Origin of the sequence: Novosphingobium pokkalii (assembly GCF_014652855.1) — a bacterium.
Taxonomy (GTDB): domain Bacteria; phylum Pseudomonadota; class Alphaproteobacteria; order Sphingomonadales; family Sphingomonadaceae; genus Novosphingobium; species Novosphingobium pokkalii.
In genome coordinates this window covers 57,672-115,342 of the sequence record NZ_BMZP01000005.1, presented here as the reverse complement: position 1 = coordinate 115,342, position 57,671 = coordinate 57,672, and the positions used below count along the sequence as shown (strand labels likewise).

At 67.2% G+C, this 57,671-nt stretch carries 43 protein-coding genes (2 of these 43 cut by a window edge); 24 read left to right on the top strand and 19 right to left on the bottom strand.

All coding sequences use genetic code 11. From position 1 onward, the window contains the following. The 3 genes from IE191_RS07155 to IE191_RS07145 all read right to left on the bottom strand — a co-directional run. On the bottom strand, positions 1 to 1,067 hold the 5' portion of the coding sequence (locus IE191_RS07155) for a CmpA/NrtA family ABC transporter substrate-binding protein (RefSeq protein WP_191323685.1). 142 nt of this gene lie to the left of the window's left edge; the window shows 1,067 of its 1,209 coding nt (coding positions 1–1,067); its start codon is at positions 1,065 to 1,067; its stop codon lies off the left edge, out of view. After that, entirely contained in the window at positions 1,067 to 1,645 is a 579-nt protein-coding gene (locus IE191_RS07150) for an ANTAR domain-containing response regulator (RefSeq protein WP_191323684.1), read from the bottom strand. Before IE191_RS07150 ends, IE191_RS07155 begins: the two co-directional genes overlap by 1 nt. A 217-nt stretch (positions 1,646 to 1,862) precedes the next feature. Then, the gene (locus IE191_RS07145) at positions 1,863 to 3,557 is read right to left on the bottom strand and encodes a bifunctional protein-serine/threonine kinase/phosphatase (RefSeq protein ID WP_191323683.1); all 1,695 of its coding nucleotides are present in this window, start codon (positions 3,555 to 3,557) and stop codon (positions 1,863 to 1,865) included. Between the two features lie 95 nt (positions 3,558 to 3,652). Here IE191_RS07145 and IE191_RS07140 point away from each other — a divergent pair, with 95 nt between their 5' ends. The 3 genes from IE191_RS07140 (at position 3,653) to IE191_RS07130 (ending at position 9,926) form a co-directional block, all read left to right on the top strand. Then, on the top strand, positions 3,653 to 4,876 hold the full coding sequence (locus IE191_RS07140; protein WP_191323682.1) for a nitrate/nitrite transporter: 1,224 nt from the start codon (positions 3,653 to 3,655) through the stop codon (positions 4,874 to 4,876). 4 nt (positions 4,877 to 4,880) lie between these two features. Next, on the top strand, positions 4,881 to 8,900 hold the full coding sequence (locus IE191_RS07135; protein WP_191323681.1) for a bifunctional nitrate reductase/sulfite reductase flavoprotein subunit alpha: 4,020 nt from the start codon (positions 4,881 to 4,883) through the stop codon (positions 8,898 to 8,900). 96 nt (positions 8,901 to 8,996) lie between these two features. Further along, complete coding sequence (locus IE191_RS07130) at positions 8,997 to 9,926, top strand: MlaA family lipoprotein (protein WP_191323680.1); 930 nt, start codon at positions 8,997 to 8,999, stop codon at positions 9,924 to 9,926. Here IE191_RS07130 and IE191_RS07125 read toward each other — a convergent pair. Both IE191_RS07125 and IE191_RS07120 read right to left on the bottom strand, forming a co-directional pair. After that, the gene (locus IE191_RS07125; RefSeq protein WP_191323679.1) at positions 9,923 to 10,675 is read right to left on the bottom strand and encodes a sensor histidine kinase; all 753 of its coding nucleotides are present in this window, start codon (positions 10,673 to 10,675) and stop codon (positions 9,923 to 9,925) included. The genes IE191_RS07130 and IE191_RS07125 overlap by 4 nt on opposite strands. Beyond that, on the bottom strand, positions 10,665 to 11,300 hold the full coding sequence (locus tag IE191_RS07120) for a response regulator transcription factor (RefSeq protein WP_191323678.1): 636 nt from the start codon (positions 11,298 to 11,300) through the stop codon (positions 10,665 to 10,667). Before IE191_RS07120 ends, IE191_RS07125 begins: the two co-directional genes overlap by 11 nt. A gap of 180 nt (positions 11,301 to 11,480) precedes the next feature. On the opposite strand from IE191_RS07120, the gene IE191_RS07115 reads away from it, so the two are divergent. From IE191_RS07115 to IE191_RS07070, 10 genes are all read left to right on the top strand, one after another. Continuing rightward, positions 11,481 to 12,311: an alpha/beta fold hydrolase gene (locus IE191_RS07115; protein ID WP_191323677.1), complete on the top strand. Its 831-nt coding sequence runs from the start codon at positions 11,481 to 11,483 to the stop codon at positions 12,309 to 12,311. A gap of 4 nt (positions 12,312 to 12,315) precedes the next feature. Further along, positions 12,316 to 12,798 (top strand): DNA starvation/stationary phase protection protein Dps, encoded by a 483-nt coding sequence (gene dps / locus IE191_RS07110; RefSeq protein ID WP_191323676.1) that lies wholly within the window; start codon positions 12,316 to 12,318, stop codon positions 12,796 to 12,798. A 32-nt stretch (positions 12,799 to 12,830) separates the two neighbouring features. Beyond that, entirely contained in the window at positions 12,831 to 13,508 is a 678-nt protein-coding gene (locus IE191_RS07105; protein WP_191323675.1) for a hydrolase, read from the top strand. Positions 13,509 to 13,585: 77 nt separating this feature from the next. Next, complete coding sequence (locus IE191_RS07100) at positions 13,586 to 13,840, top strand: DUF1427 family protein (protein ID WP_191323674.1); 255 nt, start codon at positions 13,586 to 13,588, stop codon at positions 13,838 to 13,840. A gap of 1 nt (position 13,841) precedes the next feature. Continuing rightward, complete coding sequence (locus IE191_RS07095; RefSeq protein WP_191323673.1) at positions 13,842 to 15,704, top strand: amidohydrolase; 1,863 nt, start codon at positions 13,842 to 13,844, stop codon at positions 15,702 to 15,704. A gap of 14 nt (positions 15,705 to 15,718) precedes the next feature. Then, entirely contained in the window at positions 15,719 to 16,603 is an 885-nt protein-coding gene (locus IE191_RS07090) for a glyoxalase (RefSeq protein ID WP_191323672.1), read from the top strand. Between the two features lie 4 nt (positions 16,604 to 16,607). Then, on the top strand, positions 16,608 to 17,033 hold the full coding sequence (locus tag IE191_RS07085) for a DoxX family protein (RefSeq protein ID WP_373299256.1): 426 nt from the start codon (positions 16,608 to 16,610) through the stop codon (positions 17,031 to 17,033). Between the two features lie 26 nt (positions 17,034 to 17,059). After that, positions 17,060 to 18,475 carry an alginate export family protein gene (locus IE191_RS07080; RefSeq protein ID WP_191323670.1) on the top strand — a complete coding sequence of 472 codons (1,416 nt, stop codon included), beginning with the start codon at positions 17,060 to 17,062 and terminating at the stop codon, positions 18,473 to 18,475. Positions 18,476 to 18,486: 11 nt separating this feature from the next. Beyond that, complete coding sequence (locus IE191_RS07075; RefSeq protein WP_191323669.1) at positions 18,487 to 19,215, top strand: YoaK family protein; 729 nt, start codon at positions 18,487 to 18,489, stop codon at positions 19,213 to 19,215. A gap of 113 nt (positions 19,216 to 19,328) precedes the next feature. Further along, positions 19,329 to 20,579 (top strand): MFS transporter, encoded by a 1,251-nt coding sequence (locus tag IE191_RS07070; protein WP_191323668.1) that lies wholly within the window; start codon positions 19,329 to 19,331, stop codon positions 20,577 to 20,579. A gap of 32 nt (positions 20,580 to 20,611) precedes the next feature. On the opposite strand, the gene IE191_RS07065 is transcribed toward IE191_RS07070, so the two are convergent. From IE191_RS07065 to manD, 3 genes are all read right to left on the bottom strand, one after another. Next, complete coding sequence (locus IE191_RS07065; protein ID WP_191323667.1) at positions 20,612 to 21,697, bottom strand: CBS domain-containing anti-phage protein; 1,086 nt, start codon at positions 21,695 to 21,697, stop codon at positions 20,612 to 20,614. Positions 21,698 to 21,975: 278 nt separating this feature from the next. Next, positions 21,976 to 22,872, bottom strand: coding sequence for a sugar kinase (locus IE191_RS07060; protein ID WP_191323799.1), 897 nt, complete (start codon positions 22,870 to 22,872; stop codon positions 21,976 to 21,978). A 2-nt stretch (positions 22,873 to 22,874) separates the two neighbouring features. Next, the gene (gene manD / locus IE191_RS07055; protein ID WP_191323666.1) at positions 22,875 to 24,083 is read right to left on the bottom strand and encodes a D-mannonate dehydratase ManD; all 1,209 of its coding nucleotides are present in this window, start codon (positions 24,081 to 24,083) and stop codon (positions 22,875 to 22,877) included. 125 nt (positions 24,084 to 24,208) lie between these two features. Between manD and IE191_RS07050 the strand changes: the two genes are divergently transcribed. Continuing rightward, a complete protein-coding gene (locus tag IE191_RS07050; protein ID WP_191323665.1) occupies positions 24,209 to 24,964 on the top strand; it encodes a FadR/GntR family transcriptional regulator in 756 nt (251 codons plus the stop codon). Positions 24,965 to 25,077: 113 nt separating this feature from the next. On the opposite strand, the gene nagE is transcribed toward IE191_RS07050, so the two are convergent. From nagE to IE191_RS07030, 4 genes are read right to left on the bottom strand one after another with little or no spacing between them, the layout of a single operon-like run. Then, on the bottom strand, positions 25,078 to 26,802 hold the full coding sequence (gene nagE, locus IE191_RS07045; RefSeq protein ID WP_191323664.1) for an N-acetylglucosamine-specific PTS transporter subunit IIBC: 1,725 nt from the start codon (positions 26,800 to 26,802) through the stop codon (positions 25,078 to 25,080). Beyond that, a complete protein-coding gene (ptsP, locus tag IE191_RS07040) occupies positions 26,799 to 29,339 on the bottom strand; it encodes a phosphoenolpyruvate--protein phosphotransferase (protein WP_191323663.1) in 2,541 nt (846 codons plus the stop codon). Before ptsP ends, nagE begins: the two co-directional genes overlap by 4 nt. A gap of 53 nt (positions 29,340 to 29,392) precedes the next feature. After that, the gene (gene nagA / locus IE191_RS07035; protein WP_191323662.1) at positions 29,393 to 30,535 is read right to left on the bottom strand and encodes an N-acetylglucosamine-6-phosphate deacetylase; all 1,143 of its coding nucleotides are present in this window, start codon (positions 30,533 to 30,535) and stop codon (positions 29,393 to 29,395) included. Further along, positions 30,532 to 31,566, bottom strand: coding sequence for an SIS domain-containing protein (locus IE191_RS07030; protein ID WP_191323661.1), 1,035 nt, complete (start codon positions 31,564 to 31,566; stop codon positions 30,532 to 30,534). Before IE191_RS07030 ends, nagA begins: the two co-directional genes overlap by 4 nt. A 681-nt stretch (positions 31,567 to 32,247) precedes the next feature. Here IE191_RS07030 and IE191_RS07025 point away from each other — a divergent pair. The 3 genes from IE191_RS07025 (at position 32,248) to IE191_RS07015 (ending at position 38,447) form a co-directional block, all read left to right on the top strand. Further along, positions 32,248 to 34,974: a TonB-dependent receptor gene (locus IE191_RS07025; RefSeq protein WP_191323660.1), complete on the top strand. Its 2,727-nt coding sequence runs from the start codon at positions 32,248 to 32,250 to the stop codon at positions 34,972 to 34,974. Between the two features lie 82 nt (positions 34,975 to 35,056). Continuing rightward, a complete protein-coding gene (locus IE191_RS07020) occupies positions 35,057 to 37,327 on the top strand; it encodes an alpha-N-acetylglucosaminidase (RefSeq protein ID WP_229815161.1) in 2,271 nt (756 codons plus the stop codon). Continuing rightward, complete coding sequence (locus tag IE191_RS07015) at positions 37,320 to 38,447, top strand: acyltransferase family protein (protein ID WP_191323658.1); 1,128 nt, start codon at positions 37,320 to 37,322, stop codon at positions 38,445 to 38,447. The genes IE191_RS07020 and IE191_RS07015 overlap by 8 nt, the downstream gene beginning before the upstream one ends. Here IE191_RS07015 and IE191_RS07010 read toward each other — a convergent pair. The 5 genes from IE191_RS07010 to IE191_RS06990 are packed head-to-tail and all read right to left on the bottom strand — an operon-like array spanning position 38,444 to position 44,349. After that, positions 38,444 to 39,277, bottom strand: coding sequence for an HpcH/HpaI aldolase/citrate lyase family protein (locus IE191_RS07010; protein ID WP_191323657.1), 834 nt, complete (start codon positions 39,275 to 39,277; stop codon positions 38,444 to 38,446). The genes IE191_RS07015 and IE191_RS07010 overlap by 4 nt on opposite strands. Beyond that, on the bottom strand, positions 39,274 to 39,726 hold the full coding sequence (locus IE191_RS07005) for a MaoC family dehydratase (RefSeq protein ID WP_191323656.1): 453 nt from the start codon (positions 39,724 to 39,726) through the stop codon (positions 39,274 to 39,276). Before IE191_RS07005 ends, IE191_RS07010 begins: the two co-directional genes overlap by 4 nt. 3 nt (positions 39,727 to 39,729) lie before the next feature. After that, positions 39,730 to 41,580 (bottom strand): acetyl-CoA carboxylase biotin carboxylase subunit, encoded by a 1,851-nt coding sequence (locus tag IE191_RS07000; protein ID WP_191323655.1) that lies wholly within the window; start codon positions 41,578 to 41,580, stop codon positions 39,730 to 39,732. Between the two features lie 4 nt (positions 41,581 to 41,584). After that, on the bottom strand, positions 41,585 to 43,186 hold the full coding sequence (locus IE191_RS06995) for a carboxyl transferase domain-containing protein (RefSeq protein WP_191323654.1): 1,602 nt from the start codon (positions 43,184 to 43,186) through the stop codon (positions 41,585 to 41,587). Next, a complete protein-coding gene (locus tag IE191_RS06990; RefSeq protein ID WP_191323653.1) occupies positions 43,183 to 44,349 on the bottom strand; it encodes an isovaleryl-CoA dehydrogenase in 1,167 nt (388 codons plus the stop codon). Before IE191_RS06990 ends, IE191_RS06995 begins: the two co-directional genes overlap by 4 nt. Before the next feature lie 91 nt (positions 44,350 to 44,440). Between IE191_RS06990 and IE191_RS06985 the strand changes: the two genes are divergently transcribed. The 3 genes from IE191_RS06985 to katG all read left to right on the top strand — a co-directional run bounded on the left by IE191_RS06985 (position 44,441) and on the right by katG (position 48,481). Beyond that, positions 44,441 to 45,310, top strand: coding sequence for a LysR family transcriptional regulator (locus tag IE191_RS06985; RefSeq protein WP_191323652.1), 870 nt, complete (start codon positions 44,441 to 44,443; stop codon positions 45,308 to 45,310). A gap of 134 nt (positions 45,311 to 45,444) precedes the next feature. Next, positions 45,445 to 46,152, top strand: coding sequence for an alpha/beta fold hydrolase (locus IE191_RS06980; RefSeq protein ID WP_191323651.1), 708 nt, complete (start codon positions 45,445 to 45,447; stop codon positions 46,150 to 46,152). 112 nt (positions 46,153 to 46,264) lie between these two features. Further along, on the top strand, positions 46,265 to 48,481 hold the full coding sequence (gene katG, locus IE191_RS06975) for a catalase/peroxidase HPI (RefSeq protein WP_191323650.1): 2,217 nt from the start codon (positions 46,265 to 46,267) through the stop codon (positions 48,479 to 48,481). A gap of 23 nt (positions 48,482 to 48,504) precedes the next feature. On the opposite strand, the gene IE191_RS06970 is transcribed toward katG, so the two are convergent. Continuing rightward, complete coding sequence (locus IE191_RS06970; RefSeq protein ID WP_191323649.1) at positions 48,505 to 49,572, bottom strand: LacI family DNA-binding transcriptional regulator; 1,068 nt, start codon at positions 49,570 to 49,572, stop codon at positions 48,505 to 48,507. Between the two features lie 342 nt (positions 49,573 to 49,914). Here IE191_RS06970 and IE191_RS06965 point away from each other — a divergent pair, with 342 nt between their 5' ends. The 4 genes from IE191_RS06965 to IE191_RS06950 all read left to right on the top strand — a co-directional run bounded on the left by IE191_RS06965 (position 49,915) and on the right by IE191_RS06950 (position 57,308). Continuing rightward, positions 49,915 to 52,365 carry a TonB-dependent receptor gene (locus IE191_RS06965; RefSeq protein ID WP_191323648.1) on the top strand — a complete coding sequence of 817 codons (2,451 nt, stop codon included), beginning with the start codon at positions 49,915 to 49,917 and terminating at the stop codon, positions 52,363 to 52,365. An 80-nt stretch (positions 52,366 to 52,445) separates the two neighbouring features. Then, the gene (locus IE191_RS06960; RefSeq protein ID WP_191323647.1) at positions 52,446 to 54,662 is read left to right on the top strand and encodes a beta-glucosidase family protein; all 2,217 of its coding nucleotides are present in this window, start codon (positions 52,446 to 52,448) and stop codon (positions 54,660 to 54,662) included. 4 nt (positions 54,663 to 54,666) lie between these two features. Further along, positions 54,667 to 56,187: a glycoside hydrolase family 30 protein gene (locus IE191_RS06955; RefSeq protein ID WP_191323646.1), complete on the top strand. Its 1,521-nt coding sequence runs from the start codon at positions 54,667 to 54,669 to the stop codon at positions 56,185 to 56,187. Continuing rightward, a complete protein-coding gene (locus IE191_RS06950) occupies positions 56,184 to 57,308 on the top strand; it encodes an acyltransferase family protein (RefSeq protein ID WP_191323645.1) in 1,125 nt (374 codons plus the stop codon). Before IE191_RS06955 ends, IE191_RS06950 begins: the two co-directional genes overlap by 4 nt. Before the next feature lie 11 nt (positions 57,309 to 57,319). Here the strand turns inward: IE191_RS06950 and IE191_RS06945 are convergent, their stop codons facing one another. After that, positions 57,320 to 57,671, bottom strand: the 3' end of a protein-coding gene (locus IE191_RS06945; RefSeq protein WP_191323644.1) for a polysaccharide deacetylase family protein. It continues 680 nt past the right edge of the window; the window shows 352 of its 1,032 coding nt (coding positions 681–1,032); its start codon lies beyond the right edge, outside the window; it ends in the stop codon at positions 57,320 to 57,322.

Sequence of the window (57,671 nt, the reverse complement as noted above, 5' to 3'; positions counted from 1 at the left end):
CTGGCGCCGGGCAGGGGTTCGCCGGTGCCGAGCAGCGCTGCGCGATAGACATCGGGACGGAACACGCGCCCGGCGGCCTGGGCATCGACCATGTCCACCGCGCCGCCTTCCCAGCGCACCATCTGGGTGTAGAGCCACTGGGCCTGGCTGACCCAGGGGAAATTGGCCGCCTCGCGATACTGGAACATGAAATCGGGAAAATGCACCGGTGGCGTGCCCTGGGCCAGGCGCAGCCGGTCGGTGATGGCGCGCTCGATCAGGTCGGCCCGCCCGTCGAGATAGGCGGAGCGCGAGAGGATCGTGGCGTTTTCGCGGGCCATCATGGGGTCGGCGAAATGGCGCGCGGCCTGCGTCAGCGCGCGAATCAGGGCTTCGGTTTCCTCGCGCCGGGTGTCCAGCGTCGCTTGGCGCATGGCCAGCACCTTTTCCACGCCGCGTCGCCAGATCTGCGCCGTGGCCAGCACGATTCGCCCGGCGCCGCGTTCCACCGCCACGCTGTTCCACGGTTCACCCACGCAGATGCCGTCCACCTCGCCCGCTTCCAGTGCGTCGGCGCTGAACGGCGGGGGCACCACGGTGATCTCCACGTCCGAATCGGGGGCGATGCCGCAGGCGGCCAGCCAGTAGCGCAGCATGTAGTTGTGGCTGGAATGGCGATGCACCACGGCAAAGCGCAGCCGCCGTCCTGCGCCAAGTTCTTGTTCCACAACCGCTTTCAACGCGGCGCCGGCCGCCATGGGATCGGCCAGTGCACCATCGGGAGCGATGCGCGCGGCCAGGTCTGCGCGCAGGGTCACGGCATTGCCGTTCAGCCCCAGCACGAACGGCACGGCGAGCGGCTGGGCCGGGCGCCCGCGCCCCAGCGTGGTGGCGATGGCGAGCGGCGCCACCAGGTGCGCGGCATCGGTGTGGCCATAGAGCAGGCGGTCGAGCACGGTGGCCCAACTCACATCGCGCACCAGGCGCAGCGCCAGCCCTTCCTGCGCGGCAAAGCCGTGCTCATGCGCCAGAATCGGCAGCGCCGCGTCGACCAGCGGCAGGAAGCCGATTGCAAATTCCCGGGCCATCAATTGCCTCCCATCAGGCCATGGGCGGTGACCACCGCCTGGGCGATTTCGGCGATCTTGCGCCCTTGGTCCATCGCCGTCTTGCGCAAGGCGGCATAGGCATCGGGTTCGGAAAGACCGCGTGATTTCATCAGGATGCGCTTGGCTGCGTCCACGCTCTCGCGCTCGGCCAGCTTGCCCCGCGCGTCGTCGAGATCGGCCTGGAGGCGGGCAAAGGCATTGAACCGGCGCACCGCCAGATCGAGAATGGCGCGGATACGGTGCGGGGCAAAGCCATCGACGACATAGGCCGAAACCCCGGCGTCGATGCTGGCGCCGATCGATTCCTCGTCGGAATCATCGACGAACATCGCGATCGGCCGGGCGAGCACGCGGCTCACCGCGAAATACTCTTCCAGCACGTCGCGGCTGGGATTGCCCAGGTCCATCAGCACGATATCGGGTTTCAGCGCGGCAATGCGCGCCACCAGGCCGCGCCGCTCGGTGATCACGCTCACCTCGCAGTCCTCCAGCCCTGCCAGTCCTTCATGGATGACAGAGGCCCGGGCCGCGCTTTCATCGACGATCGCCACACGCATACGCGCGAGAGTCGGGGCTGTTTCGCCGCGATGCAACGCCAAAAATGAGAGCGGCGCGCACGGCGATTTCGCACTTGCATCATGGCGGCAAACGCGGCAGGTTATGGCCAACAGCGCGATCACAAGGGCGTGATCGGCCGCTTTCCCACCCATCCCATCAGCACGGCAATGGCGCCGCCCGGTTCTCGGAGCAGGCCCCATGACGCGCATTTCGCCCTTACCGCCACACCACCGCCACGATCAGCGCCGCCGCCAGAATGGCGCAAAGCGCTTTCCAGAACAGCAGTGGCTTGCGTTCCAGCAGGGGCAGGGGGCGCAAGGGCGCCCGCTCCACCGCCGCGCCGCCTTCCAGCGCGCGGATCACGTCCACCATGTCGGCAAAGCGGCTGGCCGGATCGATCGCGACCATGCGCAGCAGCACGGCATCGAGCCAGCCGGGCAGGGCGGCGTTGGCCTGGCTGGGCGGATCGGGCTGACGGAAACGCGGGCGGCTGAACGCCTCGGCCTGGCCATGGGGCCAGGTGCGGGCGAGCAGGCGCCACAGTACCACGCCCAGGGCGAACTGGTCGGTGGCGGGGCTGCCCGCTTCTCCGCCGAACATTTCCGGCGCCAGGTAACCAGGCGTGCCGGGGATTTCATCCAGCCCCGCTTCCTCCACATGGGGCAGGCGGGCGACGCCGAGGTCGATCAGCTTGATACTGCCGTCCTCGCCCAGGATTACGTTCTCGGGCTTCACGTCACGATGCACGATCCCCTGGCGGTGCAGCGCGGCCAGGGCGCGCGCCAGGCCGATCGCGATCCGCAGGGCTTGGGCCAGCGGCACCGGTCCTTGCGCCAGCCGCGCTTCCAGCGTCATGCCGGGGTGGAACGGCTGCACCCCGTAAAGCCGGGTCTGGCGGCTTTCGTCCACGGCCAGCGCGGTGCCCACGAACGGGCTGTCGATCCGCGCGCCCACCACCAGTTCGCGGGCAAAGGCGGCGCGGGCGGCAGTGTCGGACAGCAGCGCGACTTGCGGGAACTTGATCACCACTTTGGCACCGCCGGCCAGCGTATCGGTGGCGCGGAACACGCGGGCGAGGCGCCCGTCGGACAGCAGGGCATCGAGCGCGAAGCCGTCCACACTCTCGCCCACCTGCGGCGCGGGCAGCACCGGCAGGCGCGCCAGATCGCCCGCCACGGCATCGTGACCGGGCGCGGGCAGGCTCACCACGTCGAGCACCACGGCGCTGGCATTGTCGCGGCCCCCGGCAACGAGCGCGGCGTCGACCAGATCCTGCGCATCGGCCTGGGCGGAGCGGCGCGCCGCCAGCAATCGCTCGATGCGGCGGACCGGGAGCACGCCGTGCACGCCATCGCTGGTCAGGATCAGGCGGTCATGCAGGGCGAGCGCGAGTTGCTGGTGATCGAGCCGCAGCGTGTCTTCCAGCCCCAGCGCGCGCAGCAGGACGTGGCGCCGGTCGGGGTGGGCGTGGCAGTGGTCCTGAGTCAATTGTTGCAGGCGCCCGTCGCGCAGCAGCCAGGCGCGGCTGTCGCCCACATGCAGCACATGGGCACGCCGCCCGCGCAGAACCAATGCGGTGAACGTGGTGGCGCAATGGGCCATCGTCTCGCCCCGGCCCATCGCCGCCAACCAGCGGTTGTAGGGGCGCAGCACGCGCTCGGCTGCTGCGGCCACGCCGATCGTGGCGGGCTGGGCGTAGAACCCGTCGAAAAAGCTGGCCACGGCCAGCTCCGCCGCCACGCGCCCGGCTTTGCCTCCGCTCACGCCATCGGCCAGCGCAGCGGCCAGGCCGTGGCGCCGTCGCTCGGTCTCGCTGCCCAGCCAGGCGGCGGCAAAATCCTGGTTTTCCGGCCGGGGGCCTTGCGCGGTGGCAATGCCCACCGCCGCCCACAGCCGTCCTTCTTCGTGCATCGCAGCAGCCCCCTCACGTGTGTGCACACGCGATTGGGGCCGTGCGGGCATCGGGCGTCAACATCCATTTCGTGCTTTGAGGGGAGCGTATCGCAATGACTGAAAAACCGTTCTGGCAATCGGGCCACCGGCCCACGCTGATCATGGCCTTCCTCTATTTCGACGTGGCCTTCATGATCTGGAACCTGCTCGGCCCACTGGCGCCGATCTTTGCCAAGGCCATGGCGCTCAGCCCGGCGGAAAAGGGTTTCGTCGTGGCAGTGCCGACGCTGGCGGGCGCGGTGCTGCGCCTGGTCAACGGTTTCCTGGCCGATCGCATCGGGCAAAAGCGCACCGGCATTATCAGCCAGGTGATCGTCATCGGCGGGCTGCTCACGGCGTGGAAACTGGGGGTCGACAGCATCCACGCGCTGATCGTCGTGGGCGTGGTGCTGGGCTTTGCCGGTGCTTCGTTCTCGGTCGCGCTGCCGCTGGCGGGCCGGTGGTATCCGCCCGCGCACCAGGGCAAGGCCATGGGCATTGCCGGCATGGGCAATTCGGGCACGGTGCTCGCCGCGCTGTTCGCGCCGGTCCTGGCCAAGCTGTTCGGCTGGTCCAACGTGCTGGCGCTCGCCACCATTCCCGCGGCGCTGGTGCTCATCGCCTTCGTCGCGCTGGCCAAGGACAGCCCCAACCAGCCCGAAGCCAAGCCGCTCGGCCAATATGTCGCAGGCTATTTCCGCATGCTGCGCGAGGGCGATGCCTGGTGGTTCATCCTGTTTTACGGGGTGACGTTCGGCGGCTTTGTCGGCCTCTCCGGCTCGCTGCCCACCTGGTACACCACCGAACTGGGCATGACCCCGATCATGGCCGGCTATGCCACGGCGGCCTGCGTCTTTGCCGGATCGCTGGTGCGTCCGATCGGCGGCGCGCTGGCTGATCGCGTGGGCGGCATCAAGACCTTGACCGGGGTCTATGCCATTGCCGCCGTGCTGTTGGTGGTGATCAGCCAGACGCCGGCCAGCTTTGCCGTGATGTTCCCGCTGTTCTTTTGTGTGATGGCCACGCTGGGCGTGGGCAATGGCGCGGTGTTCCAACTGGTGCCGCAGCGCTTCCGCAATGAAATCGGGGTGATGACCGGCCTGGTCGGCTTTGGCGGCGGCCTGGGCGGGTTCTACCTGGCTTCGTCGCTGGGCCTGGCCAAGCAGTGGACCGGGTCGATGGGGCCGGGCTTCCTGATCTTTGCCGCGCTGGCCATGGTCGCGCTGGGCGGGCTGAGCGTGGTCAAGACCCGCTGGCGCACCACCTGGGGCGCGGCGATTGCCGGCGTGCGGATCTGAGCCGATGTTCATCCCCACCGATCCGCAAGGCCAGGTGGCCGCTTCCCCCGCCGATACGGTGCAGGTGCGCAGCGCCTGCCCCTATTGCGGGGTGGGCTGCGGCGTGGTGATGGACGTGGCTGAAGGGCAGGTCTTGCGCCTGCGCGGGGACAAGGCGCACCCGGCCAATCGGGGGCGGCTGTGCACCAAGGGCCAATCGGCGCACGTGCCGCTCACCGCGCCGGGCCGCGCCGCGCAGGCGCAGATGCGCGGCGCCGATGGCGCGCTGGCGGCGGTGCCGCTCGATCGGGCGATTGCCGCCGCCGCGCAAGGGCTGCGCACGATTATCGATCGTGACGGCCCCGATGCCGTGGCGCTCTATGTCTCGGGCCAGATGTCGCTGGAGGCGCAGTATCTGGCCAACAAGCTGGCCAAGGGCTTTATCCGCACGCGCCATATCGAAAGCAATTCGCGCCTGTGCATGGCGAGCGCGGCCAGCGGCTACAAGCTTTCGCTTGGCGCCGATGGCCCGCCCGGCGCCTATGACGATTTCGACGCGGCCGACCTGTTCCTGGTGATCGGCGCCAACATGGCCGATTGCCACCCGATCCTGTTCCTGCGGATGATGGACCGGGTGAAGGCGGGCGCCAAGTTGATCGTGGTCGATCCGCGCCGCACGGCCACGGCCGACAAGGCCGACCTGTTCCTGCAAGTGCGCCCGGGCAGCGATCTGGCGCTGCTCAACGGCCTGTTGCACATCCTGCTGGACCAGGGCGCAGTGGATGCCGATTTCATTGCCGCGCACACCAGCGGGTGGGAGAACATGCCCGTGTTCCTGGCCGACTATGACCCGGCCAGCGTGGCCAAGGCCACCGGCCTTGCCGAGGCGGACCTGCACCGCGCCGCGACGCTGATCGCCCAGCACCCGCGCTGGATGAGCTGCTGGACCATGGGCCTCAACCAGTCGACGGCAGGCACCTGGAACACCAATGTGCTGTGCAACCTGCATCTGGCCACCGGCGCGATCCTCAAGCCCGGTGCCGGGCCATTCTCGCTGACCGGCCAGCCCAATGCCATGGGCGGGCGCGAGATGGGCTACATGGGCGCGGGGCTGCCCGGCCAGCGCAGCGCCGAAAACGCAGACGATCGCGCGTTCGTCGAGCAGGCCTGGCGCCTGCCGCCCGGCACGCTGCGCGCCGAGACGGGGCAGGGCACGATCGCCTTGTTCGAGGACATGGCGCGCGGTGCGATCAAGGCCTGCTGGATCATCTGCACCAATCCGGTGGCGAGCGTGGCCAATCGCGCCAAGGTGATCGCCGGGCTGGACGCGGCCGAGCTGGTGATCACGCAGGATGCTTTCCTGGCCACCGAAACCAATGCCCATGCCGATATCGTGCTGCCCGGCGCGCTCTGGGCCGAAGGCGATGGCGTGATGGTCAATTCCGAACGCAACCTGACGCTGACCCCCGCCGCTGTCGCGCCGCCGGGCGAAGCGCTGCCCGATTGGCAGATCATCGCGCGCGTGGCCTGCGCCATGGGCTTTGCCGAGGCGTTTACTTATGCCAGCGCGGCAGAGGTCTTTGCCGAGATCACCGCCTTTGCCAATCCCGCCACCGGCTATGACCTGCGCGGCGCCAGCCATGCGCGGCTGCGCGAGGAAGGCCCGCTGCAATGGCCCTGCGCGCCCGGCGCTGCTGCACGCAACCCGATCCGCTACAGCGATGCGGCGGGCATTGCCTTTCCCACGCCCGATCGCCGCGCGCGGTTCTGGCCGCGCCCGCATCTGCCCTTGGGAGACATGCCCGATGTAGATTTTCCCTTTGTGCTCAACACCGGGCGCGTGCAGCACCAGTGGCACACTCGCACCAAGACCGGCGCCGTGCCCGCGCTCAACAAGCTCAATCCCGGCCCTTTCGTGGAAGTACATCCGCAGGATGCGGCCGCGCTGGGGCTGGCCGATGGCGGCCGCGCGCAATTGCGCACGCGCCGGGGGCAGGCCATCCTGCCGGTGGTGGTGACCGATCGCGTGCTGCCCGGCACCTGCTTTGCCCCGTTTCACTGGGCCGATCTGTTCGGGCCGGAGCAGGCGGTGAATGCCCTGACCAGCGATGCGGTGGACCCGATCTCGCTCCAGCCCGCGTTCAAGTTCGCCGCCGTGGCGCTGGCGCCGGTGGCCGTGCCGCAGGAAGATGCCGTGCCGACCCAGGCTGTACCCCTTGCACCGATCGCCGCACGGCTGGCCGACCATCTCGCGCTCGCCGCCCCCGCGCCGGTGTTGACGGCGCAGGAGCAAGCCTGGCTGGGCGGCTTCGTGGCGGGCCTGCGCATCAGCCCGCAAGGCGGCTTGCCGGTGGTGCCGCCCGCCGCTCCGCTGGCGCCCGAACGGCGTCTCTATGTCAACGGCCTGCTTGCCGGGCTCCATGCCCGCGCCGAGACACCGCCGCCCACCGTGCCCGCTGGCCTGCCGGTGCTGGTCGCCTGGGCCTCCCAGACCGGGCGTGCCGAGGCGCTGGCGCAGGACGTGGCGCAGGTGCTGGCGGCGCAAGGCCATGCGCCGCGGCTGGCATGCCTTGCCGATCTTGCCCCTGCCGATCTGGCGCAGGCCGGCCATGCGTTGTTCGTGGCCAGCACGTTTGGCGATGGCGATCCGCCCGATTGCGCCACCGCCTTCTGGCAGGCGTTGCAGGCCGCTTCGGCGCCCCGGCTGGAGAGCTTGCGCTTTGCCGTGCTGGCGCTGGGCGATGCCAGCTATGATGCGTTCTGCGGCTTTGGCCGCGCGCTGGAGGCGCGCTTGCTGGCGCTTGGTGCCCAGTCCCTCGCCCCCCGCCAGGATTGCGAGCCGGATGACGATGCGGCCCCGTGGCAGGCACAGGTTCTGGCGGCCTTGCCTCAAGGCATGGCCAAACCCGGCGCCCCGGCGGCCCCAATGCCGACGATCGACCGGCGCCACCCGTTCGCCGCGCCGCTGATCCGCAACCATCGGCTGAGCGGACCGGGCTCGGCCAAGGACGTGCGCCACTTGCGCTTTGACCTGACAGGCAGTGGCCTTTCCTACAAGGCGGGCGATGCGCTCGGGGTGTGGGGCGTCAACGATCCCGCCACCGTGGCCGCGATCCTCGATCACTTGCGGCTGGACGCGCAGGAATCGGTGGTGCTGGGTGAAGAGACGCTGGTGCTGGAAGAGGCGCTGCTGCACCGTCGCGAGATCACCCGCCCGGCGCGCGCCGTGCTGGAGGCGCTGGCCCGGATCGACCCGGCGGCCGGCTTTGCCCCGCTGCTCGCCGCCGAGCGCAAGGCTGATCTGGAGCGCTGGCTGTGGGGGCGCCAGGTGCTCGATGCGCTGCAGGCGATGTCGGTGCGACTGCCGGCGCAGGCGCTGGTCGATGCCCTGCGCCCGATGCAGCCCCGGCTCTATTCGATTTCCTCCAGCCCGCTGGCCCTGCCCGATGCGGTGGACATCACCGTGTCGGCCGTGCGCTGGGCCATGGACGGCGCGCCGCGCGGCGGGGCCTGCTCCACCCACCTGGCCGACCGCTGCGCCGGAGACGCGCGGCTGTTCGTGCAGCCGACGCAGGGCTTCGTGCTGCCGCAAGACGATGCCGCGCCGGTGATCATGATCGGTCCGGGCACCGGTATCGCCCCGTTCCGCGCCTTTCTGCAACACCGCGAACATCGCGGCGCCACCGGGCACAACTGGCTGTTCTTTGGTGAACAGCACCGCGCCAGCGACTTCTATTATCGCGCGGAGATCGAGCGTTGGCAGGCCAAGGGCCATCTGGCGCGGCTCTCGCTGGCCTTTTCGCGCGACGGGGCAGACAAGGTCTATGTCCAGCACCGCATGCGCGAGGAAGCCGCCGAGCTGTGGCGCTGGTTGCAGGACGGGGCCTGTCTCTATGTCTGTGGCGACGCGGCGCACATGGCGCGGGATGTGGAGGCGACGCTGATCGTGGTGGCCTGCGACCAGGGCGGACTGTCTCCCGAAGCGGCACAAGTCTTTGTCGAGGATCTGCGGAGAGCGGGCCGCTATTGTCGAGACGTTTATTGACGCGATGTTGTCGCAGGACTGGTACAGTCGCGTAATTTTGCGAAATGACCTGCCCAATTCATCTGGCGTACAGGATTTTCGGCCAAGTGGCGGGGCATGATCACACTGGCGGCCACTGGGGCAATGGCATCGTTCTGGAACGGCAAATGGGCAGCGGCAACCGCCTTGGCAGTGCCGGCCCTGGCCCTGGCGCAGCCTGCGTGGGCCCAGGACCAAGCGGTTCCGGCACCGGCCGTTTCCGCCCCGGTCCCGGTCCAGACCGCGCCTCAGGTAGCGCCGGACGGCGCAGCGCCGCCTTCCGAACCATCGGAACAGGAAGAAGCGCCCGGCATCGTGGTGCAGGGTGACGCCTATTCCCGCCAGGATCCCGTCCACGCGGTCAACGAAAAGTCTTACGAGGCGATCCAGAAGGGCGACAAGCTGGTGGTGGCGCCGGTGGCGCGGCTATACGCGCACGGGGTGCCTTCGCCGCTGCGGCGCGGGCTGCACAATGCGCTGTACAACTTGCGCGAGCCCAGCAACTTCGTGGCGTTCCTGCTGGAGCACAAGTTTGGCAAGGCGGGCCAGGTTCTGGTGCGCTTCACCGTCAATTCCACCATCGGCCTTGCCGGCCTGATCGATGTGGCCAAGGCCAAGCCGCTCAAGATTCCCTACCGCCCCAACGGCCTGGCCGACGTGGCCGGTTTCTATGGGATCAAGTCGGGGCCTTACCTGTTCCTGCCGCTGATCGGGCCGACGACGCTGCGCGACCTGATCGGCACCACGATCGACCGCGCCTGGTTCCCGCTTGCCGTGGGCGAGCCGCTCGATACCGTGCCCTATGGCCTGGCGGTGACCGTGATCGGCGGGCTGGATGATCGCAACGCGATCGATGGCCAGCTCAGGAAGTTCCGCGAGGAATCGTCTGATCCCTACAACGGCACGCGCGATTTCTACCTGAAGCGCCGCCAGGCCGAAATCGACGCGCTGCGCCATCCGCACAAGGATGAGGCGCCCAAGGACGAACCGGCGCCGAGCAAGCCCTAGGCGATATACGCCAGGCGCGCAGGGACAGACAGCCGCACCAGCGTGCCAAGGCCAGGCTCGCTTTCGATGGCAAAGGTTGCGCCGATGCGCCGGGCGCGTTCGCGCATGCCGATGAGGCCATAGTGCCCCTTGGTCAGCGCGGCGCGGTCTTCCGCGTCGGGCGTGGCGATGCCGATACCATCGTCACTGACGAACAGCACCAGCGCCCGCGCGCCGTATTCCACCTGGATCTCGATCGCCTTGGCCTGGGCATGGCGCACCGCGTTGCACAGCGCCTCGCCGGCAATCGCGACGATGTCGTCGGCAATGTCGGGCTGCAAAGGCCGCACCGTGCCTTTGATGGTCAGGCTGACGCGGGCAGTGGTGAGTTGCTTGTCGATCACGCGCTGCAACTGGCGGCGCAAGTGGCGGTCTTCCAGGCGGCGCAGGCCCTTGACCCGCTCGCGCCCCTCGACCAGCATTTCCTCCGCCCGGTCCAGCGCCGGAACCAGCACGGCCTGCGCCGCCGGATCGTGGGCCAGGTGATCGGCCACCGACTGGAACTGCATGATCAGGCCCTGCACCCCCTGGATCAGGGTATCGTGCAAGTCGCGCGCAATGCGCTCGCGCTCCTGCATGCGTTCAGCCATGCGATCGCGGATCAGCCGGCCCAGGTAATGCACCCGCGCCAGGTAGAGCAGGCAGAGCACGCCACCCAGCACCACCAGGGCCGCCAGTGCGCCCGCGCCCAGGGCGTCTCTACAGCTCAATGATGCCCCGCCGCGCCGCCTTGGTCACGGCGTGGGTGCGGTCGTTCACGTGCAGCTTGCCGAAGATGTTCTTGATGCCCGACTTGACCGTTTCCTCGGCCAGGTTGAGCGCCCAGGCGATCTGCTTGTTGGCATGGCCCGAGGCGATGAGTTGCAGGATCTGCGTTTCGCGCGGGGTGAGCGGTTCGTCGATCGCGTGGAGAGCGATTTCCTGCGCCACGTCGGGCGCCAGGTGGCGCTGCCCTTCGTGCACGGTGCGGATCGCGCCCAGCAGTTCGCGGCGCAGGCTGCTCTTGAGCAGGAACCCGGCCGCCCCTGCGCGCAGGGCCTGGAGCGCCTGGGCATCGCCGGAATAGGTGGTCAGCACCAGGATGCGCGCCTGCGGATGGCGCGCGCGGATCGCCTCGATCGCCTGAAGGCCGGACATGCCGGGCATGCGCAAGTCCATCAGCACCACCGCCGGGCGGAGGGCATCATAGAGGGCGACCGCTTCCTCGCCGGTCGCCGCTTCGCCCACCACGGCCATGTCGCTCTGCATCGCGATCACGGCGGAAACCCCTTCGCGCAGCATCGGGTGATCGTCGGCAATCAGGATGCCAATCTTGGTGTCGTTGCGCGCGGGCATGGCCGAAGGAATACCACGCTGAGGTGCCCAGCGGTAGCCACCCGAAATGGGGGGATCGTTTCCCCCCATGCAGGGGCTGGCATGCGCAGCAGCCGGGCGCAGACTGGAGGGCGAACAAACGCTGGCCGGGCGGGGGCAAAGGGCCCTTTCGCGCGCGGCCGGCAGGGGAGCCTTCACGTCATGCCCACGATCACCACCGCCGACGGCACCGAGATCTTCTACAAGGACTGGGGCAGCAAGACCGCGCAGCCCATCGTGTTCCACCACGGCTGGCCGCTTTCGGCCGACGACTGGGATGCGCAGATGATGTTCTTCCTGGGCGAAGGCTATCGCGTGATCGCGCATGATCGGCGCGGCCATGGCCGCTCCACCCAGACCGACACCGGCAACGAGATGGATACTTATGCCGCCGACGTGGCCGCGCTGACTGATCATCTCGACCTCAAGGACGCCATCCATGTCGGCCATTCCACCGGCGGCGGTGAAGTGGCGCATTACGTGGCGCAGGCCAAGCCGGGCCGCGTGGCCAAGGCCGTGCTGATCGGCGCGGTGCCGCCGATCATGCTGCAAACCCCGGCCAATCCAGGCGGCCTGCCGATGGACGTGTTCGACGGCTTCCGCGCCGCGCTGCTCGCCAACCGCGCGCAGTTCTTCCGCGATGTGCCTGAAGGCCCGTTCTTCGGCTTCAACCGCCCGGATGCCAAGGTTTCGCCGGGCCTGATCGACAACTGGTGGCGCCAGGGCATGATGGGCGGCGCCAAGGCGCATTACGATTGCATCAAGGCCTTTTCGGAAACCGACTTCACCGACGATCTCAAGGCGATCGAGGTGCCCGTGCTGATCATGCACGGCGAGGATGACCAGATCGTGCCGATCGCGGATTCCGCGCACCTTGCGATCAAGCTGGTCAAGCACGGCACGCTCAAGACCTATCCGGGCCTGCCCCACGGCATGGCGTCCACCCATCCCGAGGTGATCAACGCCGATCTACTCGCGTTCTTCAAGGCTTGAGCCGATGACGTACGAAACCAGCATCGATCTGTCCGCCCACGTGCGCAAGGCATCGGTGGCGCTGCTCCAGGCGCGCTTGTCCGATGCGTTGGACCTGGAGGCCCAGGCCAAGCAGGCGCACTGGAACGTGCGCGGCCGCCACTTCCTGCAATTGCATGGCCTGTTCGACGCCGTGCATGGTGAAGTGGAGGAATTCGTGGACCTGCTGGCCGAGCGGATCACCACGCTGGGCCACGTTGCCGATGGCCGGGTGCAGACCACGGCCGGCGCCACCACGCTCTATGACTATCCGCTCGCGGCGCATGGTGGAGACGCGCACTTGCGCGCCCTGGCCGCGAGCCTGGCGCTGTTTGGCAAGGCGGTGCGCGCAGCGATCGATGCCGCGGCGCAGGCGGGCGATGCCACCACCGCCGATCTCTTCACCCAGATCTCGCGCGGGGCGGACAAACAGCTCTGGCTGCTCGAAGCCCACCTCATTGCGGACTGACCGCCTTTTCCTCTCCTGCAAGGAACGCTGCCATGACCTTTAACGCCAAGTCGCTGATCAATCCTGACGATACCGTGTTCCTGTTCGTCGATCACCAGCCGCAGATGTCGTTCGGCGTGACCAGCATCGATCGCCAGTTGCTCAAGAACAACACTGTCGCGCTCGCCAAGGCGGCCAAGCTGTTCGGTGCGCCGATCATCCTCACGGCGGTGGAGACCAAGTCGTTCTCGGGCTATATCTGGCCTGAACTGCTCGACGTGGTGCAACAGACGCCGATCGAGCGCACCTCGATGAACAGTTGGGACAGCGAAGAGCTGGTTGCCGCGGTCAAGGCCACCGGCCGCAAGAAGCTGGTCATCGCCGCGCTGTGGACCGAAGCCTGCCTGCTGTTCCCCACGCTCAGCGCGATCGAGGAAGGTTTCGAGGTCTACATCATCACCGACGCCTCGGGTGGCACGTCGCCCGAAGCGCACGATGTCGCCATCCGCCGCATGGAGCAGGCCGGCGCGCAGTCGCTCACCACGATCAACGCGGTGCTGGAATTGCAGCGCGACTGGGCGCGGCGCGGCACCTATGACGGCGTGATGGCGATCGCCCGCGAGCACTTCGGCGCCTATGGCATGGGCGTGGACTATGCCTACACCATGCTCCACGGCGCGCCGCAGCGCGGCCAGTTCGCCCACGAAGTGGTCGGCGGCGCCGAGCACTGATCCCGCCGATCTCTGATTCCCTGCGGCCCGCTCTTCATCCCTCTTCGCAAGGCGGGCCGTTTCCCCAAGGAAACCTCATGAAGGCTTATCTCGCATCCCTCGCGGCCGGCCTCCTGGTGGGCATCGTCTATTCGTTGCTGGGCGTGCGCTCGCCTGCGCCGCCGGTGATTGCGCTGGTCGGGTTGCTGGGCATCCTGTTGGGCGAGCAGGCCGTGCCGCTGGTCCGCCATGCCGTGGCCGGGCATTCGCTGGCGGCTTTCGTGCGCACCGATTGTCGCAGCCACATCTTTGGCCGCCTGCCCGATGGCACCGCGCCGGAAAAGGACGCCTGAGATGCCCGATATGCACAGGCCAGACACGCTGATCGTCAACGCCAAGGTCACCACGCTGGACCGCGCCAACCCCACGGCGCAGGCGGTGGCGATCCGCGACGGCCGCTTCCTCGCCGTGGGCAGCGAGGCGGAGGTGCGCGCCGCCGCCGCGCCCGATGCGAAGGTCATCGATGCGGGAGGCCGCCGCCTGATCCCCGGCCTGATCGACAGCCACATGCACATCATCCGTGGTGGCCTGAATTACAACATGGAGCTGCGCTGGGACGGCGTGCCGACGCTGGCCGATGCCATGGCCATGCTCAAGGCCCAGGTCGATCGCACCCCCGCGCCGCAATGGGTGCGCGTGGTCGGCGGCTTTACCGAGCACCAGTTCGCTGAAAAACGCCTGCCCACGCTGGCCGAGCTGAACGCCGTCGCTCCCGATACGCCGGTGTTCATCCTGCACCTCTATGATCGCGCCCTGCTCAATGCGGCGGCGCTGCGCGTGGTTGGTTACACGAAGGACACGCCCAATCCGCCGGGCGGCGAGATCGTGCGCGACGCGGCCGGCAATCCCACCGGGCTGCTGCTGGCCCAGCCCAACGCCACGATCCTTTACAGCACCCTGGCCAAGGGGCCGAAGCTGCCGGAAGACTATCAGATCAATTCCACCCGCCATTTCATGCGCGAGGTCAACAGCCTGGGCGTGACCGGAGTGATCGACGCGGGTGGCGGCTTCCAGAACTATCCTGATGACTATGCCATCATCGAAAAGCTGCATGCCGACGATCAATTGACCGTGCGGATCAGCTACAATCTGTTCACGCAGAAACCCAAGGAAGAACTGGCCGATTTCGCCGGCTGGGTGAAGCAGGTTTCGCCGGGCCAGGGCGACGATACCTATCGCCACAACGGCGCGGGCGAGATGCTGGTCTATTCCGCCGCCGATTTCGAGGATTTCCGCGTCGCGCGCCCCGATATGCCGCCGAGCATGGAAAGCGATCTGGAGCCGGTGATCCGCCTCTTGGCCGAGCATCGCTGGCCCTGGCGCCTGCACGCGACCTATGACCAGACGATCGGCCGCGCGCTCGATGTCTATGAAAAGGTCAACCGCGATATTCCGCTGACCGGCATCAACTGGTTCTTCGATCATGCCGAAACGATCAGCGACCGCAATATCGACCGCATCGCCGCGCTGGGTGGCGGGATCGCGGTGCAGCACCGCATGGCCTATCAGGGCGAATACTTCGTGGAGCGCTATGGCCATCGTGCCGCCGAGCGAACCCCGCCGATCGCGCGGATGATCGCGGCGGGCCTTCCCGTGGGCGCCGGCACCGATGCCACCCGCGTGGCGAGCTACAATCCCTGGGTGTCGCTATCGTGGCTCGTCACCGGGCGCACCGTGGGCGGCATGGCGCTCTATCCCGGCGCCAACCGCGTTTCCCGCGAAAAGGCGCTGGCCATGTGGACTCACGAGAACACGTGGTTTTCCAATGAAGTCGGCAAGAAGGGCCAGATCATCGCCGGGCAACTGGCCGATTGCGCGCTGCTCAGCGCCGATTACTTCGCCGTGCCCGAGCATGACATTGCCCATATCCGCAGCGTGCTGACTCTGCTGGGCGGGCAGGTGGTGCATGGCGAGGGTGATTTCGCACCGCTCGCGCCGCAACTACCGCCGGCGATGCCGGACTGGTCGCCGGTCAACACCTTCGGCGGCTATCACCAGAGCGAGCAGGCCCGCGCGATGCTGGCCAGCGCCTGCGGTTGCGCCAGTGCCTGCCAGGTGCATGGCCACGATCACGCCGCTGCCCTGGGCCAGGCTGCCCCGGCCGCCGATGTGCAGACGTTCTGGGGCGCGCTGGGCTGCGGCTGCTGGGCGGTTTGACAGGAGAATTCACGATGAAGCTGCGTCTTTCCTTCCTCGCGCTGGCGCTTGTGGCCGCAGCGCCGGTGGCGGCCAAGCCGGTTGCCACGCCCGATTTCTCGGTGGGGCCGCAATACGATACCACCCACGTCTATGTGCCGCAGGACCAGTTCGACGCTTTCGTCACCGCGTTCCAGGCGACCTTTGGCGGCACCACCAGCAAGCAGGGCGAATTCCAGGTGACGCCCACGCCCAGCCTGACCAAGTCGCAACTGGTGCTTACCCCCGCCGGTACGGTTTCGGTGTTCGGCTTCAAGACGCCGGTGCCCTATCCGTTCGGCGCCGAACGCACCGGCTATCTGGTGACCGACATGGACGCCGCCGTCACCGCCGCGCGGGCGGCGGGCGCCACGCGACTGATCGAGACGTTCCCCGATCCGATCGGGCGCGACGTGGTGGTGCAGTGGCCGGGCGGGGTGAACATGCAGCTCTATTGGCACACCGCCACGCCGCACTATACCCCGCTCGCCACCGTGCCGGAAAACCGCGTCTACCTGACGGCGGACGCTGCCGACGCCTTCATCGCGGCCTGGACGCGCTTTGCCCATGGCCGCGTGGTGTCTGACGACAAGACCGCGCCGGGCGGCGAAGTGGGCCAGGCCGTGCCGATCCGCCGCGTGATGATCGACAGCGGCTATGGCAAGCTGACCGTGCTGGTCTCCAACGGCCAGTTGCCCTGGCCCTGGGGGCGGGACATGACCGGCTATGCCGTGCCCGATCTTGCCGCCACGCTGGCCAAGGCCACGGCTGCGGGCGTGGAAACGCTGATCCAGCCCCGCGAAGTGGGCGGGCGCATGGCCGCGCTGGTGCGCTTCCCCGGTGGCTATATCGCCGAAATCCACCAGAATGCGCTGCGTTGACATGATGAAGGTCCAACCCCGCCTTGTCGATGCGGTGCTCGATTGGCCGCCCACCTGGTTTGTCGCGCGGCTGCTGCTGGTGGGCGCCTATCTGGTGGGCGCGCTGGCCAAGCTGGGCGATTGGCCCGGCGCCGTGGCGGAACAGGCGCATTTCGGCATGCATCCGCCCGCGTTCTGGGCAGCGACGACGATCGCGGTGGAACTGGTCGGCCCGGCGCTGATCCTCGCCGGGCGGCTGGTGTGGCTGGGTGCGGGGATGCTCGGCGTGTTCACCGTGCTGGCCGCGTGCCTGGCCAATCCGTTCTGGGCCATGCAGGGCGCGGCGCGCTTTGCTGCCACCAATGCCTTTTTCGAGCATCTCGGCCTGGCGGGCGGCTTCGTGCTTGCCGCGCTGGTGGCCGAGCACGCGCGGCGCGAGGGGCGCATGTGATCGCGCGCCGGCCCGCCTGCTGGGCCATGCCGGCTGCCCTACTGGCGACGGCCGCTTACGCCCAATCCACCGATCAGGTCGCGGACCAGGCCGACGCCCTGCCGCGCAGCGTGATCGAGGCGTGGCGCCCACCGACGCTGACCATCACCCGCTATACCGAAAACTGGGCCGCGCTGGCCGATCCGGCCTTGCGCCAGCGGCGGTGGACCGGGCCGCTCAAGTATGTCCCGCTCGGATCGCCCGATCGCTACCTGTCCACCGGCCTTGAGCTGCGCGCGCGGGTGGAGGCGAGCGACGGGCAGACCGCGCGATACTGGCGGGCCATGGCCCATGCCGACCTGCATCTGGGCCGCGTTCGCCTGTTCGTGCAGGGGCTGGCCAATGCCGCCGGGGGGATCGTCGGCGGCTCCTCTCCGGTCGATCGCACCGGCGTCGATCTGGTGCAGGCCTTTGCCGATGTGACTGTGCCGCTGGCGCCGGGCACTACGCTGCGGCTGGAGGCGGGGCGCCAGTTGGTGAGCCTGGGCAGCGAGCGGCTGGTCGGCACACGCTATGGCCCCAACACGCCGCAGCCGTTCGATGGCACGCGCGCTCTGCTCGATTCCGGCCGCGTCACCGCCAGCCTGTTCTATCTCGTGCCGGTGGTGGCGGGGCCGCGCAATTTCGACGATGGCCGCTCCCGGCAAAAGGCGCTGTGGGGGCTTTATGCCACGCGCTGGCTGGGCATGGGCCATGCCGCGCGGATCGATGCCTATGCCCTGGTCTATCACGATCGCGCCGCCAGCCTGCAAGTCGCGGGCCTGGATCACGGCACGGGAGACGAGCGCCGCACCACGCTGGGCCTGCGCGCGGCGGGGCAGGCGGGGCGGGCCTATTGGGATGGCGAGGCGATGGTGCAGACCGGGCGGCTGGATGGCCGGCCGATCCACGCCTGGTCGCTGGCCCTGCGTGCCGGACGCCGCTTTCCCGCCATCCCCGGCAAGCCCGACCTGTCGCTCCACGCCGATCTCGCCACGGGAGACAAGGCCGCCGGCGATGGCCGCATGGAAGGGTTCAACCCGCTGTTTCCCAAAGGCAAGTATTTTGGCGAACTGTCGCCGTTCGGCCCGCGCAACCTGATCGATATTCATCCCGCACTGGCGTTCACGCTGGGCCGGATCAACGGCGGCGCGGTGCAACTCGGGCTGACGGCCATGGCCTATTGGCGGCAGAGCCGGGGCGATGGCGTCTATGACATTCCCGGCCACCGCCTGCACGCCGCCAGCGCCGGCCAGGCCCGCTTCCTGGGCAAGCAGGCCGAGGCGGTGATGACCTGGCAGGCCACCCGCGAACTGGCCCTGACCGCTTCGGCCAGCCGCTTCGTGCCCGGCGGGTTCCTGGTGCAGGCGGGCGCCACGCAGCCGATCGATCTTGTTGCCGGGGAAGCCCTTTTCCGGTTTTGAAGGAGAACGCCATGGACGAAACCCTCCCGCCGGCTGCTCCGCCAGCTTCGCCCGTTGCCGTGCAGCCGCCTTCGCCGCTGCCGCGCCTGTTGCTGCTGCTATCGGCCACCACCGGTCTGGTCGATGCCGTCAGCGTGCTGGGGCTGGGCAAGGTGTTTACCGCCAACATGACCGGCAACGTGGTGTTCCTCGCCTTTGCCCTGGCCCGCGCGCCGGGCTTCATGCCGGTGCCCTATCTGGTTGCGCTGGCGCTGTTCATGGCCGGTGCCAGCGTGGCCGGGCGGCTGTGGCGCCACGCTGCCAGCCACCCCTTGCGCTATTGGCTGATGCGTGCGGCTGTGCTGGAGGCGGTGCTGTTCCTGGTGGCGGCGGGCGTGGCACTGGTGCCGGCGGCACCGGGCGCGGTGGGGCACCCGGCGTGGGCGGCGCTGTCCATGGTGGCGCTGACGGCGGGGGCGATGGGTTTCCGCAACGCCACGGTGCGGCAGTTGAAAGTGCCCGATCTCACCACCACGGTCCTCACGCTCACCATCACCGGTCTTGCGGCCGACAGCGGCGGGCCGAACCTGCGCACGCGCCTGATGGCCATTGCCATGATCTTTGCCGGGGCGGCAGTAGGGGCGCTGCTGGTTCTGCACACGGGCCTTGCGGTGCCGCTGGCGCTGACCGCCTGCCTCGTGCTGGGTGGTACGCTGGCCTGCGTGCAGCACCCGCTGATGGCCCTGCCGCATCGCCCTTGACGGTGGCGATCTGGTCAGGCCGCAGCGCCTGAACAGCATGAAAAGGTTTGGCTTGCCAGCCGGCACATGCCAAGGCTAGAAACAGGTCAGACCAATTATGCGCTGGAGAGCCGATGCCCCGTTTCACGCCGTCCCGCCTTCCGCTGCGCTGGTGGATCATCGGCCTTGTCACCCTGGGCACGATTCTCAACTATCTCGCCCGCTCCACGCTGTCGGTCGCCGCGCCCACGCTGAAGGCGGAATTCGGGATGACGACGCAGCAATACAGCTGGGTCGTGCTGGCGTTCCAGGGCAGCTATACCGTGATGCAGAGCGTGGCCGGGGCGGTGCTCGACGCGCTGGGCACGCGGCTTGGCTTCCTGCTCTTCGCGGTTGGCTGGGGGCTGGCCAACATGGCCCACGGGCTGGCCACGGGGTGGCAGAGCCTGGCCGTGTTCCGCGGCCTGCTGGGCGCGAGCGAGGCGGCCGCGATTCCCGCCGGGGCCAAGACGGTGGCCGAATGGTTCCCCGCGCGCGAGCGGCCGCTGGCCACGGGCGTGTTCCAGATGGGCACCAGCCTGGGCAACATGGTGGCTCCGCCGTTGGTGGCGTTCTGCATCCTGGCGTGGAACTGGAAAGCGGCGTTCTTCGCCACCGGCACGCTCAGCCTTGCCTGGGCCGCGTTGTGGTGGTGGGGCTATCGCAGCCCGGCCGAGCATCCGCGCCTTTCGTCCGAAGAACGCGCGGTGATCGAGGAGGGGCAGGCGCAGGCGGCCAGCGACCAGGCCCCGACCACGCGCGGGCAGGTGCTGCGCACCCGTGCGTTCTGGGCCATTGCCGTGCCACGCTTCCTTTCCGAACCGGCGTGGCAGACGTTCAACTTCTTCATCCCGCTCTATCTCGTCGCCGCCTGGCACCTGGACCTCAAAGCCATCGCGGTGTGGAGCTGGTTGCCGTTCCTCGCGGCCGACCTCGGCAGCCTGGTTGCCGGGCTGCTGCCGCCCTGGTTGATGCGGCGCGGCGCGGGGCTGCTGGTCTCGCGCAAGCTGACCATGACCCTGGGCGCACTGTGCATGGTCGGCCCGGCCTGCATCGGCCTCGCCACCTCGCCGGGCATGGCCATCGCCCTGTTCTGCGTGGGCGGCTTTGCCCACCAGATGCTCAACGGCGCCCTGATCACCCTGTGCGCCGACGTGTTCGAGCCGCGCACCGTCGGTACCGCCAGCGGCATGGCCGGCTCGGCCGCGTGGATCGGTGGCATGCTGTTCACCCTGCTGATCGGCCAGAGCGCCGACGCCTGGGGCTACAACCCGCTGTTCGTGGCCCTGGCCGCGCTCGACGTGGTCGGCACGGCGGCGCTGTGGGCGCTGTTGCGCGGGCGGTGAGCGGGCAGGCCGCATTGACTAGCCTAATTAAATTATAAGCTAATCTCTTCAATTCTCTTCAGAAATGCTGAAAATTCTTGCAATATTTTAATATCAGCATCGTCAAGGCCATCGGGATCAAAATGCATTACTTGGTTACGAATGTTGCGTACCTTATCAAGTTGCTCGCAGAACGCGGTGCGGTCAATAACTATGCCGAGGCGGTTCCAGTTCGAGGGATTGCGTAGTAATACTACATATTCTCCGAACGTTAGATCAGCAACTGAGTTGACATCGTGTGCGCTGGCAGGATCGCGGGCGGCGACCAATTCTTGGACGGTGAACGTCTGTCCGATAATGTTACGCACATGCGTTTCAATTTCGCTTAACAAAAGGAAGGGTTCAGACAGCGCTCGAAATTGAAGGCTAAGATCAGCTGCGGTGACGATGCCAACAATACGGCGTTCGCGATCACGAACTAGCACAAAATCATGCCGAACAATTTCTTCGATAGCCTCAAAAATTGATGCATCCGTTTCGAGAACTATCGGTTTAGTTGTGTAGTCAATGAGGCGCTCAGACATTTCACCGACTACCAAGCGCATTGCGATTGACGACCAAGTTACCACGCCTTTTACGTCCCTCTCGCCCACCATCACAGGTAGTTGGCTGAAGTCGTTAAGCATCATAATTGTCACAGCCTTTTGTAGGCTGGTTTCCGGAGTAACTGAAACAACCGGTTTGTTCGCCGCTTGGAAGCGACTGAGCCGGTAGCTTGCCTCTCGGTGCTCCCACGTAGGTCCCGGTTCCGCTTCGTCTGACGTAAAAAGCACAACGCCTTCGGCCAGGCCGGTGGAGCTTGCTGCGGCATCACCCTGTGCATTGTCTTCGCTAACAAGGCGAAACGCAATCAATCCATCGATCCAAGGCTCCTCAAAATCTGGAATGGTGGCAAGCTGCGATGATGCTAGCTCTTCACGAATCCATGAAACAATCGCGACCCCTCGGCGCTTTGCACCGAACCAAGAAAGGAATTCACGCACAGTGACCGGATTTACGGCCCGGCCTGCTCGCAGTGTATCGCGAATGATTATTAATTTATCTGGCTGTGTTTCATTATCAATTATGACATCATCCATTACGTCGCTCTCAATTCGTAGACAACCGAATTTAGACCCGACACGATGCTTGGTCGGTTTCTCGAATGGCTAGATCGACTAGGTGTGTTTTGTAAAGATCTAATTCTCAGAAATTTTGGGGTACGGCGCTTTACGGCTATGACAGAATTAGAGGCTAATGGAATTTGATATCCGAAAATTCAGGATTAAAAATTTTATGCGCAATGTGCTTGATTTTTGCAAAACTACAGTTGCTCCTCAATGGGAGCGTATTTTCTGCGTTCCCATTCGTTTACCCCTCAATCTCGCGCTGGTATCGCCCCCTGGCGCATGATCGTCCAGCCGGCGCAGGCGTGGCCGGCCAGTGCGGCTTCGGCATCGCTGGCGCCATGCATCACGGCGCCGAGGAAGCCGGCGTTGAAGGCGTCGCCGGCGCCGCTGGTGTCCACCGGATTGAGGCGGGCGGGCGGGGGCACGATGGTGCCGCCGGGCAGTCGCGCGCCTTCCGGGCCGGCTTTCACCACCGTGCGCGGGCAGCCGAGAGCGGCCCAGCGGGTGGCGACGGTGGCGGGGGCGGTTTCGCCGGTGAGGGCGGTTTCGTCTTCCAGGGTGGGCAGGCCGATGCTGGCGGCGGCGATGGCGCGGGCGTGCCAGGTCTGCGCGGCTTGCGCGCTTTCCCACAGGCGCGGGCGATAGTTGCTGTCAAACGCCACGTCGCCACCATGGGCGCGCACTTGCGCGGCGAGCGCCAGCACCGCTTCGCGCCCCGCCTCGGGCAGGATCGCCAGCGAGATCAGCGAGAAATAGAGCAGCCGGGCCTGGGCGACCTCGGCCACGGCCTGCGCCGTTCCGGGCAGGGCGAACAGGGCGCGCGCGGCGCTGGTGTCGCGCCAATAGGTGAAGCTGCGCTCGCCCTGCGCGTCGGTGGTGATGGCATAGAGCCCCGCGCCGCGCGTGGGGTGGGTGAGGATCAGGCGGTCGTCAACGCCTTCCTGCACCCAGGCGGCGCGCAGGCGGGCGCTGAAGGGATCGGTGCCCAGCGCACTGAAAAACGCCACGTCATGCCCGGCGCGCGCCAGGTGGATCGCGGTATTGAGCGTGTCGCCGCCGTGGCCGAGGCGGAAACTGTCGTCCGCCCCGGTCAATTCCAGCATGCCTTCGCCCAGGCAGACGATGTGCCCGGCCGGCGCGCCCATGCTCACCAGTTCCACATCGTGCCGTCTTCCAGGCGGGCGACGGGCAGGTAGGCCGGCTTGTAGGGATACTTGGCGGCGAGGTCTTCGTCGATGTCCACGCCATGGCCGGGGGTTTCGCCAACGAACAGCTCGCCCTTCTCGAACCAGTAATCGTGCGGGAACACGGCGTCGGTTTCCGGGGTGTGGCGCATGTATTCCTGAATGCCGAAATTGGGCACCCAGGTATCGAAATGCAGCGCGCAGCCCATGGTCACCGGCGAAAGGTCGGTCGCGCCGTGGCAGCCGGTGCGGATCTGGTAGAGGCTGGCAAGGTCGGCAATGCGGCGCAAGTGGGTAAGGCCGCCCGCGCCGACCACCGTCGCGCGGATATAGTCGATCAATTGGTTCTGGATCAGGTCCTTGGCGTCCCAGATCGTGTTGAAGATCTCCCCCACGGCCAGCGGCGTCGTGGTGTGCTGGCGCACCAGCTTGAACGCTTCCTGGTTTTCCGCCGGGGTGCAGTCTTCCAGCCAGAACAACTGGAACGGCTCCAGCATCTTGCCCAGGTTGGCCGCTTCTTGCGGGGTATAGCGGTGGTGCCCGTCGTGCAGCAGGTGATGGTCGAAACCATAGGTCTTGCGCAGTTCTTCAAACAGCTTGGGCACGTGGTTGAGCGCCTTGCGCGTGTCCCACCCGGTGACCGAGGGCAGCGCGGCATCGGCCGGTTCATAGAACAGCTTGCCCCGGCCCACGCCATAGGCGTCCTTGATGCCGGGCACGCCGGTCTGGGCGCGGATCGCCTTGTAACCCATGTCGATGTACTGGCCCACCGCCTCCACCGTTTCGGCGATGTCGGAGCCGTTGGCATGGCCATAGACCATGATCCCGTCGCGGCTGCGCCCGCCGAGCAACTGATAGAGCGGCATGCCGGCCATCTTGGCCTTGATGTCCCACAGCGCCATGTCCACCGCGGCGATGGCGCGCATGGTCACCGGGCCGCGCCGCCAATAGGCACCGCGATAGAGATATTGCCAGATATCCTCGATGCGGCGCGGGTCCATGCCGATCAGGCAGGGAATCACATGCTCTTCGAGATAGGCTACCACCGAAAGCTCGCGCCCGTTGAGCGTGCCGTCGCCGATGCCATAGACCCCTTGGTCCGTCTCGATCTTGAGCGTGACGAAATTGCGGCCAGGGCAGGTCACGATGACCCGGGCGGCGGTGATTTTCATGATAAACCTCGCGTCTTCGCAGGCGAATGTGGTAAGGCCGGATTGGCTGACCGAAAAAGGCCTGTCAAGTTTCAGAAAAGTGGTAATACCAATTACCGGTGCACGAAAGGCGAAAAACAACCGCGATGACGCAGGAGAAGCAGGGCAACGACCGGCTGTACCAGGACCTGGCCCGGCTGTTGATCGAGGAACTGGCGCGGGGCGACTATCCGGTGGGCTCGCGCCTGCCGGCCGAACGCGACCTGGCGGCGCGCTTCAACGTCAGCCGCCCCACCGTGCGCGAGGCGATCATCGCGCTTGAAGTGCAGGGGCTGGTGGAAGTGCGCATCGGCTCGGGCGCCTATGTCCTGCGCCTGCCCGGCAGCGAGGACGCGCCCGGTTTCGACGCCACCGCGTTTGAAGTGACCGAGGCGCGCCTGCTGTTTGAAAGCGAGGCGGCCGCGCTTGCCGCGACGCAAGTGACGGACGAGGACTTGGCGGAAATCGAGGCCCTGCTGCACCAGATCGCGGTCGAAAATCTCGATCCCAATGGCACCGACCGTGCCGACCGCGCGTTTCACCTGGCCATCGCGCGCGCCACGCGCAACACGGCGGTGTTCAAGGCGGTGGAGAATCTCTGGGCCTTGCGCGCCAGCTCGCCCGAAGCGGCGCTGATGCACGAGAAGGCGCGCAGTGCCAACATCAAGCCGGTGGTCGAGGAACATACCGCGATTTTCCAGGCCCTGCGCGCGCGCGATCCGGCTGCGGCCCGCGCGGCGATGCGCACGCATCTGTCCGCCGTGATCGAAGGCCTGCTCTTCGCCACCGAGGAACGCGCCCTTGAGGAAGCGCGCCGCGCCATCGCCGCCAAGCGCACCCGCTATGCCCGCGCCACGGCCTAAAGGGGGCGGTGCGGGGCCCCGGATCAAGTCCGGGGCGACATTAAAGTTTTGGAATTCAATGGGCAGTTCGTCGCCCCGGGCTTGCCCTGGGGTCCTGCCGAACACCAGCGATTCTAGCGCGACAGGCACCATGGGCCGAGCGTGTCTTCGGCAAACAGCACGTGCGGACCGGCGGCGGTGGCCACCACGCCGCGCGCGCCCAGCGCGACAAGCGCGGTTTCGTCCACCACGGTTCCGGCGGGCAGCAGCAGGCGGCCATGCACGGTCTGGCTGGCCGCCAGCGCGGCGGCGCCGCCAAGGGCCTGCGCCAATGCCGGGGGCACGGCAGCGGGATCGATGGTGCGGGCGAAGGCCGGGGCGGAGTTTTCGGTAACGGCAGGGGCTGGCACTGGCGCCGGGGCGCCCATCGCCGCGCGGATTTCCACCGCGACCTGGTCTGCCTGCGGCCCCAGCACGACTTGCAGCGCGCGGGGGGAGGGGCGGATCAGGCCCTTGGCGCCCAAGGCGCGCAGCGCGGCTTCGTCCACCACGGCCTGATCGGCCACGACCAGGCGCAGCCGCGTGGTGCAGGCACCCACTTCCACCAGATTGGCAGCGCCGCCCAGTGCCATGGCAAAGGCCTGGCCGCGTTCGCCCACCAGCACCGGGGCGCCGGCGCTCGCCGTGGGCAGATCATCGCGCCCGGGCGTTTTCAGATCGAACCGCACGATGGCCCAGCGGAACACCCCGTAATAGACCCCGGCATAGGCCAGGCCGACCGGGATCAGCAGCAATGGCTTCTGCGCCTTGGAGAAATTCAGCACATAGTCGAACAGCCCGGCCGAAAAGCCAAAGCCCAGATGCACGCCCAACGCGGCCATCAGCGCCATGGCGGCGCCGGTGAGCACGGCGTGCAGCGCATAGAGCAGCGGCGCCAGGAACATGAAGCTGAACTCGATCGGCTCGGTCACGCCGGTGAGGAACGAGGTTGCCGCAAGGCTCAGCAGCATGCCGCCGGTGGCCTTGCGCCGTTCGGGCCGGGCGCTGTGATACATCGCCAGGCACGCTGCGGGCAGGCCGAACATCATCACCGGGAAAAACCCGCTCATGAACGCCCCGGCGGTGGGATCGCCGGCGAAGAAGCGGCGGAGGTCGCCCGTGGTGCCATGGAAATCGCCGAGCACGAACCAGGCGATGTTGTTGAGAATGTGGTGCAGCCCGGTCACCAGCAGCAGGCGGTTGAGCAGGCCGAAGATGAACAGGCCCACGCCGCCGCTGGCCAAGGCCGCCTGGCTCGCGGCGTTGGCACCGGCATTGATGCCGCCCAGCGACGCGCCGAGCAGGCCCGCGAGCGCCACCCCGGCCAGGCCAGAGATGATCGGCACGAATCGGCGGCCGCCGAAGAAGGCGAGATATTCCGGCGGCTTGACGCCCGAAAAGCGATTGTAGCCCAAGCCCCCGACGATGCCTGAGACAATGCCGAGCGGTACCGCGACATGATCGACCTGCGCGCTGCGCCAGGCGGCGGTGACGGCGGCCAGCGCCGTCTGCGGCACGCCGGCGGTAACGTCTGCCGGCACTTGCAGCAGGGCCTTGGCCCCTTCGGTGGCGACCAGGAAGCAGACCACGCCGGCCAGCGGCGCGGCGCCATTGCCATCCTTGGCAAAGCCCGTGGCCACGCCGATCGCAAACAGCAGGCCCAGGTTGGCGAACATGGCATTGCCCGCCGCGCTGACGAAATCGAGCCCGAGCAGGTCGGGCTGGCCGAGCCGCAGCAGCAGCGCCGCGACCGGCAGCACGGCGATGGGCAGCATCAGCGCGCGGCCCAGGCTTTGCAGATGTTGCAGCGCGTTGTTCACCGGCCCACTCCCTCGATCATCTGTGTTGCCAGCACGCGCACTTGCGCCGCCGTGGAAACCTGGAGCACTTCGAGCGCCAGGGCGCGGCAATCCTGGCTGGACAGCGCGCGCACCAGCGCCTTGATTTCCGGCACCATGGCCGGCGCGGCCGAAAGCTCGGTCACGCCCAGGCCGATCAGGATCGGCACGGCGAGCGGATCGGACGCAAGGCCGCCGCAAACGCCCACCCACTTGCCGTGGCTTTCCGCCCCTTCACAGCACAACCCGATCAGGCGCAGCACGGCCGGGTCCAGCCCGTCGATGCTGCCGGCGACGGCAGGGTTGCCGCGATCCATGGCGAGGGCATATTGCGTGAGATCGTTGGTGCCGATCGACAGGAAATCGCATTCGGCCGCCAGCGCATCGGCCATGACGGCCGCCGCCGGGGTTTCCACCATCACGCCCAGCGGCACCATGGGCAGGCCCAGGCTGGCCGCTTCGGCCGTGAGCGCGGCGCGCACGCTGCGCAATTCGTCCACCCGCGCGATCATCGGCGCCATCACCTTGACAGGCCCATGCGCCCCGGCACGCAGCACGGCGCGCAATTGCGGCACCAGCATCTCGCGCTGGGCCAGCCCCACGCGAATGCCGCGCAGACCCAGTGCCGGGTTTTCCTCGGCCGGGATCGGCAGATAGGGCGCGGGCTTGTCGCCCCCGATATCGAGCAGACGGATGATCAGGGGGCGGCCATCGAGCGCCTGGGCAATCGCAGTATAGTCTTCGGCCTGCTCGTCTTCGCTGGGCGCGCTGGCGCGGTCGAGGAACAGGAACTCGGTGCGCAGCAGGCCGCAGCCTTCGGCCCCGGAGGCCACGGCGGGTGCGGCTTCGCTGCGCTTGCCCAGGTTGGCGCAGACTTCGATGCGCAAGCCATCGCGGGTGCGGCCTTCTTCACCGGCAGCGGCCTGTGCGGCGGCCTTGCGCGCGGCGCGGCGGTCGGCCTCGACTTGGGCGGCAGCCCAGGTGGTCGCGTCGGGATCGACTGTCAGCATGCCGCCGGTGGCATCGAGCAGTAGCGGCGTGCCGGGCGCGATCGACAGCACGCGCGGGCCGGCGGCGACCAGGGCGGGAATGCCCTTGCTGGCCGCGATGATCGCCACGTGCGACGTGGGGCCGCCTTGCGCGGTGACCAGCCCGGCAACCTGCCCGGCAGAAAGCGCGGCAACTTGCGAAGGAACGAGATCGCGGGCGATGACGATAGCCGCATCGGGCAAGGCCACGGGCGGCGGCGTCTGGCCGGCCAGGTGCCACTGCAACTGCCATTCCAGATCGACGAAATCGTCGGCCCGCTGGGCAATGTGCGGATCGGGCGCGGCGCGCAGCGCGGCGGCGCGGGCCTGCATTACCGCGTGCCAGGCTTGGCTGGCGCTCTCGCCCCGCGCAATGCCGTCGTCGACCGCGTCGAGAATGTCCTCGTCGTCCAGCAACTGGCGATGCGCGATCAGGATGCCGGCCTGTTCGCTGCCCTCCTGGGCTTGCGCGCGGCCATCGAGATCGGCGGCGAGCGCAGCGCGGCCCTGGGCAAAGCGGGCGCGTTCGGCCGCTGCTCCGTCGCTTGCCTCTGCGCGCGGCGGTTCGGGGCGTTCGAGCCAGGCGGCCTGGCCGATGGCATAGCCGGCGGCGGCCGTGACCGCGATCAGCCGGTCGCCGGTTTGCAGCGGAGCAGATGGAACGGTGGCCGCCGGGGCAGGTGCTGCCGCCGGAGCGGGCGCCTGGTCCAGCGGGCGCAGTTCGCCCATGCCGGTCTCGATCAGATCGGCGAGCGCATCGATCGCCGCCTGGGCTGCCGGGCCGCTGGCCATCACGATCATCGCATCGCCGTGGCGCAGGCCGAGCGCCATGATCGCGCTGGGGCTGCGCAGGCGGCACGGCGCGGCATCGGGCGTGGCGGCAGGCACGATCCGCACATCGGCGTCATAGCTGCGCGCCAGCTCGGCCAGCCGTGCGGCCGGGCGAGCGTGGAGCCCGTGCGCCAGCGGCAGGCGCAAGGTCACTTGCGCGGCTGGCACAAAGGCCTGGGCCTTGCTGTCGGCCTTCGTGGCGGCGGGGGCCAGCACCAGCAGCGGCGCGCCGCGCGTGATGCGGCCCGGCGCGGCCTGCTCGATCACCGCATGGCCCGCCGTTTCGGTCAACACGATCGGCGTCACCAGGCTTTTGACGCGCGGGGCAACGGCGCCCAGGTCCACCGTGATCAGCGGCTGGCCGGCGACCACGCGATCCCCGGCGCGAACATGGGCCACGAAACCTTCACCGCCCAGGCGTACCGTTTCCAGCCCGATGTGCATCAGCACTTCCACCCCCCCGTCCAGGCGCAGCGTGATCGCATGACCGGCGGCGTGGAGCGAAACCACCGTGCCCGCTGCCGGGGCGTGCAGCGTGCCGTCCAGCGGATCGATCGCCACGCCATCGCCCAGCAGGCGCTGCGCGAACACGGCATCGGGCACGTCGTCGAGCGGAGAGAGCCAGCCATCGAACGGCGCGGCAAGGATCAGGCTGGACATCGGCAGGATCGGCTTTCTTCAGGCGTCGCTATCACGGGTGGGCAAGGGACAAGTCAGATCATCGTGGTTCCGCCGATCCAGCATTGCACGGGTTGCAGCGCCGCATCCAGCCACACCATGTCTGCCCGCCGTCCCTGGGTAAGCGTGCCGATCTCGGCATCCAGCCCGAGGAACGCGGCCGGAGTGTGGCTGGCCATGCGGCTGGCCATGGCCACGTCGGCGCTGGTCAGGGCCACCATGTTGCGCACGGCGCCGGCCATATCCAAGCTGGAGCCGGCGAGCGTGCCGTTTTCGTCCTGGCAGACGCCATCGGTCACGGTGATCGTCCGCCCGTTGAGCAGGAACGAACCGTCGCTCATGCCCACGCTGGGCATGGCATCGGTCACCAGCATCAGGCGATCGACGCCTTTCATGCGCAGCGCGATTTCCAGCGCCGGGGCGGCCACATGCACGCCATCGGCAATGATCCCGCACCACACCGCATCGTCGAGCAGCGCGGCGCCGACCATGCCCGGCGCGCGGTGCTGCAACGGCGACATGGCGTTGAACAGGTGGGTCACCCCGGTCACGCCGCCGGCAAAGCCGGCCTGCGCCTCCGCAAACGTGGCATTGGTGTGGCCGGCGCTGACGATCACGCCTGCCGCGCGCAGGCGCGCCAGGCCAGCCGGGTCCACCTGCTCGGGCGCGATGGTCAGCATCACCTTGCCGCGCCGGGGGCGGCACAGCTGCGCCAGCAGATCCTCATCAAGCCGGCGGATCAGCGCGGGATCGTGAATGCCCTTGCGCACCGCGTTGATGAACGGCCCTTCGATGTGCAGGCCGGCAATGCCGGGCATGCCCTGGGCAATCGCCATGTCCACCACGTCGAGCGCGGCCGAGATGGCCGCCGGCGTGTCGGTGATCAGCGTTGGCATCAGCGTGGTCGTGCCAAAGCGGGCATGGGCGCGGGCGATCGTTTCCAGCGCCGCCACGGTGATCGCGTTGTTGAGCAACGCGCCGCCACCGCCGTTGACCTGGCTGTCGACGAAGCCGGGCAGCAGCCAGCCACCCGCCAGATCGATCGGGGCGACGTCCGGGGACAGCGAGCCGGTGGCATCGATCGCGGCAATGCGTCCGTTGTCGAGCGTGAACTGGGCGGCGTTGGCCGTGGTGTCGCCCAGCAGGATGTGCCCGTTGGTAAAGGCCAGGACCGTCATCGCGTGCGCGTCACTTTCGCCAGGAACGGGGGCTCGTCAGGGTTGAACCCGCGCGACAGGGATAGCGCATTGACCATGCGATAGAAGCTCGCGATGCGCAGCAGCGGCGCAATCGCCTCGTCCGCCGCCAGGGCAGGCAGCAGCGTCAGGCCAGGAGCAGCGGCAACGGCGTCCGGCTCCGCCGTGGCGAGGAAGACCTGCGCGCCGCGCTCGGCAAAGTCGGCGCAGACCTGGCGCACGTCGGCCCCGGCCTGGCCGCCGATGTCGAAGCCGAGCACCGGGAAGCCATCGCGGACGATCGCCATGGGGCCGTGGCGGACTTCGGCGGAGCTGAACGCCTCGCCATGCAACCCGCTGGTTTCCTTGAGCTTGAGCGCGGCTTCCTGGGCGATCGACAGGCCATAGCCACGGCTGATCAGGAACAGGTTGGTGGCCTCTTGCAGGCCGGCCTGCGCCGCCTGCCAATCGAGGGCAAAACTCTGGTCGAGCGCGACAGGCAGGCCAGGCAGGGCTGCGGTCAGCGCCTCATCCTGGCTCCACGCGGCGACCAGTGCGGCGATACCGGCGAGCGAGGTGATGAACGATTTGGTTGCCGCCACCGAGATTTCCGGCCCTGCGCAGAGCGGCAGGGGCACGTCGGCCAATTGCGCCAGCGGCGACTGGTCGTTGTTGACCAGAGCCACGACCATCGCGCCCGACGCCTTGTAGCGTTCCACCGTGGCGAGCATGTCCGGGCTGTGGCCCGATTGCGAGATGGCGATGCACAGCGGCGGGTTGGCGCCATCCGCGCGCAGCGGCGCGTCATAGAGCGAGACGGTGGAAAACGCTGCCGAAGCCGTGGGCACGCCCAGCAGGGTCTCGATCATGTACTTGGCATACGTGGCGGCATGGTCCGACGAGCCGCGCGCACAGGTCAGCACCAGCGCGGGGGGCGCTGCCCGCAGCCGCGCGCCAAGATCGGCCAGGGCCTGGACATTGTGCGCCATGAACCGTGCCACGGCCGCGCCGGCCTCGGCCGCTTCGCGATGCATCCAAGTGGCGGTGGCAGCAGCGCCCGTGTCAGGTGAACTCGAGGGCGTGATCAACTTGGCCTCCACGCAATAACCTTTCGGGTTGGTTTAACGATAGGATCGTGCTGCGTCGCGTGTCCTGCGGGCGTGCCCCGGCAATCCCTTTGCGATACCACGGCGTGGGTGGCGAGCGAGGGCATGCTGCGGCCTGGCAGGACGGGTTGGTTATACATGCCGGACGAATGGATGCAATGGTAGCAAATAGGTATTTTTTCGAACTTGCAGTGATTCGCGATCGGCCTGTCAGATGGATGATGGTTGGTAAGGCCAAACAAGTCTAGATTGGTTTGGTAAAATTTTTCTGAGTCGGGCTGGCTTGCTCGACAGCCTGTTGTGGCCATCCCTCTTGTGCCGTCAAAAAATCGTCTTTAATCAGTGTTTAGACTGCTGATTTTGGCCGATAAACCTATTCCTGCGTAGAGCGAATTTTGCGTTTCGCGGTCTGGCCAATCAAGTGGCGCTTGCATCAAGGTCAATACAAAACTTGGGCCGCTGAGACAGGTTTTGTCATATATTGCGCTTGACAATGGTATCAAAACGACGTGAGTTTCGTCTCAACACCCCAACAGGGGGGATCGTGTTCGGTACCAGGCCCGGCATGGAGCGGGCCTTCAAGGCACATTTTATGAGGGGGTTTGTTTCATGACGCGTTTGGTCGATAGATACCAATTTGCCGCCAAAATCGCGCTGCTCAGCAGTGCCGGTCTTTTTGTCCTGGCTATGCCAGCGCTGGCGCAAGCCGCAGAAGCGGCGCCTGCGTCGCTTCCCGCAGATGGCTCGGTGGGGGATGGCTCGGCCGGGGAAGCGCCGGGCATTACCGTCACCGGCTTTCGCTCCAGCATCAAGTCTGCGCTCGATACCAAGCGCAAGGACATCCGTATTTCCGACGGCATCTCGTCTGAAGACATTGGCAAGTTTCCGGCCGAAAACATTACCGAGGCGATCCAGCGCATCGCCGGCGTGCAGATGTCCAACATCAACGGGCGCGGTTCCACGATCAGCATTCGCGGCCTGGGCGCGCAATATGCCCGCACCACGGTCAACGGCCAGACCTTTGCCAGCGCCGACTTCCTCGACGGCTTCCGCTACGACATCATCCAGACCGACATGGCCAGCGGCATCCAGGTGATCAAGTCGCCCACCGCCGACATGGACACCGGCGGCCTGTCCGGCACGGTCAACATCGAGACGGTCCACCCGCTCGACTACAAGGGCTCGCGCTTCACGCTGACTGCCAAGGGCTACAACTCCGCCTATCGCGGCGGCAAGTTCACGCCGAAGCTGGGCGGCGCCTATGTCGACAGCTTTGCCGATGGCACCATCGGGGTGATGGTCAATCTCGGGTACCAGAAGTTGCAGGATCGCGGCGACTATCTGTTCATCGACCGCTGGACCGATGTGACGGCCAGCGACGGTTCCACGGTGGAATCGCCCAACCGCCTGCGTTATCGCCGCATCGATCGCAACACCGAGCAGCTCATGGCCTCGGGCGCGCTGGAATATCGCCCCAGCGAAAAGTTCGACTTGCTGTTCCAGGGCGAATTCTCGCGTGATCATACCACGTATGACACGCAGCAACTGGTCTTCGGCAAGTTCGGCGCCAGCAACATCACCGTCAACCACGTCACGGCCGGCATTGCCGACAGCATCGCGGTGGCCAGCGTGGGCATGGACAACAACGACCAGCTCGAACGGCGCGATCTGCAAACCCAGGCTTATACCCTGACCGCGCGCTGGAACCCCACGGACGATTGGCACATCAAGGCGATCGGCCACTACACCGTGGGCACCGCGCATCGCTATGAATGGGCCTCGATCGACGAAGTGGGCATGGGCGCGGCCACGCTGGACATGACCAACCCCAGCAACGTCAAGTGGTCGATCAGCAGCCTGACCAGCGGCGCGCAATATACAACGGCCAACCGCACCTGGTTTGCCTTCGTCGATGGCGCCTATCACTTCGACACCGCCAAGGAAGCCGCCGGCCAACTCGACGTGACGCGCGATCTGGGCCAGGGCCTGCTCAAGTCGGTCGTGCTGGGCGCCAAGTTCCACCACGAAAGCTTTGCCACCAACGCCTATCGCCACGATCGCGACGGCGATGTGGAAGACACGACGACCTATCCCGAATACGCCTGGATCCCCGATATCACCACCACGGGCAACCTGGTGTCGAACTTCCTGGGCAATTCGATGTCGGGCCTGCCCAGCAGCTTCCTGGCAATCAATGCCGCCACCTGGCAGTCCACCCTGACGCAGCATGGCATCGACGTGCCCGCCACGGCCGATCCGTCCAACACCTATCGCGTCGATCGCTATATCCCGGCGGCCTATCTCATGGCCAATCTGGATACCACGCTGTTCGGCAAGACCCTGCGCGGCAACCTGGGGGTGCGCTATGAACACACCCACCAGAACGTGACCAGCAACCAGGTGGACGGCAACAACGCGGTGCTGGGCGTGACCCACACGATCCAGGACTATTCCAACGTCCTGCCCAGCCTCAACCTCTCGCTCGATGTGACGCAGCACTTCGTCGCGCGCCTGGCGGCGGCCAAGGTGCTGGTGCGTCCGCTGCTCAATGCCAACACGATCATGGCCGATACGATCACCACCGGGGTGAGTTCGGGTAGCCGGCCTTATGTCTCGGTGGCCTATGGCGAGCAGTTGCTCAAGCCGCTGACCGCCAACCAGGTCGATGTCAGCTTTGAATACTACTACGGCAACGGCAACGCGATTACGCTGGCCGGCTTCTGGAAGGGCATCAAGAACGGCACCTATACGTCGTACTTCTGCCCCGGTTCGTACAACGGTGTGACGCTGACCGGATCGGCGGCGGAATGCACGTCGGCCGATGGCACCACGGACTACAGCTTCAGCCGCGTGCTCAATGACAGCGAGACGATCAACATTCGCGGGGTCGAACTGGGCGTTTCGCAAAGCTTTGACCAGTTCCTGCCGGTCAAGGGCTTTGGCGTGACGGGCAACATTACCGTGGTCGATCCCGACGCGGTCACGCTGGGCAATGGCTTCCACTTGCGCAACCTGTCGAAGCTGACCTGGAACCTCACGCCGTACTGGGAAAACCAGCACTTCAGCGTGCGGCTTTCGGTCAACCACCGCAGTTCCTATGAGCAGGACTACGCCGACAGCTTCTTCGCCGGCTATGGCTATACCCACGTGGTTCGCGCCCGCACCCAGATGGACCTGGCGCTGGGCTATACCTGGAACAAGAGCCTGAGCTTCACTGCCGGGGTCATCAACCTCAACAACAGCCACGAAGACGCCTATTACAAGAATGCCGCCGTCTTCCAGATGGCCAGCCGCACCGGCCGCAACTATTACCTTTCGGCCACGACGAAGTTCTGATTTCACCCTGCCTGCCGGGCCTGCTTCATCGCAGGCCCGGTATTTTTCGATTTCCAAAGGGTCTTGCCCAACGATGCTGCCGATGCGCGCCCTTTCCTTTGCTTTTGGCCTGAGCCTGACGCTCAGTCCAGCCATGGCGCAGCCGGCCGACAGCGCCCGGGCCGCGCTTGTGCGCCTGGGCCTGCCCGCGCAAGGCTGGGATTTGCGCGTGGAGCGCGCGGACCAGCCCAGCTACCGCGTTACCGTTCATCACGGCCGGATCGCGGCGCGCGGTTCCTCCCCCGTCGCGCTGGTCCATGGCCTGGCGCAGGTGCTGCAACGCCAGGGTCGCCTCTCGCTGAGCTGGGAAGGCGATCGCCACGCCTCGCTGCGCGGGCTGCCCGACCTGGACAGTGGCGCGGTCACTTCCCCCTTCGCCCTGCGCGCCTATCTCAACACCTGCACCTTCGGCTATACCTCGCCCTGGTGGGACTGGGCGCGGTGGAGCCGCGAGATCGACCTGATGGCCGCGCGCGGCGTCGATACGCCGCTCGCCATGGAAGGTCAGGAATACGTCTGGGCGCAGCTCTGGCGCGAAAGCGGGCTGGCCGATGGCGAAATTGCCGCAAGCCTTTCCGCCGCGCCGTTCCTGCCGTGGCAGCGCATGGGCAATATCGCCGGCTATCGCGCGCCGCTTTCGGCCACCTGGATCGCGCGCAAGCATCGCCTGCAAGGACAGATCCTGGCGCGGATGCGGGCGCTGGGCATGAAGCCGATCCTGCCTGCCTTTTCCGGCTATGTGCCCGAAGCCTTTGCCCGCCGTCACCCAGAGGCGCGGATCTATCGCATGCGGGCGTGGGAAGGCTTTCCCGGCACTTACTGGCTCGATCCGTCCGATCCGCTGTTTGCCAAGCTCGCGCGGCGCTTCATCGAAATCTATACCAAGACCTATGGGCCGGGCGAATATTACCTGGCCGACGCTTTCAACGAGATGGTGCCGCCGATTGCCGAGGACGGCAGCGATGCGGCCAAGGCCAGCTATGGCGACAGCACGGCCAACAGCGCGGCCAATTCCGCCGCCACCCGCGCCGCCGCGCTGCCGCCGCAAGTGCGCGATGCGCGCCTGGCGGCCTATGGCGAGCGGCTCTATGCCTCGATCACCGCCGCAGCGCCGCGGGCGACCTGGGTGATGCAGGGCTGGCTGTTCGGCGCGGACAAGACGTTCTGGACGCCCGAGGCGATCCGCGCGTTCCTGTCCCGCGTGCCAAACGAGCGCATGCTGATCCTCGATATCGGCAACGATCGCTATCCCGGCATCTGGGCCAGGACCGACGCTTTCGACGGCAAGAACTGGGTCTATGGCTATGTCCACAATTACGGCGGCAGCAACCCGGTCTATGGCGACCTGGAGTTCTACCGCCGCGATCTGGGCGCGCTTGCTGGCAATCCGCAAGCAGGGCACTTGCGCGGTTTCGGTCTGTTTCCCGAAGGGCTGCACAGCAATTCGATCGTCTACGCCTATGCCTATGACCTGGCCTGGGGGCAGAGTGCGCAGGCGCCGCTGGCCGAATGGCTGCGCCCCTACCTGCGCGCGCGCTATGGCACGGCCAGCCCGGCGCTCGTCGCGGCATGGCAGGATATCGTGCGCGGCGCCTATGCCACGCGCTATTGGTCGCCGCGCTGGTGGCAGGAGGAGGCAGGTGCCTATCTGCTGTTCAAGCGGCCCAGCCTGCTGGGCGCGGACTATCCTCCCGCGCCCGGCGATCGCGCGGCGCTGCATCAGGGGCTTGCCGCGCTGATCGCCGCCGCGCCGCGCCCCTGGCCGCGCCTGCTGGCCTATGACATTGTCGACCTTGCCCGGCACGAGGCCAGCCTGCGCCTGGATCAGGACCTGTCCGCCGCCGTTGCCGCCTATCGCGCCGGGGATGTGGCGCGGGGCGATGCCGCTGCGGCCCGCGCCAAGGCGCTGGCGCACGATATCGACGCGCTGATCGGCGGGCAGCAGGAAACGCTCGGCTCGTGGCTGGCGCAGGCCCGCGCCTATGGCACGACGCCAGCCGAGCAGGCCAGCTTCGTGACGCAGGCCAAGGCCGTCGTCACGGTCTGGGGTGGGGCGGGGCACTTGTCCGACTATGCCTCGCGCGCGTGGCAGGGTCTCTATCGCGGCTATTACTGGCCGCGCTGGGCGCTGTTCCTGGAAGACCAGCGCGCGGCGGCCATTGCCCACCGTCCCTTTGACGAAGCCGCCAGCCTGGCGCGCATCCGCGCGTTCGAGCAGGAGTGGCTCAGCGATGGCAAACTCTGGCCAGGCCAGGCCCCGGCCGATCCGGCGGCCGCCGTCGCCCGCGTTCTGGCAGAGGCCGATCATGACTGACAATACGCCATCGCCCACCCGCCGCTTCACCGCGCTCGACGTGTTTCGCGGGATCACCATCTTCCTGATGATCCTGGTCAACACCGCCGGGCCGGGGGCGCCGGCCTTCCCGCAACTGGTCCATGCCAAGTGGATCGGCTTTACCCTGGCCGATGCGATTTTCCCGAGCTTCCTGTTCGCCATGGGCAACGCGATGAGCTTTGCCCTGCGCAAGCGGGTGGACACCGCGCCCTATGTGCTGCGCCTGGTCCGGCGCGCGGCGGTGATCTTTGTGCTCGGCTACCTGATGTACTGGTTTCCCTTCGTGCAGCACGGCGCCGATGGCTGGACGTGGAAACCTTTCGCGCTGACGCGGGTGCCGGGCGTGCTGCAACGCCTGGCACTGTGCTATCTGGCCGCCGGGCTGCTGGTGCGCTGGCTTTCGGTGCGGCAGATTCTGGCGGTCGGCGCGGTGCTGCTGCTGGGCTATTGGGCGATCCTGGTCGGGCTGAGCGCGCCGGGCATGGCGTTCGACAAATATGGCAACGTCGGCACCCATCTCGATCTCTGGCTGCTGGGGCCGGGTCATCTCTACAAGAAGGACGCGGGCTTCGATCCCGAGGGTCTGCTCGGCACGCTGCCGGCGATCGTCAACGTGCTGGGTGGCTATCTTGCCGGCCTGGCGGTGCAGCGCGGCGCGGACCTTGCCCGCACCACGCGGCGCATGGCTCTGTACGGGCTGGCGCTGGTCGGCGCGGGCCTGGCCTGGTCACCCTGGTTCCCGATCGCCAAGAAGCTGTGGACCGGGTCCTATGTCCTGCTCACGCTGGGCATCGATTGCCTGGCGCTGGCCGCGATCATCGCCGTGATCGAGCTTGCCGGGCGGCGCGAAGGCACCCGCTTCTTCCTGATCCTGGGGCGCAACCCGCTGGCGATCTACCTCTTTTCCGAGCTGTTCGTCACCGTGCTCAACCTGATCCCCACGCCCGAAGGCGGGGTCTATGACTGGGTGGGCAAGGCGCTGTTCCAGTCGCTCGCGCCCGGCGCGGTCGGCTCTCTGCTCTGCGCGCTGGCCTATACCATGGTGTGCTGGGCGGTCGGCTGGGCGATGGACCGCAAGGGCCTGATCCTGCGGGCCTAATCCAGCCGGGCCAGCACGGCTTGCGCCTGCTTGAGGTGGGGGCGGTCGATCATCCGGCCGTCGAGTTGCACCACGCCCAGCGTCGGATCGGCGGCAAACAGCGCCACCACCCGGCACGCGTGGTCGATCTCGGCCTGTGTCGGGGTAAAAGCCTGGTTGATCACCGGCACTTGCGCAGGGTGCAACGCCATCATGCCGGTAAAGCCATCGCGCCGCGCGCGGGCGGCATAGGCGGCGAGCCCTTCGGCATCGGCAAGGGCGGGATAGACCGTCTCGATCGCGGCCACGCCCGCCTTGTGCGCGCCAAACAGCGTGAGGCTGCGCACCAGTTCATAAGGCGCGGTATAGCGCCCATCCGCCTCGCGCGCAGTAGCAGCGCCAATCGCGGCAGGCAGGTCTTCCGCGCCCCAGGTGAGGCCGAGCAGCGCGGCGCGCACATCGCCATAGCTGCCCAGCTCGAACACGGCTGCCGGGGTTTCGGTGGCGATCGGCAGGATCGGCAGGGCTTGCGCGCCCATCAGCGCCAGCAGCGTGCCGACGCTTTCCGCCCCTTCTGCCTTGGGCAGCACGATGGCATCGGGGCGGCCCGGCAGCACGGCGGCCAGATCGGCGGCAATCAGCCCGCTTTCCAGCGGATTGACCCGCACGAACACCGGGCAGGGGCGATCGGTCGCGAGGAACGCGGCCACCGCCTCGCGCGCCTGGTCCTTGGCGGCGAGGGCGACCGAATCTTCCAGATCGAGAATCACCGCGTCTGCCCTGCTCGCCGCTGCCTTGGCAAAGCGATCGGGCCGGTCGGCGGGCACGAACAGCAGCGAGCGCAGCTTCATTGCGGTGCCCCGGCAATCAGCGCGCTGCGGCGGCAGCGGCACACCACTTCGCCGCGCTGGTTCACCAGTTCGTGGGCAAATGTCACGATGCCGGCACCGGGGCGCGAGCGCGAGGGGCGCAGTTCCACCACTTCGCTGGTGGCGTGGAGCGTATCGCCGATGAACACCGGCGCGGGCATGACCACCTGGTCATAGCCGAGATTGGCGATGAGCGTGCCCAGCGTGGTTTCCCCCACCGACAGGCCGACCATCAGCGCGAAGGTATAAGTGCCGTTGACCAGGATCTGGCCGAATTCGCTGGCGCGCGCGGCTTCGGCATCGAGATGCAGCGGCTGCGGGTTGTGCGTCATGCACGAAAACAGCAGGTTGTCGGTCTCGGTCACGGTGCGGCGGATCGGATGCTCGATCCGGTCGCCCACCTGCCAGTCTGCAAAGAAGCGTCCGCTCATGGTTCAGGCCTCCTGATGGGCAATGCGGGCGAGCAGGGCATCGACCTGCACTTGCGCGCCCGCTTCGGTTTGCAGCGCTTCGACCACGCCATCGAACGGGGCAAGCAGGGTGTGTTCCATCTTCATCGCTTCCAGCGTCAAGAGCTTTTGCCCCTTGGTCACGGCCTGCCCCTGGGCCACATCGACCGCGATCACGCGGCCCGGCATCGGCGCCAGGATCGCGCCATCGCCGGCGCTGGCGGCATCGCTGGCCTGGTGGTGCCACGGCTCCAGCCGCCAGGCCTGGCCGCTTTCGCACACCAGCGTCGCGCGTTCCGGTGTGGCGGTGGCGGCATGCGTGCCATCCAGCGCAATGGCGATCGGCGCGCCATCGAGCAGGAAATGCCCGGTGCGGGCCGGCGCGGCATTGAGGCGCAGGCCCGGCGCCAGGCTGGGCGCGATGAGCCGCGCGGCGGCACGGGCGAGCGCTGCCGGGGAAGGCGGCAGCGCCTCGGCCATCGCCGCCCCGTCGCGCCCGATCACCCCGGTATCGACCGTGCCGGCCACGAACTGCGGATGGGCCAGCGCGCGCACCAGGAACGCGGCGTTGGTGCGCACCGGCCAGACGGCGGTGCCATCGAGCATGGCCGCCAGCCGCTGCCGCGCTTCTTCGCGGGTGGGGCCATGGGCAATCACTTTGGCCACCATCGGATCGTAAAACGGGGTGATCGTGTCACCCTGCGCCACGCCGGTGTCGACCCGCCCGCCCGGCGCCGTCCCGAAGTGCAGGTAATCGAGCCGCCCGATCGAGGGCAGGAAGCCCTTGGCCGGGTCTTCGGCATAGAGCCGCGCTTCCATTGCCCAGCCGGTGATGCGCAGGTCTTCCTGCGCGCAGGGCAGTGGCTCGCCGCTGGCCACGCGGATCTGCCACTCGACCAGATCCTGGCCGGTGATCGCCTCGGTCACCGGGTGTTCCACCTGGAGCCGGGTGTTCATTTCCATGAACCAGATGCGGTCGGCGCGCAGGCCTTCCGATCCATCGGCGATGAATTCCACCGTGCCCGCGCCCTGGTATCCCACCGCCTGGGCCGCGCGCACCGCGGCCTGGCAGACGGCCGCGCGGGTCGCCGCGTCCATGCCCGGCGCAGGGGCTTCCTCGATCACTTTCTGGTGGCGGCGTTGCAGCGAGCAATCGCGCTCGAAGAGGTGGACGACCTGGCCGTGGCTGTCGCCAAACACCTGCACTTCGATGTGGCGGGGCGAGAGAATGTATCTCTCGATCAGCACATGGGCATTGCCGAACGATGCGGCGGCCTCGCGCTGGCACGAGGCCAGCGCGTCGGCAAAGTCCTCCGCGCGCTCGACCAGGCGCATGCCTTTGCCGCCGCCGCCGGCCACGGCCTTGATCAGCACCGGATAGCCGACCTTGGCCGCTTCCTGCGCCAGCCGCGCGGGATCCTGGTCTTCGCCGAGATAGCCCGGCGTGGTCGGCACCCCGGCCTGCTGCATCAAGGCCTTGGCCGCGTCTTTCAGGCCCATGGCGGAAATCGCCGAGGGCGGCGGGCCGATCCAGACGAGGCCAGCGTCGATCACTGCCTGGGCGAAGGCGGCGTTTTCCGAAAGGAAGCCATAGCCGGGATGGATCGCCTGCGCCCCGGTTTCCAGCGCGGCGGCGATGATCCGCTCGCCCACCAGATAGGAATCGCGCGGGGCCGGGCCGCCGATGGCCACGGCCTGGTCGGCCAGGCGCACGTGCATGGCGTTTGCGTCCGCCTCGGAATGGACGGCCACGGTGCGCAGGCCCAGGCAGCGGGCGGTGCGGATGATCCGGCAGGCGATTTCGCCGCGATTGGCGATGAGGATGGACTGGATCATGCGCTTACATCCGGAACACGCCGAAGGACGGGCGATCGGCAAAGGGCGCTTCGAGGCAGGCTTCGAGTGCCAGGCCCACGACATCGCGGGTCTGCACCGGATCGATCACCCCATCGTCCCACAGGCGGGCGGTGGCGTAATAGGGATTGCCTTCATCCTCGTATTTCTGGCGGATCGGCGCCTTGAACGCCTCGGCTTCCTCCGCGCTCCAGGTGGCCGCATCGCGGTGCACGGTGGCGAGCACGCTGGCAGCCTGTTCCCCGCCCATCACGGAAATGCGCGCGTTGGGCCAGGTGAACAAGAAGCGCGGGGAATAGGCGCGCCCGCACATGCCATAATTGCCCGCGCCGAAACTGCCGCCGATCAGCACGGTGATCTTGGGCACATTGGCCGTGGCCACGGCCGTCACCAGCTTGGCCCCGTGCTTGGCAATGCCTTCGGCTTCATACTTGCCGCCGACCATGAAGCCCGAGATGTTTTGCAGGAACAGCAGGGGTATGCCGCGCTGGCAGGCCAGCTCGATGAAATGCGCGCCCTTTTGAGCGCTTTGCGAAAACAGCACGCCGTTGTTGGCCAGGATCGCCACCGGCAAGCCATGGACATGGGCAAAGCCGCAAACCAGCGTGGTGCCGAACAGCGCCTTGAATTCGTGGAATTCGCTGCCATCGACGATCCGCGCGATCACTTCGCGCACATCGTAGGGCGCGCGCACGTCTTGCGGGATCACGCTGTAGAGGTCTTGCGGATCGTGCAGCGGCGGGCGGCTTTCGCGCCGGGCGACGCGCGCGGTCTCGGCCGGGCCGAGGTGGGACACCACGTCGCGCACGATCGACAGGGCGTGATCATCGTTTTCCGCCAGGTGATCGACCACGCCCGATTGCCGCGCGTGAAGATCGCCGCCGCCCAGGTCTTCGGCGCTGATTTCCTCGCCCGTCGCGGCCTTGACCAGCGGCGGCCCGGCCAGGAAGATCGTGCCCTGTTCCTTGACGATCACCGTCTCGTCGCTCATCGCCGGAACATAGGCGCCGCCTGCGGTGCACGAGCCCATCACCGCCGCGATCTGGGCGATGCCGGATGCGCTCATCCGCGCCTGGTTGTAGAAGAAGCGGCCGAAATGATCGCGATCGGGAAAGACTTCGGCCTGATTGGGCAGGTTGGCGCCGCCCGAGTCCACCAGATAGATGCAGGGCAGGCGGTTTTCCTGCGCGATTTCCTGCGCGCGCAGGTGCTTCTTCACGGTCATCGGGAAATAGGTGCCACCCTTGACCGTGGCATCGTTGGCAAAGACCATGCATTGCCGGCCGGAAACCCGGCCGATCCCGGCGATGATGCCCGCGCCCGGCACTTCATCGTTGTAAAGGCCATGGGCGGCCAGTTGCCCGATTTCCAGGAACGGAGAGCCGGGATCGAGCAGGCGCTCAACCCGCTCGCGCGGCAGCAACTTGCCGCGCGCGGTGTGGCGGGCGCGGGCACGCTCGTCGCCGCCCAGTGCCGCTTTTGCCACGCGGGCGCGCAGTTCCTGCGCCAGGGCGCGGTTGTGCGCGGCGCGCGCCTGCGCTTCGGGGCTGGCCAGGTCCAGCGCGGTGGTCAGGACCGGCGCGCTCATCCCTTGATGCCGATCAGTTCGCGGCCGATCAGCATGCGGCGGATCTCGTTGGTGCCCGCGCCGATATCGAGCAGCTTGGCATCGCGCAGATAGCGTTCGACCGGCCAGTCCTTGGTATAGCCAGCGCCGCCCAGCGCCTGGATCGCCTCGCCCGCCACGCGAAACGCGCTCTCGCTGGCGAGCAGGATGGCGCCCGCCGCGTCAAAACGCGTGGTCTGCCCAGCGTCACACGCGCGCGCCACGGTATAGACATAGGCCCGCGCCGATTGCAGCGCGACATACATGTCCGCCACTTTGGCCTGCATCAGTTGGAAGGTGCCGATGGCCTTGCCGAACTGCTTGCGTTCGCGGACGTAGGGAATGACCGTGTCGAGACAGGCCTGCATGATGCCGATCTGCATCCCGGCGAGCACGACTCGCTCGTAATCCAGCCCACTCATCAACACGCCGACGCCGCCATTGACCGGCCCCATCACGTTTTCGGAGGGCACGAAGCAATCCTCGAACACCAGTTCGGCGGTGGGGCTGCCGCGCAGGCCCATCTTGTCGATCTTCTGCCCGATCGAGAAGCCGGGCATGCCGCGTTCGATCAGGAACGCGGTGATGCCCTTGGCGCCGGCTTCGGGCGCGGTCTTGGCATAGACCACCAGGGTATCGGCATAAGTGCCGTTGGTGATCCAGAATTTCGTGCCGTTGAGGCGCCAGCCACCATCGACCGCATCGGCGCGCAGCTTCATCGCCACCACGTCAGACCCGGCGCCCGCTTCGGACATGGCCAGGCTGCCGACGTGCTCGCCCGAAACCAGCTTGGGCAGGTACTTTGCCTTCTGGTCGGGATTGCCCCAGCGGCGGATCTGGTTGACGCAGAGGTTGGAATGCGCGCCATAGGACAGCCCGACCGAACCCGAGGCGCGGCTCACTTCCTCCACCGCGATGACATGGTGGAGATAGCCCAGGCCCAGGCCGCCCCATTCCTCTTCCACGGTCACGCCGTGCAGCCCCAGCTCGCCCATCGGCACCCACAGTTCGCGGGGGAAGCGGTCTTCCGCATCGATCGCGGCGGCCAGGGGGGCGATCTGTTCATCGGCAAAGCGACCGGCCGCCTCGCGCATCATCAGCGCGTTTTCATCGAGGCCGAAATCGAGATCGGGGGTTGCACGCACGGCTTTTGTCTCCTCTTCCGCCGCGCATGATACGCCGCTGCACCTTGTCAAGGAAATTGATTTTCACAGCGGACATCCATAGAAATATCCTATGTTGAAGCGCGCCCATCTGCGCCACTTCCTGGCGATCGTCGAAACCGGCGGGATCACCGCCGCCGCGCGGCGCCTGAACCTGAGCCAGCCGACGCTGTCGGCGGGACTCGCCGAACTGGAGCGCCTGGTCGGCGCGCCGCTGGTGACGCGCGATCGCAAGCAGATCCGCCTGACCGCCGCCGGCACGCGGCTGCTCGCCCATGCCCGCACGATCGAGCGCGAGTTCCGCCTGGCCGAGACCCCGGCGCAAGACCTGGCGCCGCTCGCCGCGCCGCTGCGCCTGGGCGTGCTGGCGTCGCTGCCCGGACCGGCGCTAGCTTCTCTGGCACAGGCGCTGCACGGGGTGCGGCCGCTGGTCCTGGTCGAAGGCGGCGATGCCGACCTGCGCCGCCGGCTGGGCGAAGGGCAACTCGACGCGATCCTCACGTTGCTTCACGGCGCACCGCATGATGGCGTCGTGGTTGAGGAAGGCTATGCCATGCTGCTGCCCCAGGATCATCCGCTGGCGGGCCGGACCATGCTGAGCGCGCTGGACCTCGCCGGTGACGTGATGGTCGCGCGGCGCAGTTGCGAAATCCTTGCTGAAACCAGCCGCTTCTTTACCGCTCAGGGCGTGCGCCCACATTTCCTGCTGCGCAGCGCCAACGAGGAACGCTGCATGGCGCTGGTGCGCGCAGGCCTGGCCGTGACCACCGGCCCGCTGTGCCTGGCCGGGAACGGCGTGGTGGCCGTGCCGCTGGCCGGCTATGACTTTCGCCGCCGGATCGGCCTGGTCGGCGGCGGGCAGGCGTTGGAACCCGCCCTTGTGGACGCCTGGACCAGACTGGCCGAACGCTGGAGCCAGCCTGCCTTATCTACACCTGGCTGATCCCCGCTTGGGGACAGGAATTTCACCCGATCGGGGGTTCGTGGCCGCGATGCCTTTTGCGAGACTGCGCGAGCGGGAGCGGCGGCCGGGTGCCGTCGCCCCGATGTTGCTCCCCTTGCCGATCGGAACCCCGCATGGCCGTTTCCCCTGTTTTGCCGACCGTTGTCCTTGTCCACGGCGCATGGGCCGATGGATCGAGCTGGCAGCGTGTGATTCCCTTGTTGCTGGCGGCTGATGTTGCCGTGCTGGCAGTGCAGAACCCCACCACCTCGCTGGCCGATGACGTGGCGGCCACCGCCCGCGCGTTGGCTGCGATCGATGGGCCGGTGGTGCTGGTCGGGCATAGCTGGGGCGGGGCCGTGATTACCCAGGCCGGCAATGATCCCAAGGTCAAGGCGCTGGTCTATGTCGCCGCCTTCGCGCCCAAGGCCGGGGAAACCGTGGGTGATCAGGTCGGCCGGCACGAAGCGCCGCCCGCTCTGGGCAAGATCGTTGACGACGGTGCCGGGTTCCTGACCCTGAGCGCGCAAGGCTGGATCGAGGACGTGGCCCAGGATCTGCCGGAGATCGAGGCGCGCGTGCTGTGCGCCACGCAACCGCCGCTGGCAGCCAGCACCTTTGGCGACAAGGTGGACCAGGCCGCGTGGGAAAGCCGGCCGACCTGGTATCTGGTGTCCGCGCAGGATCGCATCGTCAGCGTGGCGCTCGAACGCGAACTGGCTGCCGCAATGGGTGCACGGACCATCGAGTTGCCCGCCGGGCACCTGAGCCTGCTGTCCCAGCCGGAGTCCGTGGCGTCCGCCATTCTCGACGCTGTCCGCAGCGTTGCCGCAAGCGTGTGATGCAACCGGCCTGAACCAAGAGGTGCTTTCGTCGGTGCGGCGGTCGTGACAGGATAACGCCGTTCCCGATCACGGCCCGAGCGTGGACTCGGCCCGGCAATGGAGACGAGGAATGGATGCTGTGACGACGAAGTGCCCGATGGGCGGTAGCGGCGCGAAGACGCGCTCGCTGCTGGGGCGGACCAACCAGGACTGGTGGCCCAAGGCCTTGCCCCTGGCGATCCTCAGCCAGCATGGCCAGTCGCCCAGCCCCTATCCGCAAGGGTTCGATTATCGCAAGGCGTTCCAGGGCCTGGACTATGCCGCCGTGAAGGCCGATCTGCACGCGCTGATGACCGACAGCCAGCCGTGGTGGCCCGCGGACTATGGGCATTATGGGCCGTTCTTCATCCGCATGGCCTGGCATTCGGCGGGCAGCTATCGCAGCGGCGATGGGCGCGGCGGCTCGTCTTCGGGATCGCAGCGCTTTGCCCCGCTCAATTCGTGGCCCGACAACGGCAATCTCGACAAGGCGCGCCGCCTGCTCTGGCCGATCAAGCGCAAGTATGGTGCGGCGCTGAGCTGGGCCGATCTGTTCATCATGGCCGGCAACGTCGCGATCGAATCGATGGGCGGCCCGGTCTTCGGCTTCGGCGGTGGGCGTGAGGATATCCATGAGCCCAGCCTCGACGTGTTCTGGGGCCTGGAGGAAAACTGGGTCGGTGATCCCGAGAACCTGACCCGGATCGACGAGGACGCCGGGCGCCAGTTGAGCGGACCGCTGGCCGCGATCCAGATGGGCCTGATCTACGTCAATCCCGAAGGACCGGGTGGCGTGCCCGATCCGCTGCTCTCGGCCCGCGATATCCGCGAAACCTTTGCCCGCATGGGCATGGACGATGCCGAGACGGCTGCGCTGACCGCCGGTGGCCATACCTTCGGCAAGGCGCATGGCGGCGGCGATCCCACGCTGGTCGGCGTGGCGCCGGAAGGGGCGGACATTGCCCAGATGGGCTTTGGCTGGATCTCCACCCACGGCACTGGCATGGGCGATGACACCATCACTTCGGGCATCGAGGGTTCATGGACACCCACGCCGACGCAGTGGGACATGACCTATTTCGACATGCTGCTCGACCATGAGTATGAACTGGTGCGCAGCCCCGCCGGCGCGCACCAGTGGCAGCCGGTCGGCAATCCGGAAGAGACGCTGGCGCCCAAGGCCCATTCGCCGCACCTCAAGGTGCCGACGATGATGACCACGGCGGACATGGCGATGAAAGTCGATCCCGCCTATCGCGCGGTGATGGATCGCTTCCGCGCCGATCCGGCCTATTTCGCCGACAGCTTTGCCCGCGCCTGGTTCAAGCTGACGCACCGCGACATGGGGCCAAAGGCGCGATACCTGGGGCCGGAGGTGCCGGCCGAAGACCTGATCTGGCAGGATCCGATTCCTGCGCGCGATTACCCGCTGGTCGAAGCGGCCGATATCGCCACGCTCAAGGCCGCGATTGCCGGCTCGGGGCTGTCGATCGCCGATCTCGTCGGCACGGCCTGGGCCTCGGCCTCGACGTATCGCGGGTCTGACCGACGCGGCGGCGCCAATGGCGCGCGCATCGCGCTGGAGCCGCAGCGCTCCTGGGCGGTGAACGAGCCGGAGCGGCTGGCGCGCGTGCTCGCCACCTACGAGGACATCAAGGCGCAGTTCGACGCCGGCGCGGCGGGCGGCAGGAAAGTTTCACTGGCAGACCTGATCGTGCTGGGCGGTGGAGTCGGCATCGAACTGGCCGCAAAGGCCGCCGGGCGCAGTGTGGAGGTGCCATTCATCGCCGGGCGTACCGATGCCACGGCCGAGCAGACCGATGCGGAAAGCTTTGCCTGGCTGGAGCCGCAGGCCGATGGCTTCCGCAACTATAGCGCCGGGCCGACCGACGTGAAGGCGGAAGAACTGCTGATCGACCGCGCGCAACTGCTTGGCCTCACCGTGCCGGAAATGACCGTGCTGGTGGCGGGCCTGCGCGTGCTGGGCGCCAACCATGGCGGCTCGGCCCATGGCGTGCTGACCGAGCGGGCGGGACAGTTGACCAACGATTTCGTGGTCAACCTGCTGGACATGAACACCGCCTGGGCGGCGGCGGACGAGGCCGACACTTTCGTCGGCACCGACCGCGCCAGCGGGCAGGCGCGCTGGACCGCCACGCGCGTCGATCTGGTGTTCGGCGCCAATGCCCAGTTGCGCGGGCTGTGCGAGGTCTATGCCGGGCTCGATGCGGAGGACAAGTTCGTCGCGGACTTCATCGCCGCCTGGGCCAAGGTGATGAACGCGGACCGCTTCGACCTGCTCGATTGAGCGATCGGGCTGGCCCCGTCCTCTCAGGATGGCGGGGCCAGCGAATCCCGCTCGACCAGGTGGAAGCCCAGCATGACCTGGCGCTCGCCGGTCTCGCCGCGATCAATCAGCAGGCTGGCCGCGACATAGCCCATTTCCTCGATCGGCTGGTACACCGTGGTGAGATAGGGCCAGACCGATTTCGCCACCCAGCTATCGTCGAACCCGCACAGCGAAATGTCGTGCGGCACGCGCAGCCCGGCGCGGCCGCAGGCGACCATCACCCCGGCGGCCGAATCGTCGTTCGTGGCGAAGATCGCCGTGGGGCGGGGATCGCGGGCCAGCAGATCGGCCCCGGCGGCAATCCCGCTTTCGAACGAGAACAGGCCATCGGCCTCTGCCACCACCACCGCTGGGTCCAGTTCCCGGATCGCGGCCAGGAACCCGGTGCGGCGGCGATCGCCGGCGCGGTGCAGCGGCGGGCCCGACACCACCCCCAGCCGGCGGTGGCCAAGGTTCCACAGGCGGCGCGCCACCAGCGCACCCGCCGCCGCGTCGTCGATCGCCACGCAGGGCGATCGGCCGAGTTCGCTGTTGGGCGCAATGCGGGCATAGCGGATATTGCGCCGCTCCAGGAAGGCCAGGACCTGGATATTGTCGGTCAGCGGCGGGGTGAGGATGAAACCGTCGCACCGGCTGTTGCGCACGATCGCGTCGAGCTGCGCTTCCACTTCGGCATGGGGACGATCGGACTCGATGTTGTCGATGCGCAGGTGATACTGCTGCTCCACGCAGGCGCGATAGACGCCGGACTGGATCTTCATCGTGTAGTTGGGACTCGGGTTGTCGAACAGCAGCCCGACGATGAAGGTGCGCGATCCCGCCAGCGACCGTGCTGCCGTGTCGGGCACGAACGATAAGGCGGCAATCGCCGCTTCCACTTTCGCGCGCAATGTGTCGGACACATGCGGCTCGCGGTTAACCACGCGGGACACGCTCTTGAGCGAGACGCCGGCAAGGTGCGCAACGTCTTCCATCGTCGCGCGTTCGCGGGCGCCGGCGGGTTTTGCAGCGGATGCGGCATCCTGCGTGGGTGACGGTTGCTGGGTCAAAGGGTGCCTCTCCATGTTCACCATTATGGCTATTTCTTTCAGCAGGTCACGCACAATTCTGACAGCGCAGTCTTGACAGCGCTGACTGAATGATTTCAAACCATGGCCAAGCAAAGTCGAACATTTGCTGCCGATGGAGAGGATATCGATTGTTGTTCCGAAGCCTGGCTTCGGGCGCGTGGCCCTTTGCGGCCCTTTTCCTCCCCATCCGGTGTTGCGGCCATAGCCAGGGCAGGGCTCTGCCGACGCCAGCGCGCGTCGCGGGCCGGGCGGTGGTCGCGCAAGGGAGTGTGTCATCCGCGGCAACAATGCACGCGGAGCAGAACTGGGAGGGAATGCATGATGAAGAGAATTTCGACCGCATGCCTGATTTCGGCAGTGGCTCTGGCGGCCTCTGCGGCTCATGCGCAGAGCGCCCCGGCCGCTCCGGCCCCGGCGCAGGAGCCGGCCAAGGCGGGCAGCGACGATGTGACGATGCCCGACATCATCGTGACGGCCACGCGCGACAAGACGCTGCTGTCCAAGACCCCGATCGCGCTGACCGCGATCACCGGCGACGGGCTGCGCTCCAAGGGTGTGACCAACCCCACCGCGCTGGGCGACCAGGTGCCGGGCCTGTCGATCGACCGCACCAACGGCTTGCAGATCACCATTCGCGGCGTGACCAGCACCGACGGCACCGAAAAGGGCAACCCGTCCGCCGCCTTCCTCGCCGACGGCGTCTATCTGGCGCGTCCGCAGCAGGCCGACGTCAGCTTCATGGACGTGGACCATGTCGAAGTGCTCAAGGGGCCGCAGGGCACGCTCTATGGCCGCAACACCACGGCCGGCGTGATCAACGTGATCACCAAGCGCCCCAATTTCGACCGCGTGAGTGTGGAAGGCAACGTGGGCGCGGGCAATTACAACGCCTATAACGCCGATGCCGCGTTCAACCTGCCGGTCAACGACTGGGCCGCGTTCCGCCTCTCGCTCAACTATGACACGCGCGACAACTTCGTGAAGGGCGTGGCGAACGATCCCAATTACAACAAGAAGTTCCGCACCAATATCTCGGCCCGCCTGCAAGGCCTGTTCAAGCTGGGCGACCGGGGCGACCTGCTGCTGCGCGGCAGCTATTCGCGCCTGACCGGATCGCGCGACAGCTCGGTGCCGTTCAGCAATTTCTACCAGATCAGCGACAATCCCAACGGTGGCCGTACTGCAACCTGGGCGCCGATCGGCGACACCCGCCAGTCACTCACCACTCCGCTGCTCAGCGCCAACTTCAACACGCCGTTCAGCTACACCAGCGACGGCACGACCTACACCAGCCTGACCACGCACCAGTACGGCGGTGGGGACCAATCTTCGTTCAAGCCCAACGTGCACGACGTGGCCTATAACCTGGACGGCGAATTCAATTACGATTTCGGCGGCATCAAGGCGACCTACCTCGGCTCGATCCGCCAGTACGAAGCGCACGAGAACAGCAACGTCTTGAGTGGCGGGGTGAATCTTCCCGGCACTTTCGACGGCGATTATACCCAGCAGAGCCACGAGCTGCGCCTCGCATCGAGCGGTGACGGTCCGCTCAAGATCCAGGGCGGCCTCTACTATTTCCGCGAAGAATCACGCATCGCGTTCTACATCTACAACCTGCTGCCCGCCGTGTTCGGCAACAACTTCATCTACGGTTTCCCGCAGCACACGATCTCGTCCACCAAGGGCGCGTTCACCCAAGGCACGTACAAGATCACAGACAAGGTGCGCTTGACCGCCGGCATCCGCTACACCGCCGACGATCTTTCGCGCTATGGCCACACCGTGCACATCAACACGCTGGCTGGCCAGCCACTGGTCGGCGGGCAATACACGCTCGATCCGGCGGCCGGTGGTGGGCGCAGCTATGTCAACGACGCCACGGTCAAGGGCCGCAAGGTCACCTGGCGCGTCGGTTTCGACGCCGATGTGCTGAGCGGCTTGCTCTACGGCTCGATCGCTTCGGGCTACAAGGTCGGTGGCTTCGGCGATGGCTGCTCCACCGGCGGTGCCGGCCAGTCGCTGGTCACCTCGCAGGGCGAGCGCTGCGACTATTCCACGGTCGTAACCGGCACCAACACGCTCAAGTACGGCGACCAGAAAGCGATCTATTACGAGCCGGAAACGCTGATCGACTATGAACTCGGCTTCCGTGGCCGCGTGACGCCATGGATGAAGATCGATACCAACCTGTTCCTGTATGATTATAAGAATATGCAGCTCAGCGCGGTCATTCCGGTCAACGGCGCCAACCAGACGGTGACAACCAACGCCGGCAAGGCGCGCGTGCTGGGCTGGGAATTCGAGACGCAGTTCTTCCCGACGCGCGATCTCAACATGACGCTGGGCATCGACCTGACCGATGGGCACTATACCCAGTTCTGCCCGAGCGGCCTGGTCAATGGCACTTGCGCGATCAACTATGCCGGGCAGAAGCTCGATCGCACCCCGGCCACGGTGATCTATGGCGGCGTCAACTACACCGTGCCGGTCGGTGACGGAAACGTGGTGGCCTCGGTCTACTCGCGCTATTCCTCGGCCTATGCGGTGACGGTGTTCGGCGATACCGGTTCCTACTGGCTCAAGCTGTGGACCCCGTCGCGCAGCCGCACCCAGGCGAGCCTGACCTACAACGCGCCGCACGACACCTGGTATGCCTCGGCGTTCATCAAGAACATCGAGAACAAGGTTTCGGTGGTGACCGGCAATGCCACCAGCCTGACGATGAGCGATCCGCGCACCTTCGGTGTGCGGGCGGGCGTCAAGTTCTGAACCCATCCATCCTGCTGCGGGCCGCGAGAAACACTCGCGGCCCGTCCTTTTCCGGTCGTTTGCCCGCAAGGATTTCCCCTATGAAACGTCATCTGCCTCATGTCCTTGGCTGCGCCGCGCTGGCGCTCGGTGCGGCCGCCCCGGCGCGGGCCCAGGCCCAGCAGGCGCCCGCGATCGATTTGCCCGGCGCGCAGGCCCGCGCCGATGCCACGGTCAAGCAGATGTCGGCCGATGAAAAGGTGATCCTGACGCACGGGATCATGCCGCTGCCGTTCCTGCCCGGCGCGAAGATTCCGGCGCAGGCCATTCCCGGCGCCGGCTATGTGGCTGGCATCCCCCGCCTGGGCGTGCCGGCGCTGACCGAGACCGACGCCAGCCTGGGCGTCGCCTGGGTGGGCGGATTGCGCAAGGATGGCGCTACGGCCCTGCCTTCGGGCCTGGCCCAGGCGGCAAGCTGGAATCCGGACCTGCTCTATCGCGGCGGGGCGATGATCGGCGCGGAAGCGCGTGCCAAGGGCTTCAATGTGCTGCTGGCGGGCGGGGTCAACCTGATGCGCGATCCGCGCAATGGCCGCACGTTTGAATATCTCGCCGAAGACCCGCTGCTGTCGGGCGAACTGGTCGGCGCGGCGATTGCCGGCATCCAGTCCAACCACATCATTTCCACGATCAAGCATTTCGCGCTCAATGGCCAGGAAACCGGGCGCAAGTATGTCGACGTGAAGATTGCCGAAGGCGCGGCGCGCGAAAGCGATCTGCTGGCGTTCCAGATCGGTATCGAGAAAGGCCAGCCCGGCGCGGTGATGTGCGCATACAACCGCATCGATGGGGCGCAGGCCTGTGCCAGCGACTGGGCGCTCAACACGGTGCTGAAAGGGTCTTGGGGCTACAAGGGTTTCGTCATGTCGGACTGGGGCGCAGTGCCCGGCGTGGAAGCCGCGCTCCATGGGCTGGACCAGCAATCGGGCGCCGAACTCGACAAGGCGCTCTATTTCGCCGACGTGCTCAAGGCGCGCGCGGCGGGCGACAAGGCCTATGCCGCGCGGCTCGATGACATGAACCGCCGCGTGCTGACCGCGATCTATGCCGCCGGGCTCGACAAGAATCCCGCCAAGCCGGGCGGGACGATCGATCTTGCTGCCCATGCCCAGGTGGCCGAGGAGGTGGCGCGCCAGGGCATCGTGCTGCTCAAGAACAACGGCGCCTTGCCGCTGGCCAAGACCGTTGGCTCGATCGCGGTGATCGGCGGCTATGCCGACAGCGGCGTGCTGGCCGGCTCCGGTTCCAGCCTGGTGATGGGCGAAGGTGGCCCGGCCGCCACCCGCTCGATCGGCGGCGACGGGCCGTTTGCCGCGCTGATGCAGCAAAGCTATCATCGCTCCGCCCCGCTCAAGGCGATCACGGCGCTGGCGCCCAAGGCCACGATCACGTTCCGCGACGGGCGCTACATCGCCGATGCGGTGGAAAAGGCGCGCCAGGCGCAAGTGGCGATCGTGTTCGCCACCGAATGGCGCACCGAAGGGGCCGACCAGCCCGATCTCTCACTGCCCGACGGGCAGGACGCGCTGATCGCGGCTGTGGCGCAGGCCAATCCCAACACCATCGTCGTGCTGGAAACGGGTGGACCGGTGCTGATGCCCTGGCTGGACAAGGTGGCCGGCGTGGTGGAAGCCTGGTATCCCGGCGCGCGCGGCGGCGAGGCGATCGCATCGGTCCTGTTCGGGGATACCAACCCCGGCGGGCGCCTGCCGGTGACGTTCCCGGCCAGCCTGGACCAGTTGCCGCGTCCCAAGCTCGACGGCGCGGATTGGGTCGAGCCGAATTTCGGCGGCGATCCGGCTCCGGGCAAGGACCAGTTGCACGCGGATTACGACATCGAAGGGTCGGACGTGGGCTATCGCTGGTTCGCCCGCAAGGGATTGAAGCCCTTGTTCCCGTTCGGCTTTGGCCTGAGCTACACCAGCTTCGCCGCACGCGATCTCAAGGTGTCGGGCCTTTCCGCCAGCTTTACCCTGGCCAACACCGGCCAGCGCGCGGGCGATGATGTCGGCCAGGTCTACCTCGTGCGGCGCAACGGTGCCGCGCTGCAACGCCTGGTCGGTTTCAAGCGCCTGTCGCTGGCGCCGGGCGCGAGCGGAAGCGCAACGGTCACTTTCGATCCGCGCCTGCTGGCCGACTGGAAGGATGGCCGCTGGACCATGCCGGCGGGCGACTATGGCTTTGCCCTGGGCCGCAGCGCGACCGATCTTGGCCCGGTGGTGACCGTTAAGCTGCCCGCGCGCACCTGGAAGGATTGACGCGATGGAACAGGGGGCCAACCGGGGGATCAAGCGGCGCGACGCGATGGCGCTGATCGGAATGGGGGCGGCTGCGGCAGGCATGCCTGGCATGTCTGCCGCAGCACGGGCGCCCGTGCCGGCGGCTACGCCAGAGCGCACAGCAGGCGGCGCGCGCTGGCTTGCCACTGTGGCTGGGCGGCCATGGCAGGGCAGGGCGCTGCCGGCGCTGGGTGCCGTGTCGGCCGATCCCTTCGCCGTGGGCGCCACCGTGCGGCTCGATGCGCCGCGCCAGACCATTGCCGGCTTTGGCGGGGCCTTTTCGGAAAAAGGCTGGCAGGCGCTGATGGCCCTGCCGCCGGCGCGGCGCAGCGAGGCCCTGGCTGCGCTGTTTGGGGACGATGGCTGCGGGTTCAACCATTGCCGCACGCCGATCGGCGCCAACGACATTTCGCGCGGCTGGTACAGCTATGACGAAACGCCCGGCGATTATGACCTGGCGCATTTTACCATCGCCAATGATCGCGACACGCTGATCCCGTTTATCCAGGCGGCGCAGCGCCTGCGCCCCGATCTCAAAGTCTGGGCTTCGCCCTGGTCGCCGCCCACCTGGATGAAGCAGGGCGGCCATTATGCCCAGGCGCCGGCCTGGCCGGGGCAGCCATCCAACGGCATCACCCCGGCGCAATTGGGCCAGGAGGGGCGCGATTCCTTCCGGCTCGATGATCGCACGCTTGCCGCCTATGCCCGCTATTTCCGCCGCTATGTGGAGGAATATGCCAAGGCCGGCATCCGCATCGACACGGTGATGCCCCAGAACGAATTCAATTCGGCCCAGCCCTTTCCCAGTTGCTGCTGGACGCCCGAAGGCCTGGCGCGGTTTATCCCGTTCCTGGCGCGGGAAATGGACAAGGTGGGCACGCGCGTGTTCTTCGGCACGCTGGAGCGCGGCAATATCGACCTGTTCGACCGCGTCATGGCCCATCCCGATGCCGCCGCCGCGATCAAGGGCATCGGCGTGCAATGGGCCGGCAAGGATGCGCTTGGCCCGCTGCGCGAACGCTATCCCGCGCTGGAGCTGTGGGGGTCTGAGCAGGAATGCGGCGTGGGCACCAACGATTGGCGCTATGCCCGCTATGGCTGGCAGACGATCAAGCGCTATTTCGAGCACGGTGCCACGGTGTGGACGTATTGGAACATGGCCATGCCGCAGGGCGGGATGAGCGGCTGGGGCTGGCCGCAGAACAGCCTGGTCGAAGTGGACACCAACGCCGGCACGTTCCGCCTGGGCGAGGATTATTGGCTGGTGCGGCATCTTTCCGCCCATGTCCGCCCCGGCGCGCGGCTGGTGCCGGTGGAAAGCTTCCTCGGCTATGTCGACCAGCTTGCCTTCCGCAATCCCGATGGATCGCTGGTGCTGGTGGCCAGCAACGCCGTGGCCCAGCCATCCACCGTCACCTATCGCATCGGGGACAAGACCCTGGCCTTGCCGTTGGAGCCGGATTCGCTCAACACCGTGATCGTGCCGGCAGACCGCCTGGCATGACGCACAGCCGGGGGGCACTGTCGATGAATGCAGCGACGCAAGACGCAACGGCAACGGGCAAGGCGCACTTTGCTGTGCTCGATGGGCTGCGCGGCACGGCGGCGCTGATGGTCGTGCTGTTTCACATCCAGGGCATCACCGTGCTGTGGCAGGGGGACAAGGTCATCCTGCACCACGCGCCGCTGGCCGTGGATTTCTTCTTTGCGCTGTCGGGCTTTGTCATCGGCTATGCCTATGATGACCGCTGGGGCCGGATGAGCGTGGGCCAGTTCCTGCGCCTGCGCCTGGTGCGCCTGCACCCGCTGGTGATCCTGGGCGTGCTGCTGGGCTTTGCCAGCTATCTGCTCGATCCCTGGGGCGCGCCGGAGCAGGCCATTGCCCTGTCGCGCGTGGTGGTGGCGCTGGTCATGGGCCTGGCCCTGATCCCAACCTGGCCACTCCCCAGCCGCTGGACCGATACCCACCCGCTCAACGGCCCGTGCTGGAGCCTGTTGCAGGAATACCTGGGCAACCTCGCCTATGCGCTGGTGCTGCGCCATTGGTCGACGCGCGCGCTCGGCGCGCTCGCGCTGGTCAGCGGCGCTGGCCTTGCCGCAAGCGGCCTGGCGCTCGGCTCGCTTGACCAGGGTTCCTATTGGGAAACCCTGTGGATGGCGCCGGTGCGGCTGTGCTTTCCCTTCGTGACCGGCCTGTGGCTCTATCGCGTGCGTGATCGCCTGCCCCAGGTGCGGCTGGGTTGGCCGCTGCTTTCGGCGATCATGGTCGGGGCCATGCTCCTGCCGATCTGGCCGGTGGTGGGCGGGGTCAAGCTCAATGGCCTCTATGAAGCGGCCTGCGTCATCCTGCTGTTCCCGGCGATGATCGTGGCTGGCTGCCATTCGCAGGCCGGCGCGCTGTCCGGCTGGCTGGTGCGGGTCTGCGGGCGGCTGTCCTATCCCATCTACATCACCCACTTTCCGTTTCTTTATGTGTGGATGAACTATGTGGCCAAGGCGCAGCCGTCATCCACGCGCATGCTGGTGATCGGCCTGGCGCTGGTGCCGTTCCTGATCGCCGTGGCCTGGGCGGCCGAAGCAGCGTGGGACCGACCGATCCGCCGCTGGCTTGCCCGCCGCGCCTAGGCTCGCTCGATTCAGGGCCGCCAGCTCAGCTCACCAGCATCAAGCGCGACAGTGTAGAACCCATGCGCATCCCAGGGCAGGTCCTGGCCGCCCTGGGACAGCGTGCCGCCGTCCACGCGCACGCGCAGCATGCGGCCGGGCGGGAAATGTGCCGGCACGGCCCAGCGCCAGGTCTGCGGCGTGTCGGGATTGGCGGCCTTGGCCACGGCGGCTTCCACGATCTGCTGCCCCAGCCAATAGGCGCCGACATCGGCCAGCGTGCCGATCCACACATCGCGCAGCCCCTGGGTGCGGCGAACATTGGCGACGACGTCGCTGGTCTCGACGCCGGCAAACCAGTCCGCCTTGGTCGGGCGCAGGCTG

What these genes read in the sequence shown, in the direction of transcription:
- IE191_RS07010 (WP_191323657.1), bottom strand. Translation starts at nt 39,277, where the DNA reads ATGAAGCTGCGCTCGCTGCTGTTCGTGCCCGCCGACCGGCCCGATCGC.
- IE191_RS07090 (WP_191323672.1), top strand. Translation starts at nt 15,719, where the DNA reads ATGAAGCTGCGTCTTTCCTTCCTCGCGCTGGCGCTTGTGGCCGCAGCG.
- katG (WP_191323650.1), top strand. Translation starts at nt 46,265, where the DNA reads ATGGATGCTGTGACGACGAAGTGCCCGATGGGCGGTAGCGGCGCGAAG.
- IE191_RS07000 (WP_191323655.1), bottom strand. Translation starts at nt 41,580, where the DNA reads ATGATCCAGTCCATCCTCATCGCCAATCGCGGCGAAATCGCCTGCCGG.
- IE191_RS07095 (WP_191323673.1), top strand. Translation starts at nt 13,842, where the DNA reads ATGCCCGATATGCACAGGCCAGACACGCTGATCGTCAACGCCAAGGTC.
- IE191_RS07060 (WP_191323799.1), bottom strand. Translation starts at nt 22,872, where the DNA reads ATGGGCGCGCCGGCCGGGCACATCGTCTGCCTGGGCGAAGGCATGCTG.
- dps (WP_191323676.1), top strand. Translation starts at nt 12,316, where the DNA reads ATGACGTACGAAACCAGCATCGATCTGTCCGCCCACGTGCGCAAGGCA.
- IE191_RS07140 (WP_191323682.1), top strand. Translation starts at nt 3,653, where the DNA reads ATGACTGAAAAACCGTTCTGGCAATCGGGCCACCGGCCCACGCTGATC.
- IE191_RS07130 (WP_191323680.1), top strand. Translation starts at nt 8,997, where the DNA reads ATGATCACACTGGCGGCCACTGGGGCAATGGCATCGTTCTGGAACGGC.
- IE191_RS07080 (WP_191323670.1), top strand. Translation starts at nt 17,060, where the DNA reads ATGCCGGCTGCCCTACTGGCGACGGCCGCTTACGCCCAATCCACCGAT.
- IE191_RS07120 (WP_191323678.1), bottom strand. Translation starts at nt 11,300, where the DNA reads ATGCCCGCGCGCAACGACACCAAGATTGGCATCCTGATTGCCGACGAT.
- IE191_RS06980 (WP_191323651.1), top strand. Translation starts at nt 45,445, where the DNA reads ATGGCCGTTTCCCCTGTTTTGCCGACCGTTGTCCTTGTCCACGGCGCA.
- nagA (WP_191323662.1), bottom strand. Translation starts at nt 30,535, where the DNA reads ATGACGGTCCTGGCCTTTACCAACGGGCACATCCTGCTGGGCGACACC.
- IE191_RS07015 (WP_191323658.1), top strand. Translation starts at nt 37,320, where the DNA reads ATGACTGACAATACGCCATCGCCCACCCGCCGCTTCACCGCGCTCGAC.
- IE191_RS07065 (WP_191323667.1), bottom strand. Translation starts at nt 21,697, where the DNA reads ATGGATGATGTCATAATTGATAATGAAACACAGCCAGATAAATTAATA.
- IE191_RS06995 (WP_191323654.1), bottom strand. Translation starts at nt 43,186, where the DNA reads ATGAGCGCGCCGGTCCTGACCACCGCGCTGGACCTGGCCAGCCCCGAA.
- IE191_RS06960 (WP_191323647.1), top strand. Translation starts at nt 52,446, where the DNA reads ATGAAACGTCATCTGCCTCATGTCCTTGGCTGCGCCGCGCTGGCGCTC.
- IE191_RS07030 (WP_191323661.1), bottom strand. Translation starts at nt 31,566, where the DNA reads ATGCATCGCGAAGCGGCCGAGGCCGGCGCGGCCGTGGCACGGTTCATG.
- IE191_RS07025 (WP_191323660.1), top strand. Translation starts at nt 32,248, where the DNA reads ATGACGCGTTTGGTCGATAGATACCAATTTGCCGCCAAAATCGCGCTG.
- IE191_RS06965 (WP_191323648.1), top strand. Translation starts at nt 49,915, where the DNA reads ATGAAGAGAATTTCGACCGCATGCCTGATTTCGGCAGTGGCTCTGGCG.
- IE191_RS07135 (WP_191323681.1), top strand. Translation starts at nt 4,881, where the DNA reads ATGTTCATCCCCACCGATCCGCAAGGCCAGGTGGCCGCTTCCCCCGCC.
- IE191_RS07020 (WP_229815161.1), top strand. Translation starts at nt 35,057, where the DNA reads ATGCGCGCCCTTTCCTTTGCTTTTGGCCTGAGCCTGACGCTCAGTCCA.
- IE191_RS06955 (WP_191323646.1), top strand. Translation starts at nt 54,667, where the DNA reads ATGGAACAGGGGGCCAACCGGGGGATCAAGCGGCGCGACGCGATGGCG.
- IE191_RS07050 (WP_191323665.1), top strand. Translation starts at nt 24,209, where the DNA reads ATGACGCAGGAGAAGCAGGGCAACGACCGGCTGTACCAGGACCTGGCC.
- IE191_RS07105 (WP_191323675.1), top strand. Translation starts at nt 12,831, where the DNA reads ATGACCTTTAACGCCAAGTCGCTGATCAATCCTGACGATACCGTGTTC.
- IE191_RS07075 (WP_191323669.1), top strand. Translation starts at nt 18,487, where the DNA reads ATGGACGAAACCCTCCCGCCGGCTGCTCCGCCAGCTTCGCCCGTTGCC.
- IE191_RS07115 (WP_191323677.1), top strand. Translation starts at nt 11,481, where the DNA reads ATGCCCACGATCACCACCGCCGACGGCACCGAGATCTTCTACAAGGAC.
- IE191_RS07145 (WP_191323683.1), bottom strand. Translation starts at nt 3,557, where the DNA reads ATGCACGAAGAAGGACGGCTGTGGGCGGCGGTGGGCATTGCCACCGCG.
- IE191_RS07070 (WP_191323668.1), top strand. Translation starts at nt 19,329, where the DNA reads ATGCCCCGTTTCACGCCGTCCCGCCTTCCGCTGCGCTGGTGGATCATC.
- IE191_RS07100 (WP_191323674.1), top strand. Translation starts at nt 13,586, where the DNA reads ATGAAGGCTTATCTCGCATCCCTCGCGGCCGGCCTCCTGGTGGGCATC.
- manD (WP_191323666.1), bottom strand. Translation starts at nt 24,083, where the DNA reads ATGAAAATCACCGCCGCCCGGGTCATCGTGACCTGCCCTGGCCGCAAT.
- IE191_RS07150 (WP_191323684.1), bottom strand. Translation starts at nt 1,645, where the DNA reads ATGCGTGTGGCGATCGTCGATGAAAGCGCGGCCCGGGCCTCTGTCATC.
- IE191_RS06985 (WP_191323652.1), top strand. Translation starts at nt 44,441, where the DNA reads ATGTTGAAGCGCGCCCATCTGCGCCACTTCCTGGCGATCGTCGAAACC.
- IE191_RS07005 (WP_191323656.1), bottom strand. Translation starts at nt 39,726, where the DNA reads ATGAGCGGACGCTTCTTTGCAGACTGGCAGGTGGGCGACCGGATCGAG.
- IE191_RS07085 (WP_373299256.1), top strand. Translation starts at nt 16,608, where the DNA reads ATGAAGGTCCAACCCCGCCTTGTCGATGCGGTGCTCGATTGGCCGCCC.
- IE191_RS06950 (WP_191323645.1), top strand. Translation starts at nt 56,184, where the DNA reads ATGACGCACAGCCGGGGGGCACTGTCGATGAATGCAGCGACGCAAGAC.
- ptsP (WP_191323663.1), bottom strand. Translation starts at nt 29,339, where the DNA reads ATGTCCAGCCTGATCCTTGCCGCGCCGTTCGATGGCTGGCTCTCTCCG.